The sequence below is a fragment of the Flavobacterium sp. LAR06 genome, from assembly GCF_041946075.1.
In the GTDB taxonomy this organism is placed as follows: Bacteria; Bacteroidota; Bacteroidia; order Flavobacteriales; family Flavobacteriaceae; genus Flavobacterium.
In genome coordinates, this window is record NZ_JAUTYT010000021.1 from 1 (window position 1) to 57,671 (window position 57,671).

Below are 57,671 nucleotides of genomic sequence, written 5' to 3' on the forward strand. Positions count from 1 at the left end.
GATGTGAACGCGGGCGGGGTGCAAAACCAGGCTACGGCCACCGGTACGCCTCCAACAGGCCCTGCGGTGAGCGACCTCTCGGACAGCAGCGACCCTCTTGCCACGGGATCCGATGATCCTACCGTTACCCCTCTTAATGTTTTGTCAGAGATGAAGTTGTTGAAAGATGGAGTTTATCAGGATGATAACCACGATGGAGTAATGAATTTGGGAGATACTATCCTGTTTACCTTTACGGTTCAAAATACCGGCACAGTTACCATAACCGATATTACAGTTTTTGATCCAATAGTTACTGTAACCGGAGGACCTTTGGCAAGTTTGGCACCAGGAGCAAGCGATAGTACTACATTTAAGGCAAGATACAGCCTGACACAACGGGATCTGAACCTTAGGGTTGTGCATAACATAGCAATTGCAGCCGGGGCAGGATTTGGTGGTAATTCCGTTATTGCGGATTCAAGGGATCCTTCACCACTAAATACCAGTGATCCTGATTATGATCCGGCTTGCCCTGACTGCACGGTTGTTCCTCTGAAACAGAAATCTGGAATAGCTATTGTAAAACACGCCTTATTTAATGATATCAATGGGGATGCTATTGCCCAGGCAGGCGAGACCATTACATATTCATTTATTGTGTCCAATACAGGAGATACGCCTCTTCACAATGTTAGCATTAAAGATCCTCTTCCCGGGATAATAATGGATGGCGGACCCATAACCCTTTTGGCAGGAGAAACAGATGAATTGTCATTTACAGGAGTCTATACCCTTAAGCAATCAGATATTAATGCAGGAGCTGTTATAAACCAGGCGACAGTTTCCGGAACAGATCCTTCAAATATGGTAGTTTCAGATATATCAGATAATACTGATAAAAACGGTAATAATCCAACAGCCACATTGCTCGATGGATGCACCATAAAAGTTTTTAATGCGCTTTCGGTTAATGATGATGGAGAAAATGATATTTTCTATATAGCCGGAATTGAATGTTATCCTGACAATACAGTAACAATCTATAACCGATGGGGAATAGAGGTCTACCGTTCTGAAGGCTATAATAATAAGGATAGATCATTTAAGGGGTATTCGGCAGGAAGGGTTACAATAGCACCCAACAACAGACTTCCTTCGGGCACTTATTACTATATACTTCAATACAGGAAGGATGATGGCTCAGTTTATGAGAAAGCCGGTTATATGAATTTAAACTGATGATTTTAAAAATTCAGGAATCAATTTTACTGATATAAAACGTAAAAAAAATGAAAAAAAAGATATTAGTTATTCTACTATTGATAATGTCATCAGCCAATGCACAGCAGGACCCTCAATACACCCAGTATATGTATAATACAATTAATGTTAATCCTGCATATGCCGGCTCAAGAGGGGTTGCAAGTATATTCGGAATGCATCGTACACAGTGGGTCGGACTTGACGGGGCTCCTGTTACCAATACATTATCGGTAAATTCACCAGTGGGCAAAAACGTCGGTCTGGGAGTTTCATTTGTAAATGACCGCATAGGGGTTATGGATGAAAATACACTTTCTGTAGATTTCTCTTATACAATAAAAGGTGCCGGTGTCCATAAATTTGCTTTTGGACTTAAGGGATCGGCCGATGTTTTAAATGTCGATTATACAAAACTGGACATATACAACCCTGCGGATCCCAGCTATCAGGCTAATATAGAAAATCATTTTATGCCTAATTTCGGCGTAGGGGTCTACTGGTATTCCGATACATCCTATATAGGTTTGTCTGTACCGAATCTTCTGGAATCTGATCATTACGATGACAATACAGTGGCTGTGGCAAAAGAAAAAAGGCATTATTATTTAATTGGCGGATATGTTTTTGATTTAAGCTATAATTTAAAGTTTAAGCCTGCCGTGATGATCAAGGCAGCTTTTGGAGCCCCTTTGCAGGTTGACATATCGGGTAATTTTCTTTTTGCTGAAAAATTCACTGTCGGTCTGGCCTATAGGTGGGATGCATCGGTAAGTGGCATGGCAGGCTTCCAAATTACAAAAGGGATTTTTGCAGGATATGCCTATGATATGGAGACAACCAAACTGGCCAATTATAATTCAGGTTCACATGAGATCTTCCTGCGTTTTGAACTTTTTGGCAGACAGAAAAACGTAATGGATCCCAGATTCTTTTAAAAACAAAAACTATGCGTAAACTATATTTTATAAACTTAACAATTGCCCTTTTGTCAATAGCGGTAAGTGCCCAGCAAAGCGGAATTGCATCAGGGAAAAAACTATTCAGCCAATACGCTTACATAAATGCCATAAAGACTTATGAAAGAGTGGCTGAAAAGGGCTTCAAATCAGCTGATCTATTCCAGAAACTTGGTGATTCTTATTATTTCAATGCTGACTACCCGAATGCCGTTAAATGGTATGGGGAATTATTTTTACTTAATGAGACGGTGCCTGCCGAATATTATTATCGTTATGCCCAGGCATTAAAGTCCGGAGGCGATTATACTGGTGCTGATTTAATGATGAAAAAATTTACAGAGAGTAGCAGCCAGGAAATAAGATCAAAATTGTACGCGGAGAATAAGGATTATTTGGCAGAAATCAAGAAAAATTCAGGAAGGCATACCATTAGGTTCCTTGACATAAATTCAGGTTATTTGGATTATGGTGCAGCTTTTTATGGGGACAAGATTGTATTTGCCTCTTCAAGGGATACCTCCGGTATCCTTGTGAAAAGAATCAATCCCTGGACCAATCAGTCCTTTACAGCCCTGTATGTCAGCAGTAAAAAAGTGGATTCATTATCCCGGCCGGTAAAATTTTCAAAGAATATCAATACAATTTACCATGAAGCCACACCTGCCTTTACAAAGGATGGTAAAACTATGTATTTTACAGGCAGTAATATCGTCAAGGGAAAGATCAAAAAGGATAAACTTGGAAGAGTTTTGTTTAAAATTTATCGTGCAGAACTGGACGGTGACCAATGGGTAAATATAAAGGAACTACCATTTGACAGTGATAATTATTCCACGGCGCATCCAGCCTTGAGCCCTGATGGCAATACATTGTATTTTGCATCCAATATGCCCGGTACTATAGGGGAGTCCGATATTTACAGGGTTGTGGTTAATGGAGATGGAGGTTTTGGCAAACCGGAGAATTTAGGGGGCCAAATCAATACCGAAGGCCGGGAAACCTTTCCTTTCATATCAGAGAACAATGACCTGTATTTTGCCTCTGACGGACATCCAGGTTTAGGCGGGCTTGATATTTTTATTTCAGTTGCTGAGGAGACCAAAAGTTTTAAAAAAGCAGTTAATGTGGGAGAACCTGTAAACAGTCCATTTGATGATTTTGCCTATATAATTGACCAGACGAATACACAAGGTTACTTCACATCCAACAGGCCGGGGGGCCGGGGATATGATGATATTTACAGCTTTACCGAACTTAAGAAACTTGAAACGGACTGCATCCAGTTAATTACAGGAGTAATTACTGATATTGATGATCATTCAATTATAGCCGGGGCTCTAGTTTCTTTGTCTGATTCTAAATTCAATACCATCAGGCAGGTCACCACGGGAGCTGACGGAAGTTATTCCTTTAAGGCTGACTGCGGAACACTGTATTATATTAAAGCGGCGAAAGAGGGGTACCTGACAGTAGAGAACAGTATTAACACAGCAGCTGAAACGGGAGAAACAAAAGCGCCCATAAGTCTTGGAAAAGCAATTAAAAAAGTTGAAATAGGAACAGATTTGGCCAAAATATTTAAAATTGAGATGATTCATTTTGATTTGGATAAGCACAATATTAGACCAGATGCGGCCATAGATCTGCAGAAAATAATAGAAGTTATGAAAGAGTACCCGACCATGAAAATTGATATCCGCTCCCATACAGACAGTCGCGCATCGCATCAATACAATAAAAAACTCTCTGGTTTAAGAGCCCAATCCACAATGAATTATATGATCAAAAATGGTATTTCGCAGAACAGGCTTACGGCAAAAGGTTACGGTGAAACGCAACTCGTAAATAAATGCAGTGACGGGGTAAAATGCGCAGAGGATGAGCATCAGCTAAACCGCAGGAGTGAATTCATAATTATCCAGATGTAGGCCATATGCAGTAATATTTAAGTGCCCCTCAGTAACCTTAACTAAATGTCCAGCATGCAATAGCAAACTGGACTCTAGACTTTACAATTAAACATAAAGGAAGATTATGTTTAAGTGGACGCCGTCAAATACATTTTTTTGTATTTGGCGGTTTTTTTCATTCTTAATTTTAACTATTTATTATTGGGTAAAGATAGATTTTAAAGCAGCGCACAGTAATGGTAATTTGGTAATAGTTTTGAACCTAAACTTTTTAGACCTTAGTTTTGTTTGATTACTAAAAAAAATCAGTTTACAACACCAGAATCAGATTCATTTTTCTAGTCTCTATTCTGAATACTGAAACTAACTCACTAAATATTCTGAATAAAAAACTATTAGAAGTGATGCCTTAACAAAAGACTAATCGATATATAAATATAAATTCCACAACAAATTAAACTTTGCTTACGAGATTTGTTTACAGGCGAAATTTGATTAAAGAGATAGACTGATATTGGTTCGGGAGAGCAAAAAAGCTTTTTTATTGCATTTATATGTCTTTTTGTGGTTGTTTAGAGTTTGATCCTGTAACTATATTTGCCTTGGATTTGTCGATCGATAGATCTCGAGAAAAAGTGAAATCCTAAACTCAAAAAAATAAGCACATAAGGACGAGACTATGCCGAAATAAAAAGAAAAGTGTATTGTTTAATAATAAAAGAAAAATAAGAGATGAATTTAGAAAATCAATTATTGGAAAAATTTCAAGTAGAAGAACTTGAAAAAAGATTTGAAACGGGTCGCTGGGTAAAGAATGTTTATAACAAGACCTGTAATTATGACAGTACCGGTTTCCTGGGAAAAGGATATCCTACTCTAGAGGCGTGTAAAGCGGATGGGGGTAAGTAATTTAAGTTTTTTTTAGAATTTCAGTGTAGATATCGTATAGAATTTATGATGTATGGTCTGAAAAAAAGGGATTTGTTTTTTTAATTAAAAACAAGTCCCTTTTAAAGCTATAGCCGCTAATTATTTGGTGCAAAATCTATATTTGCTTTTTGTTAAATAATTGATTAGACATAAATGTAACTAAATAACTATCGGAGTTTAAGTTTGTTTTTGTGTAAAAACTGTGTAAACGTATTCTAACATTTTATGTTTTTAATTTTTCATATAAATATTTCTACTTGTTTTTTTACCAGAACCTGTTTGGATTTTTCAAAATTATAGTTTACAGAATTTAAATCGTAATTAAAGTGCTGTTTTTTTGGATAAACTGATACTATTTTCAATCAAGATCAATTATATTTTTATCTAAAAAGGCTAAAAAAAACAACCTAAAGATCAATTCAAACAACAGCTGTCTCTGATTTTATTATGAAAAAAAGAAAAATAATATTATTAATACTGGCTTTCTGCTTTTTTACTGTAATTAGCATAACAAGTTATGAAACTATAATAGAAGCAAGGCGTAAGAAAGAGTTTGCTGAAAATAGGAGAAAAATACCTGTATTCCTGTATGAAAATATAAATGGGGAGTCTTTTTCTAATCAAAACTTAAAAAAAGATACGCCAACGGTCTTTGTTTATTTTCATAGCGAATGCGAATATTGTAATGAGGAGGCTCACAATATAAAGGAAAATATAAAAAAATTTTCTAATGTCCAATTAGTTTTTATATCATTTGAAAATGTTGAAAAAATAAAAATATTCGCGGTAAGATACCAATTGGACACTTATAATAATGTTCATTTCATATCGGATCCGAGCACTAATTTTGCTTCTATTTTTGATGTTCAGGGATTACCCTGCCTAGTGTTGTATGATAAAGATCAAAATCTAATTGAAAAAATAGAAGAAGAAGTTGAAGTTAAAATTTTACTTAAAAAATTAGAATAAGTCTTAGGTTGTATTTATATAAAACGTCTGGGATTGATTTTGCTGCTGATTATAATCGAAGAAAATTAAGAAAAGAAAATATCGTTCGTCACTTAAATCATTTGAATTTGCCGACTGGGAAAGAATTGTACTGCGTAAAATTAAAAACTACGTTTATTAAATTTAAATTATGAAAAAAAATAAAAACTCAAACAATATGCAAATTCAAGCATATATTAAAAGATCATCTCTAGCGGAAAATTTAAAAAAAGAAATATTAGATCCTGATTTTATGGATATGAATCCTTTATTTTTTCAAAATTTCGCTTCTCTTTTTAAAGGTGCTTTTTCAGTTACAAAAGAACAGGTAGAATTGTTAAATATTGGTGGCTTTTTGTATTTTCAATCGATTATGTATTTGGATGATGTTATAGATGAAGGAGACTTATCTAGACTTAATTTAATTCTAGTCTGCCAGCAAGAGGGGGTTAAAATATTGAGTAGTATATTTGGTTTGGAAAATAAATTTTGGGCATTCTGGAACAAGAGAAAAGAGGAATATTTTCAGGCTGTTGTTCTAGAAAAAAAGCTATTTAGAAAACAACTTATAGCTATTGAAGAATATGAAAATTTAGCCTGTGACAAGCATTCTTTTCTAAAATCATGTATTGATTCTTTGCATTGTATTGATAATGTAGATAAAGATAAGTATCAAAAATTATTGCTTTCACAAAAATATTTTTCAGTTGCTTGTCAACTTCGGGACGATATTAAAGATTTTAAAGAAGACCTCAGAAAAGGACAATTTAATTGGGCTATTTACCTTTTGCAGCAAGAGAAGATTTCAACTCAGGATCCTGAAGTTTTAGAAAAATATTTTTATATACGAGGAATAGCAGATAGAGTGTGTCAATTGGGAATGAAATATTGTGATAAGGCTTTAGATCTTGTCAAGAATATAAATGTTAGTGAATGGGAAATGGTTTTGGCTGAGATGAAATTGAATTTCATGCAGATTATTGAAGAGAAGAAAGATTATTTAGAGCTTTTAAAAGCACAAATTATCCTATCTAATGAATTTGTTTCAAAAAATAATTCTTAAAAATAGTTTGTCAATTGTGTAGAATATATTCAATGAAAACAGAAATTAAAAATTGATATTTTCAAGAACGTGCTGCTATAAAAGAATCCATTGATATTTTTGGCTCTTTTTTCTTATGGACTAAAATTTTCGATGTTTCGAAATTGAAATAAGATCTCTTTATGGGATATAGTAATAATTGGGTTGGATGTGCTGACACAACTAATTTTGTATTTCTCTCTTTCCTCTTCAATAATGATGAAATTGATCCTTCTGCTTTAAAATTAAATGAGTTTGTAACATCCAACGGCAGTTTTTCTACTTATTTCAGATAAGAATGAATTGTCGAAGGCTTTTAGGTTATATAAAGATAAATGTATGTGATTGACTGGCGTTCATAATTGCGTTAGTGCATCAAGCTTTTATTTTTTAGCAAATAATAATCGAAAGTGACCACATCTGTAAGTATTGAAAAAATATTTTAACATTTTTTTTGCTAAAAAGGAAATGTTGCAGAAATAAAGTCATACTGGAGTAGAAATGATATTTATATCTATTATTACTTAACTTAAACTTATCGTTTTTTGAAGGATACGGAAAAAGTAAATTCAATTGTGACTAAAGTGAAGGGAAAATAAAATAGCAATGGAAGTTTTTCTGATGTCTTTGGAGAAAATATGTTTTTGTGGGGGTATGGATGGTATTAGGAATTATGATCTTAGAACAAAGAGATGAAACAGTTTAGGGAATAAAGAATACAATCAGTTATTTAGTTGAAATGCAATATATTGATGGTAACAGGAAAGGTTTATATGCATTACTTATTTCAGATCCGCAAGATCCAAATCAAAATATTTTACAATATCCTATTTCAGCCACAGGATTAAATGTTAGGGCTAAGGAATTTGACAGGCTTTTTACAACTACAACTATTTTAGAATCTCTGGCAGATTACGAACAAAAATATGGTACCAATACTTTCTAAAGAAATTACTTTTCATCCAATAAATAAAATTGCTTATTTTATTTATCAACCAACACATGATCATAGAGTCAAAATTTCTTCGGAATTATACGATTTTATACAAATAATAGACAATAAAACGGAATTAAAAGATCTTGTTCTATTATATAATTTAAAGTATGATGATATCTTAACCGATGAGTTTGCATATGATTTTTTATATAACAAGTTAGCAAAATATGGTATCATTGAGAGTAAAGATGTTTCAATATTACCAAGCAAAAAACCAAATTATTTGAAGTTAAGTTTTATAATTATTAATGAAAAAAAAGTTTCGAAACTGACTAAATATCTGAGTTTTCTGTTTAGTCCAATGGTCTTTAGTATTGTTTTGATAGTATCAATGTTGGTTTTGTCTACCTGCTTTTATTTTTATAGAGATCAGATTTTTAGTTACGAAATAAAAAAAGGGGGTTGGTTCTTACTTTTTATTTTAGGATTTATCGGAATTATTTTTCATGAATTAGGGCATGCTTCTGCAACCCATTACTATGGGGCTAAACATGGGGGGATTGGAGCAGGTTTTTATTTATTTATACCTGTCTTTTATGCGGATGTTACCGACATCTGGAAGTTGCCAAAGCGACAAAGAATAATGGTAAATCTTGCGGGCGTTTATTTTGAATTATTATATGGGATTTTTTTAATTTTGACAGGATTTATTTTTAGAAACCAAGTGCTTATTTTTTTGGTCATTTTTAGTTTAATCTGGACATTTTTAGATAATCTTTCTCCTTTTGGGAGAGCTGATGGTTATTGGATATTGTCAGATATTATTGAAAGGCCAAATTTAATGATTCATAGTGAGCAAAAAGTAAAAGAAATTTTTAAATCTAAAAAGTTATGGAACTGGCAAGATTATCTATTGTTGTTTTATGGTTTGACAAATTATTGTTTCATCCTATTACTTTTTTATTTTGTCGTTGTCTTAAATCCGCATTCAATACTATACTTTCCACAAAACCTAATTCATTTTATTGTGGATTTATTTACTGATGGTAAAACATTTTCAATTGAGAGTCTGTTTGAACTAATGACCCCGATAGTATTTATTTATTTGGTTGGGAGTTTTCTAATTAAATACATTAGAAAAGGAAGACTTTTGCATACGAGGGTAGGGATTAAAAAGACACTTCTAACCCTTACAAACAGATTGCTAATTTTTATTTATCCTTAAAATTATCCAAAGTGAATTGTAGTTTGGGTTGTGATCTAATTTTTTGCTCCATTCCGATATGATTACACACCTGATGTAAGCTCAAATGATACGCTAAACATTGTAAATCGTGAGCAAAAGTGGACTGATTTAGTCAAAAAGTTAAGAGGGTGTTTTCAAAATATTATAAATCTTCGGAAACTAAAATCAAAGTACAGCAGGTAATTGAAAATTTGATTAGATTAACTATGGAGAAATGTGAAGAGATAAATTCATACTATATATAATACCTTTAAGGTGAGAAAATAAAATTTTATTATTTATTATTATGCACACTATAACTCAATACGAGCTTTTCTTTTTAAGTTATTTAAAAAAAAGAAACATTAAGAAAGAACCTAAAAATCTGTATGAACCAATTGAATATGTTTTAGAACTTGGTGGAAAACGTATTCGCCCAATACTGACATTAATGGTTTCGGAAGTTTTTGGTATTAATTATGAAATGGCGCTTCCGGCTGCGATGGCAGTTGAAGTTTTTCATAATTTTTCTCTTGTCCATGATGATATTATGGATAATGCGCCTTTGAGGAGGGGTGAAAAAACGGTACATACAAAATGGAATATCAATACTGGAATTATTTCAGGAGATGCAATGCTGATTATGGCTTATCAATATTTTGAAGAATATGAGCCGGAAGTTTTCAGAGATTTAGCAATACTTTTTAGTAAAACAGCCCTTAAAGTTTGCGAAGGTCAGCAATGGGATATTGATTTTGAAGTAAGGAATAATGTTGCTATTCCGGAATATCTAAAAATGATAGAATACAAAACAGCAGTTTTAATTGCTTTTGCAATGAAAGTTGGGGCTATTGTTGCGAAGGCCTCTGAGAAAGATATTGATTTAATTTATGATTTTGGATTAAATTTAGGGTTGGCTTTTCAGCTTTTGGATGACTATTTGGATGCTTTTGGGAATCCTGAAACTTTTGGAAAACAAGTTGGAGGCGACATTATTGAAAACAAGAAAACCTATTTATATCTAAAAGCATTAGAGTTTTTGACTGTTGAAAAAAACATAGAACTGCAAAATTTATTTAACGCGCGATTAGAAGATAATTTAGAAAAAATAGAAAAAGTTAAGACTTTTTTCAACGAATCTGGTGCTTCAAAAGCGACGCAAGAAGCCATTGAAATGTATACCTCTAAAGCTTTTGAAATCTTGGAAAAAATGGATATAAATAAAGAAAAGAAAAATTCTCTAAAAATATTTGGCGAAAATCTAATGGGACGTAAGGTTTAATACATAGTATTCGTTTTTATGAAATTTAAAGTTTTATGTGTCTGGTTAACCAATAAAATAATCCTTACTTTATTTACGTTCTCTTTTATTCCTAAATTATAAGACCTGTTTATTGATAAGGGTTTTACTGGGGTTACTAGATTTCTACTAGGATATAAAATTTAAGACTGTTTAGGTAAAAATAGATGTCTTAGAGTTATGGAAAAACCAGTTAGAGTACTGAATTTAAATAAGCAGCAGTACGATTAAGTTACGAGCGAGAAAAGAAAGATCAAAGAATTAGCAGATAAACTTGGTATTCAGGTAGAGTATATTTATACACGGAGATCATCTCAAAAAAAACATTTACTAATTCAATCTCAAATGTTTCTCTAAAATCAGAAACTTATTTCATGGAATTAAAACATCTGCGAAAAGAGCTTAATGAAGAAGATTAGAGCTTGAGTTATAAAAAAAGGCTGTTCCCATCTTTTTTAAGAGCGATGGAAATCTATCAATTTATAGTGAGCTATAAATATTTATATTCTAATGTAGCTTATTTTGATCAAAAATTTCCAGTTTTTTCAGTAAAAGTTTTCAAATCGAATGCTTGGAAATCATCATCGGGGCTGTATCTTGTGATAAAGAAGCCTCATAGTCATTGTCCCACTTATAAATGTTCAGGTTTTAAAAATAATATTCCGGGCTGTTTAGAGCCGTTTGCGAGTGTATCGGAATTCTGTAGCTTTCGTTTCCTTTGGAATCAATATATTGCTTTATGTGTCTGAGGTCTAACTTAAACTCTGGATTTTGTTTGTGTTTTTAATTGGATTCCAACTCCTTTTTTAAAGAAGGCAACTCATCACTGGTTACAGTGTTTAATTTTCCGTTTAACCCGCTTTTCGCAGCGGATGTTTCTTCTGCTTCTTTTTCTTCGCACCTGATAGTAGAATAAAAAAAACTGATAGGATTAATTTTGCGAACTTGCTGATTTTTTGTTTTATAAATAATTTGATGTTATTTTGCATTTATAGTACATGGTCTTGTTTCTTTATTGGAGTGTCTCTGTTATTTCACCATAATTAACAAAGTAAGAACATCAATTGTCCACCAACTTTGTATATAGGATATATAATTATAATATTAAGGCAAATATTTTAGTAGCTCATTGGGATTTGTAACAGTAATAAAATATCAGATTAACTATTAAGAAAATCAATATTATCATTAGTAGCAAATCCCTAATTTGTAATTGTAAATGTAATCATCAACTTCTCACCATTGCTAAAGAAAGTATCCAAACCTAATAAAGTTTTGTCAACTTACACACGGGAACAGCTCTATATAAAGAGATAGATAGCCTTAAAAAAGGGATAGGGAAGAATATTTCTTCTTTGTCCCATCTAGTACCCTAACGGGACAATGCTCGAACCTTTTTATAGATGATTTGAAAAAAATAAATATTATTCAATGGTTTACTTCCTTAATGATTTTCTTGAACTCAGTCGTTTCTGAATTAAGATCATTCTCATTGTCTAAGCTTTGGGCATAATTCCATAACTCTTAAGGCTGGGTGAGCATTTTTGCTTTGTTGATTTTTTTGATGCTCTTGCCTCATACAAAAGTATATCTGCACGTCTAAGCTCCTATTGGTGCCATCGGCATGGATTTGTTTTAGATTGAAAAGGCCTTATGATGCCGGCATTAGGACCACCTGTTTGAAGATTTCTTTAAAGCTGCCTTTTAATTTGGACCTGGTTAAAAATGGACCGGAAAATATAAAGGGGTAGCATTGTCTTTCGGGAGATTTGGGTAGGGATTAAAGCTAAATAAGAGTACTAATGACAGTGAATTTGTCGGTCATTTTATTTACGGATAATTAAACTGCAGTTTAGTAGTATTTTATCTTGACAAAGCATTAACTGAAAAGCCAAAGCTTAAATTAAAACTTTGATTGTTATTACCATAACTATAGGATAGGGATGAATTCATAAACTTCAGGTAGCTAAATTGAACTCCTATAGTTGTATAAAACTCTTTTGCTTTAGTTTTGATTTGAACCGGATCTATTAATACATAAGAATTTGCAAGAATGGTGCTTTTGTAATTACTCTCAATTTCTTTTGTATTGTAGTCCGAAATTGGCATTCCCGTTAAAGTATAATTGCCTAATAATTCAATTTTTGAACTTGTAAAAGCTACCCCTGCAGCGATGAAAAAATCTGCAAAGCTAACTTTTTTTGATAGCAATATTTCAGTATTTAATGCATCTAGTTTCGTATTTCCTCTATTTTTTGAAAAAGGGGTATCGGATTTTAAATTAATTTTACTGTTTAAATTTAAAGTATTATATCCAAATAAGACAGAACAATTTACGACTTTAGCATCATCGTCATCGTATTTATAATTATAATAATCTTCAGGAAATAGAAGAATATTGATATTTTGTTTAATGGCTAATCCAAAAGCATTAATCTTGACATAATCTTTATGGAATCCTCCATATCGAAATAATATTTCAGTTCCCCTTGCAATGCTCATGTCTAATTGAAAAAGGGGTATACTACTGCCGACATCATTAACAATAGCTTTTACGGGAGTAAGATTAAAATATGTTCCATTGATTGGAAGCGAAGGTCTTTGTTGTGTAATTGTATCTCCATTTGCGATTACAAATTTTATTTCTGAGGGTTCAGTAAAAACAGCAAAAACAGATTTGTTATTTTTTTCTCCGCCAATTATTGTGGGCATAGTGAAATTTGTTGGATGAATCTGTTTCAAATGAGATAGTTCTAATTTCGTAATGTCAAATGATTTATATGATTGAGGAATTGGAATGAATGTCATTTGAATTTTAAAATCGAATTCAAAAATTTCTTTAGGTCTTGCAGTTGTTTGCCAATTACGATATAATCCGGATGAAATTGTCTTAAATAAAGGAGTTGTGTAAGCAAGTAATAGTTTTTCTGAATCTGATTTTATTGCAGAGCCATAATTTTGTCCATTGCTTTTCAATACAAAAAAAATAATTATAAATAATGTTTTTGCATATTTCGTAAACATAGAATTTATTATGAAGTTTGTTTTTAAAATAGATTAAATGTATCTGATTTGGTTTCAGATTTAAATCAACTGATGTGGAGTGGTCTGATTTAAAAAAAAACAGTTGTTTTGTATTTAAACAACTGTTTTTAAAAAGTATATATTATAAAAGTATACTGCCACGTTTTTAGATATAAAAAATCAGTAGGATTAGGTTTTTTCTAAAAAGGAATGTGGCATTATTTTAAGTGAATAGCTATTTTATAGCCGCATTAAGTTCTTTTAGAATTGTTGTTCCTTTTGCGCCAAGCGCATCCCAAACAATTACTCCCGCTAAATTATTTGATTTAACATAATTAGCCTTTTCCAAAATATTATCTTTACTGTCGTAGGTTACAAAAATACCTTCAGATCTGTTTACAGCAAAATCAGCTTTAGCAATAGGATCATGGAAAATTTCCCACTTAGTAGGATTATTATTTAATTTTTCCATTAGCGTATTATATCGGATAATGCCTGGTGTTTCTGCAGGGAAGCCAGAGGGTACGGTTTGATTTCCTGTAGGGAAATAAGGCCTGGAGGGGTCTATTGTACCTGGAATGGTTACATTTGTCCAATATCTGGCATACAAAGCAACTCCAATTTTAATCTTGGTAGAAGGTATTCCTTGTGAAAGAAGGTAGTTAACCTCAGTATCGGCGTTAAAATTTGTCGACAAAGAAGGATTTGCCGGCATGTTTGCTCCTCCGGAATATAATGCTGTATGATGTCCGGTTATATTAGACCAAGAACCCATGTAATCGTATGACATAATTTCAAAATGATCAACATATTTGTTAAGTTCTGTAAAGTCTAAAATTGCAAGATGGTTGATATTTGGGGATAATGCAATATCAATTTTATAAGTGTTTCCTACTTTTAGGTAGAGTTCTCTGCAAATATTAACCAAAGCATCTGCTTGGTAGGGTGTTTCTGGAAACTCATAATCAACGTGTATAGCATTTGGGAATCGAGTAAATCTTCTGATTTCTGCTGCATTGGACACGCTCTGGACAAAAGCAGCTAAATCGTCTGGATTAGTTCCAATCCTGTCAAAAGCCCCTGTTCTTAGGGGATCGTTTGGATTGTCATCTTTTGGCCAGCCACCAATAGCAATTCCATACGGAATAGTTGGATAATCATTCAAAGCTTTAAATATAGATCCTTCTCCTAAAGATGTACCATTGGCAAAAACAATATTTGCATTTTGTCCATCCGGGCTACCTGCCCAAACAAATCCGCCCCATGCCCAAAGGTCGTCAAGAGCCAACTCATTTTTTTTCCATGCAAAGGCCTCGCTGCCAATAGCGGTTTTTCCATCACCAATAACACAGAAAGAGGGGATCATTTCATCCATCTGATAATCACCACCAGGACCTGCTTTTTGTAACATTTCAGAAGCAGTAAAAGCTGCCTCATATCTACCATAACTAGGATAGTATACAGAGACAATTTTCCCGGTTGGGTAACTTGGACGAATAGGGATTTCTGGGGTGTCAGTGCCTCCGGGTAAGGTACCCTTTTCTGTTTCTGGTATAGGTTCACAAGAAGCCTGGATTAAAGTAAGTCCAAGAATAGCGGACAGAAATTGAATTCTTTTTGTCATAAAATTTGTTATTTACGCGATTAATAATCGTGCAAAGAACAAATTAATTCCTCAGTAAGTCGCCTTGAATAAGACATTAAAATGGCATAATAAAATTTTCTCCGAACAAAATTGATTAAATTCCAAAAAGCTTCTTTAGCCAACTTTGCTTTATATTTATAAATTTAATATTTTGCTTCTGAGTCTTCTATTTCTTCAGTTCAACATTATATTTCTTAGCAAATCTTCGATATTATCGATGTAATGTTGGTTAATAGATGTCTCGGATTTAACTTGCTGTCGTCCATCAGGAAAATTAACTATGTAAGTAGATTTTTTGAAGATTTAATACTTTTATAATGCTCTTTAATAATTTGACCTGTGGTCATTTAAAATGCAATAAGATAATAAGGTGAACTGTATACTTTATATCCTTATCTAAAAAAGTTGTAATTTTTCAAGGGAATCATGGTTCTTAAATATTGGTTTTAAGTATTTTTCAAGATCAGTTTTTAATTTGAGCCGCTGTTCTTGAAGTATCAATATTTTTTGATAATGTGTACCGATGATCCCTTTTATGGGATAATATTCCAATACGATTGTTTATAAAGCATTGATATGTTTTTGGAAATTCTAACTGTGTTGCCTTATCATCAACAATTAGGATTCTACAATTAATTCAATCGTAATGATTTGTTTTCTAAAGTAATAAATGCGATTTTAAAAATGTATTGATAATTAATTTCTATTTGTTTTAATTAAAACTGGAAAAAGGTGTTTATTTGACCGGTTTTTCTACCAAGAAGGAGCAGGCTGTACTATCTTCGCAGCGAGACACTTCGCGCCTTCGACTCTTTCTCTCCATCCCGCCGGTCATGCCCAGGATTGGGACTCTCCGAGCGGGATCTTTGAGTTTTATCTAAATTCAGTGGGGTTGTGAAACGAGCTAGACGCCTTTTAGAATCATTTTTTTGATTCTTTTCTTCCATAAAATTTTTAATGGCTGCTGTTTTTCCTTCCAAAAATTTGGTATACTCTTCCTTTACTACAATCCCTTCCTTTCCAAGAGCACTCTTTAGTTCTTTTTTATGTGCATTGGTATCCAGAAGTCCTTCAGCTTCTTTAAGATGAGTAATGTATATATCATCGATCTCATTTTTTTTGATAAAATCTTTCAGATCCTCTTTATACTGATTCATATATTTCTCCCGGTCTAGATGTTCTTTTGTGCCATAACCAAGTTCAGCCATATATTCTTCCCTTATCTTCTTTATCTTGCCCCTGTCCAATTGATACTTCCCTTGGGCGGTCTTTAACGGTTCATTATTATCATCTGTCTGACAAACCAAACGTACATGTTCTCTGAGTAATTCAGATTTCCCTTCAAGCAATTGAAACCCTAGCCCTATATACGCCGTTTTAGATGGCAATCGTGTCCTGTCTCCAACAATTTTCATATCTTTATTCCTGTCATTAGTTTCTGCACAGTTCCAATAAATAGTATTGCTAAGACCCTGAACCGATTCTGTTTTCTCCCCGTCACTATGACCTTTTAAGCGACCTAGTTTCTCTTCAACAGCTTCCCTTTCTATAAGAGCCTGTTCAAATTCCGATAATTCTTCATAGTTAGACTTCGAAAGCAGGCGTCTTGCCGCCTCATTGGTTAAATACTTAGTTACCGGGGTATTGCAGTCTCCCATCGAAGCTGTCATTGCTCCCAAAATAAGAAGCCTGTCTTCCTGTGGAATAGATTGGTTTGTGATATCTGATATCAGATCTTTAATAGGGCCTTTATACATCTGCCTGTTAGCCTCGCTATTCATTCGAGGTGTCTTACACAGGAAATCTACTATAGCTTCCTTAGCTGGTTTGTTCACACTACGAGATCCTCCATAAATAATAGTTACCTCTTGATCAATATCATTGTTTTCTAAACTTTCTTTTACCATACTTCGTTCCTGCTCATCAGGATAAAGATCCTTCAATACATCTTTAATACTTCGGACGCTTTCATGGGCAATCATATTGAGATTAAATTCTATGTTTGGAAAAGTACGCATTAGCCAAATTACCCCCGTTTCTGAAATGGGGCAATTATCTAAGTACAACCTTTGAAGATTTTGCAAATTCCCTAATGTTTCAGGAACTTCAATAAGCAAGGTTCCCGATGCGTTCAGTTCTCTAAGATTCAATAGTTCTCCTATGGAGTCAGGAAAACGTGGTATCCTATTCGAACTTAGGTCTAGATGTGTAAGATTTTGTAACTGGCCTAAGGATTCAGGTAAATCCCTAATCTGGGTTCCGGATAAGTTCAATCTTTCAAGTCCCGTTAGCTGTATTATTGAATCGGGGAATTCCTGTAACAGGTTAAAGCTTAGATCCAGAACGGTAAGATTAGGTATTGTCCTCGCTATATCATGTATCAATTCATCTAAACTCTCATTATTCAGAAGTAAATTGGACAGATCTATGCTCGTTGCCACCGATCCCTGAGCAGTAGCGATTCTTGTTCTGGCCGTTATCATGTACTCTTGCCTCCTATAATCTGGAGTATTTAACAATACATCTTGAGGATATACATCTATATCTCCTATTGTTACATTGTTAGAAGCGGAGGTGTTTTCAATAACTATTTCGCCCTGGCTTGGTACTATATCGCAATTAACTACACAGTCTGGAAGATTTTCGTGCAACCAGAACATTGTTCTGGCTGTAATGTGAGTATTGGCTACATCCAACCTTTGAAGTCTTTGTAAATTTCTAAATGTTACAGGTAAAACAGCTACATCAGTATCACTTACATTCAGCCTAGTAAGACTTGACAATTGGTTTAGGGAGCCAGGCAATTGCTGAAAAGGATTGTTGGATAGATTAAGTTCGGTAAGGTTAGGTATTATCCTTACTGTATCATGTATCAATTCATCTAAACTCTCATTATTCAGAAGTAAATTGGACAGATCTAAGCTCGTTGCCCCTGATCTCTGGGTCATGGCTATTCTTGCTCTAGCATCTTCAATATTATTCATATATTTTAACCATTGGTGTAATTAAATTATTTGATTTTTAACATTGTTTATTGGTCTATCAAAAAATAAATTTATTGATCTATTGAGCCAATGGCAATGCTGTTATTTTTTGCTAAAACCCTTGTTTTAAAACCTTCAAAAGTTTTAGCATAATTGTTTCTAATTCTGAACTAGTCGCATAATTGTGAAAATAATGTTTCAGTTCTTTTTCTTGATTTCCTAAACATTATAAAGTTGTGGCTTATAATCTTTTGATTCACTCTTTTAGGCGCTTCTAATTTTATACTAACTGTTTCAAGTAAATCAATTGAATGCTTTGAGATAACTAACCTTTATTTCCAAGCAATATGCAATCAGACATGCGTTGTTTTATATTTTTCAAAAAATGAACAAGATGAACTTCTGCTTTTGTACTATCTAAAATTCCATTTATGGAAGATACTCCATGAAGTTTATATTCGTAAAATCAGCTGTTTTGAGAAGAAAAAAAACTTTTGAAGGTGCTGTTTCAAATTCATCTTTGCGGATTTTAATTCTTTGACGTGTATATTTGCAAGTCTCCAAAGGCACACAATCCACGATGAATAGTATTCAAATTCGAAAAACCGAGAGGCTACTTTATTAAACTGACTTCGCTCAATTAAATTTGGTATTTGTTGCTTGTTAATCTCTGTAAATAAAGAATTTTTACTGCTCATAGACATAAATTCAGTGATTAAACTTAATGTAACTTTTAAATCAGACATTTTTTTGTTTTCTTCCAACATTCGATTTATGCTCTAATTTACCATTCAAAGAGCTTATAACATTTAAAACGCTAGATTTTTTTACTTTATTTGGCATAGATATTGGTTTGTTTTTTGATTTTAAGATGCTGAAGTTTAGTATCTTGAGTAATATCTAAACCATTTGTTTTACTGCAAATATTTACACCCAATGGATTATTTTATATTTTACATGTTTGTAAATCAAAACTATTCATATTATACTTTGCCTATTCTTTGGTAAAATCTTCCGATTGTTGAATAGTTAACTATCTTTTTGGAGTGAATTTTCTTTCAGTTGACTTTGTCTGCCCTTCTGTATGATTTCGGACACGATCAGGGCTCTGAGACGAAGATCTTTGATTGATAGGTGTTGTGAATCGTGCCAGAGGGTTTTTTTGATCGCGAAATTTTGTAAATTTCGACTGCTGTTCAGACAAAAAATTTTTGTACTCGTGCCTTATATCTGCCCCATCTTTTTTTTCAAGTATTGCCTTAAGTTCGTTTTGTTGTGAAGTCATATCCAACAGGTCTTTAGCTTCAATAAAGTAGTCAATGTATAAGAGATTTTTCATCCCTTCCTTATCAATAAACTCCTCCATATCTTGTGTATATTTGACTATGTATTTCTTCCGTTCAAGCTGATCTCCTGTGGCTAATCCCAGATCAGCTATATAATTATTTTTTATCTTCTCTATCTTTGGTTCGCTCAACTTATAATGACCGTCGGATGTCTGTATCGGTTTATTGTCCTTAGTTTCACAAATTAAACAAGCAAATTGCTGAATTAATTCAGGATTATTTTTTATTAGATCAAAAGCAATAGTTGGATAAGTCGATGTAAGAGGTAAGTTTCTCTCTATCTCTCCAACAAACACTACATTGGGAGGAGGTCTATTCATATCGATATGTCTTTGATCAACTTTTTCTTTGGAATAAACTAAATTAATAAGTCCGTACATCTGTTCTATTTCTTCATTGGGTTTATAACCTGGCAAATTCCTTACTTTCTCTATAACAGCTAGTCTTTCTATAATGAACTTATCGAGATCCGATACTTGAGTCTCCTTTCCAAGTTGTCCAATTCTTTTTTGTTCCAAATAATGTCTAACTGGAGAGGTGCAATCTCCCAGGAAAATAGACATTTCTTCCATGATGGTATTTCTTTTTTCTCTGGAGGTATTTTCGTCAAATAATTCCTTTAACAGACCTAAAGTCGGAGGGCCATACAACTGTCGTTCATACTCGCTATTAATCGGTACTTTAACCAAAAACTCTTTTATTGCCTCTTTTGCGGTTTGCTGTACTGGATTATCTCCTCCATAGGCAATGGTTACCATATCCAGATCACAGCTTCCCAATCTCTTCATAACGGAAGCTAGTTCCTGATCACTTGGATAAAGCGTTTTCAATACCCCCTCAGCAGATTGAACTTGATCATGGGCTGCCATATTGTATCGAATATTTACACCCTCTCGTTCTTCGGAAATACGATTCAACAAACTCATTGATTCCAGTGAAAGTGGATTATTAAGGAAGTTCAGCAATTTAATATTCTGAAAATTTCGTAATGTTTCAGGTAAATCAACAATCTGACAGCTGACGGCCGATAGCTTCTTAAGACTAGATAGTCGACCTATGTTGGTTGGCAAACTCACCACTCCACAATTCGATATGTTCAGATCTTCAAGATTCGACTGATAGGGTATAGATTGAGGCAAGCTCGTCAGCATTGGATTCTCTGATGCATTCAAGAGGACTAAATTCTGGTGCTGCCATATTGAGGCTGGTAAACTCGTTAGTATTTTATTTTGGGATACATCCAGATTAATAAGACTTTCTAGGTAGGATAGATCGTCAGCTATATATCTAAGCTTGTCATTCTGGGCTAAATAAAGGTGAGTAAGATTTGGCAGGTAGAATATCGGTTCAGGCACTATCTCAAGCTGGGTGTCCGCCATATACAGTTTAGTAAGGTTCGATAACTTGGAAAAGGATGTTGGTAAATCACTAATTTTACTTCCTGATAGATTCAGCTCTTTAAGATTCGATAGGTCACCTGTCGATATTGGCAAAAAAAGAAGTCTGCGGTTTTGAGATACATCCAGAGACTCAAGATTAGAAAGTTTACCTAAATCATAAGGTAATTCCTTAATCTTGGTTTCTCTTACTATCAACTCTCTAAGATTCAGGCATTCGCATATAGAGTCAGGTAAATATCTAAGCTTCTTATTACTAAACAGATTCAGTTTAGTAAGAGTTGACAGCTCGTTTAGGTCGGATGGTAAATCCGTTAGGTCGTTGTGAGATAGATCCAGCACAGTAAGGCCTGATATTTTCTTTATGCTGGGCATCAATTCTTTTAACTGCTCTGTGGTCAGACCAAAGTCGTACAGATCTAAGCTTGTTGCACCAGATAGCTGTGCATTAGCTATTTTTTCTCTAGCTTTTGAAATGTTACTCATAATATTTTTTATTTACATTGTTCGTTTTTATATCTATTGCTTACCTGAGCTCTACTATTAAAATATTGGTAAAAAATATTCAAATGTGTGTTTCGTCCCCTTTAGTCAATCGCCTTTATCATGAATATTATTCCATCTGTTGTTTGCATATGCTAAAGATTCTTTCCTTGTTAATTTCTTATAATTAACCATTGTAGTAGCAATCTCATCTGATAAGTAATTCCGACAAATTTTATAAAATTCTCATGTGTTATGTTTACATCATTCTCTTTTAATAATTTAGGGTTATTATAAACAAAATCTCATTATCACTTTTTCTGGTTGAGTAGATTTTCCATCATAGACATACACGTCATCTGTCCTCTTCACTATTGAGTCCATTTATCGTCCTCTCAAAAGTTCCATTGTAGAACTGACCGTTTACATATAATAAGTTCTGGTATATCGTCGTAAATCCTTAAAGTAACATTTTGAAACATGGTATCTCCGTCATGCTTTCTGTTATTAAAACTCTTACTCTCTAAATTCTTATTATCTTTATGTTTCTTTTAATACTTTTTCAAAAACCAGTAGTCTTGATATATTCTTAACGAAATTAAGAACTATTATATAGCATTCGATTCAAATAAGACATAAAATTGTCTTGATAAGGCATGTTTGCCGACGGTCAACTAGTCTTTCAGGTCTTACTCACTGCTCGTTACTTAAAAACATACGAACAAAGTAGATTACAACCTTCTTACCCTTCGCTAGTATATAGCATCTGAAGAAAAAATAGTGCCTGAGGCGCACTTCGGAATGCCTGATGTTATTCAAATTTATAGTTGTTCTATTTGAAAACCAGCCACAATAAGATATAGAAAACTACTATAATAAGACATATTGTAAAATGGCAATTTATTCTTAAGGGGGCATGTAAATGTATGCGCATAAACCCGAAGCGACTATCTTTATATAATTCTCCTCTCAAAAAATGTAGAACATATATTTTTGAGTCCTTGATCTGAAATTTGGGTTGTCAACGCAAAAAGGGGTGTTCTTAAGGTGAATTGCTATGTCTTTATTGAAAAAAAAGACGTTTCTGACGCAAAAATATACGTCAATGGCTCAAAAAAACATACGTTCGGCTTACTAAAGCGAAAAAGTTATATTTCTTACAGTTTTGACTATTCTTAGCGATTTTTAGCTTCACTATGGGTAGAAATTGTTTTTATATTGGATTATTTTATCTTTTGTGATAGTGCAATGTTTTTTTATGTAAATATTTTGATGTGATATTTTTATGTCTTCTTGTGATTGAAAAAAGATTTAAAAAAAGTTAAAATTGTCTCTGTAAAACAGCAATGGAGTAGCGTTACATTTGAAGACGCTTGGAAAGCGAGAGGATTAATTTAGAATGAATATTTAAAGAACTAACAATAGACTAAATTAGAGTTTCAGGAATTTAGTATATCAAAAAGGATTATCTAACTAAAGCTGCATAATATTATTGTGAAAGGAGTAGTCATAGGTATTGAACTTGATGTAGTATTAGTGCCGGGTGTAAGAGAATTCGCTGATGAAGCTTTTGACGACTGCTAGGTCCCGAAGAATACCCCGGAGCGCCTTCACTATCCAACACATTTTGAAGTGTTTTTTCAATTTGCTTCTTTTTACTACTTGTCCATATCCGGGAATACCTCAGTATTTGTTGAAGAGAGCAGATTCATTTAAGTATTGTAACAAAAATGTACTTGTTGTGAGTAACAAAGAGCCAGAAGTTGCTCTTGACTTAAAAGTGCTAAAGATTGCAGAAAGGACTGAAGGTCGAGGATGCGGATATGTCATATGTTTAAGTGATGATTCTGATTTATAAGACCTATTAAAAAAAGTTATGGAAAATGGGGAGTTATGTACTGCATGTGAGGTAGTTGATTCTCAATATGGTATAAGAAATGGAATTATGTTTAGGGAAGTTATGGAGATAGCAAAAGTATATGGAGAAGTATATTCTAACGGTATATTTGAATAACAAGATGAAAAAATAGAGGATATTCTTTTAGGAGCGAGAATATTTTCTAAAAGTATGTCCTTAGAAGTAGACGAGGATATGGAGCCTATTCTTGAAACAGACAGAGTGGGGCTCAATAAAGATTTATCTTCTTAGAACAAATAGGTCGTAAACTTGGACCAACAATATTGATGGGGACCACCAGGAGGTCGTAAACTCTATTCAGGTCGAATCAGTTGCAGTATCTGGTGGTTTAAAACTGAGAATCAGTTATCCCGCTTAGAAAAATGAAAAGCCATAAAATTCAATTGAAAACAGCACCAGCTACTACATCACAAAAGGAAACAGCTACTCCAAAATTGAAATTAGCACCGGCTTTCCGAAGATATTAAAATAATCAAGATTTAAAAAAGGTTTAATAGTCAAAAAACGGTTGGTGAAAATTGCGAAGCATTATAAAATATAGTAAATACGAAAGATGATTTTTTAACTATTGGAATGTGTGTGAAGAGTTAATAGAATTTAAAGCAAGGTCTGTGAATTATAAAACCGATTATACAAAAAATAAATTATATGAATGTTTTTGAAAAATTTAGAAAAGCTAGTGAAAGAGTATTAAGGGCGCAACGATCGTCATCGGGTGAAACAAATTTGGATTTGTCTTCTTTAGATTTGGATTCGAAGGATTTAGAAGTATTGATGCCAGATATATTAAGGATACCTAATCTAGCCGAATTGAATCTGTATATGAATTATGATATTAAGAAATTGCCAGACTCCATATGTAGACTATCGAATCTTACTAAGCTGATTTTAGAAGAAACTGACATTACTGATTTACCTGAAGACATAGATCAGATATCACAGCTTACTTATCTATATGCAGCTGGAACTAAGATTCGGGTGCTACCAGATCGTATAGGTAGGCTGGCTAATCTTGAGGTTCTTGATTTAACAGGAAGTAGGCTTGAGCGTTTGCCTAACTCCTTAAGTGGGCTATCGAGTCTTATCAGGTTGGCAGTAGCAGACAATAGTATTACAGATGTGCCTGAAACATTACTTAATTTGGCACATATTCAACAATTGGAATTTCAAGGCAATCCTCTTTCAATAGATGCAATTAGCCTTTTAAACCGTATTGGACAGAGACCAGGTGTAACTGTCCAAACTAATTTGGCAGCCCATGATAGAATTCAATCCTATGAAGATATACTGGAAATTTTTTATCCAGATGACCAGGAGCGAGTACTGATGATAGGTAAGCTGGAAGCTTGTGACCTTGACCCTGTAACCATTACTTATGGAGGAGATGATCAGGAGGTAACATCTGCCAAAGATGTGCTGAAAAAATTTTGGGGTAAAGTCCCTGTTGATAGCGAATCTGAGCGGAATTTTTATGGCACTACGGCTAAAATGTTGTTTGAGAAAATACTAGACCCAAATACTTCCAGGGAGGAAGCAAATACTATCGTGGTAGAAATGGGTATTGCGCAGGGAGACTGTACTACTCCGGTTAAATCTTATCTGGAACAAAAGTATGTAGAAGAGCTCAGGAAGGAAGGTAGCAGGTTATCGGGTTATGATGAATTTATTATTGAAAGACTAGCCCTTGTAGAGGAAACAGGTGCTTTATCTGGTTTAAAATCGAGTGATAGAATAGAAGAGGTGAATGGACTTGTTAATTTAGTTTTTTCCAAAGAAAAAGTAGATCAGGCGCATATAACAATGAACAGGGTTCCTCCCAATGTAGTGTTTGTTGGAGGGGTAGAGAGAGAGCTGCCTCCTGTATCGAGTTATCCGGTGATTTGTTTTAGTTTGATAAAAGATAATCCTGAATTAATGGAGCAATTTGCTACTTTGATTTGTGAAACTAAGGACAATAAGCTGGTACAGACAATTGCTGGTGAGTATAAGGTGGATGAGGAAAAAATGAAGATGCTGAAAGAGAATTATTTAGGTACAGGAGATGAGCTGGAAAGGAAGAAATGTCTTAGCATGTATTTGCAAGATATGAACATATTTATCGAGAAAGAAGAAATGAAGGAATTCTTATACATTGAGCACTTTAAAGAAGCCAACGAACGTGATCTGGCGAATCTCCCTAAGCAGGAAAAAGAACTTAAGAGGCTGCTTGGCGAAAAAACCGGAAAAGAAAACATAGAACAGGAATACAAAAGATATGTGTCTGAAATGAAAATGTCCCTTATAGATTTTAGAAAAGACATGGCTAAAAAAGAGCGTATGAGTCAGTTTACAATTCCAACAATTAGTAGGAAAAGGTCTCGATCTGAGAGTCCTGATCAAGATCGTACAGAAGGACAGGGAGAGTTAAAAGTGCAACGTGTTTCTCAGCGAAGATTCTGAGCTACTACAGCCGAAAGAACTTCTGTTTTAAGAGATTGTCTTGATTTTTTTAGAATGAAGAGGACTGGAGAAGTGACAAGTTCGAAATAAGAGATGATAAATTAAATATGATTGTTAAGTCCGGAATCCGCATTAGAAACCTACTGCATCTGAGTTCATTTGTTTTTGTTATTTTTTTTAATTGGTCAAGATGTAATCTTCGATCCCTTCTTCAAAACTAACAATTACTCCCATTTTCAAAATCAAAATACACAAGTACTTCTCATTTAAAAATAGTTCGTGAGTACTTGTTTTTATTGAATAATCCAGCTTCGTTACGAAGTCTGATGCGGATTCTGGGTTAAAAATAGGATATGTACATTATAAAAACAAAATAGTGCAAAAATTAAATTAAAATATATGATTAATTATGTAGAATTTAGAGCAAGGACAGGAAAGGATGAGTCATCAGGTGGAGCAAGTTTGGATTTGTCAGCGGCAGACCTGTCTTCTGACGATTTAAAAGTATTGATGCCTGATATATTGGCGATAGCTAATCTTACCGAATTGATTCTGTTTGCGAATCCTGGTATTGAGGAATTTCCAGACTTTATATGTCAACTCCGGGATCTTAGGAAACTAGATATAGGAGGTACCAATATTACTGGTTTACCTGAATCCATAGATCAGTTATCAAATCTTACTCATCTAGCTGCATATGAATCTAAGATTAGGGAGCTGCCTGGTTCGATAGGTAGGCTGTCTAAGCTTAAGGTTCTTGCTTTAGAGGGAAATATGCTTACGCATTTACCTAACACTTTAAGCGGGCTATCGAGTCTTATAACTTTGGACATACCATACAATAGAATTACAGAGTTACCTGAAACATTAGAGAACTTGCCACGTATTCAAAAGTTATTTTTTCAACATAATCCTCTTTCAACCGATGCAATTAGCCTTTTGAGCCGTATTGGACAGAGACCAGGTGTAATTGTTCAAACTAATTTGGCGGCCCATGATAGAATTCAATCCTATGAAGATGTATTGAAAATATTTTATCCAGATGACCAGGAGCGAGTACTGATGATAGGTAAGCTGGAAGCTTGTGACCTTGACCCTGTAACCATTACTTATGGAGGAGATGATCAGGAGGTAACATCTGCCAAAGATGTGCTGAAAAAATTTTGGGGTAAAGTCCCTGTTGATAGCGAATCTGAGCGGAATTTTTATGGCACTACGACTAAAATGTTGTTTGAGAAAATACTAGACCCAAATACTTCCAGGGAGGAAGCAAATACTATCGTGGTAGAAATGGGTATTTCCCTGGGAGACTGTAGTACTCCATTGAAAACTTATTTGGAACAAAAGATGATAGGAGAGTTAATAAAGGGAGGTAACAAGTTATCGCATCAGAATGAGTTGATGATAGAAAGACTAGCCCTTGTAGAGAAAACAGGTGCTTTATCTGGCTTAAAATCGAGTGATAGAATAGAAGAGGTGAATGGGCTTGTTAATTTAGTTTTTTCCCGGAATTGGGTGGATCAGGCGCATATAGCTATGGATAGGGTTGCTCCAAATGTGGTGTTTGTTGGAGGGATAGGGAGAGATCTGCCTCCTGTATCGAGTTATCCGGTGATTTGTTTTAGTTTGATAAAAGATAATCCTGAATTAATGGAGCAATTTGCTACTTTGATTTGTGAAACTAAGGACAATAAGCTGGTACAGACAATTGCTGGTGAGTATAAGGTGGATGAGGAAAAAATGAAGAAACTGAAAGAGAATTACTTAGGTACAGGAGATGAGCTGGTAAGGATGAAATGTCTTAGCATGTATTTGCAAGATATGAACACATTTATCGAGAAAGAAGGGATGAAGGAATTCTTATACATTGAGCACTTTAAAGAAGCCAACGAACGTGATCTGGCGAATCTCCCTAAGCAGGAAAAAGAACTTAAGAGGCTGCTTGGCGAAAAAACCGGGAAAGAAAACATAGAACAGGAATACAAAAGATATATGTCTGAAATGAAAATGTCCCTTATAGATTTTAGAAAAGACATGGCTCAAAAAAAACCTATGAGTCAGTTTACAACCCCAATAATTAGTAGAAGGTCCCGGCCGGATAGTCCTGACCGAGATCAAAATCACACAGAAGGACAGGGAGAGTTAAAAGTACAACATGTTTCTCAGCGTAGATTATAAGCCAATACAGCCGAAAGAACTCTCTATTTTTAATAGATTGTCTTAATTTTTTTAGTATGAAGAGGATTGGAGAAGTAATAAGTTTGAAATAAGAGATGATAAATTAAAAATGATTGTTAAGTCCGGAATCCGCATTAGAAACCTACTGCATCTGAATTCATTTGTTTTTGTTATTTTTTTAATTGGTCAAGATGTAATCTTCGATGCTTTCTTCAAAACTAAGCACTTACTCCCATTTTCAAAATCAAAATACACAAGTACTTCTCATTTAAAAATAGTTTGTGAGTACTTGTTTTTATTGAATAATCCAACTTCGTTACGAAGTCTGATGCGGATTCTGGGTTAAAAATAGGATATGTAGATTATAAAAACAAATAGTGGAAAAATTAAATAAAAATATATGATTAATTATGTAGAATTTAGAGCAAGGACAGGAAAGGATGAGTCATCAGGGGGAGCAAGTTTGGATTTGTCTGACGCAGACCTGTCTTCGGACGATTTAAAAGTATTGATGCCTGATATATTGGCGATAGCTAATCTTACCGAATTGATTCTGTTCGGGAATCCTGGTATTGAGGAATTTCCAGACTTTATATGTCAACTCCGGAATCTTAGGACACTGGATTTAGGAAGTACCAATATTACTGGTTTACCTGAATCTATAGACCAGTTACCAAATCTTACTCATCTAGCTGCATATGAAACTAAGGTTCGGGAGCTGCCTGGTTCGATAGGTATGCTGTCTAAGCTTAAGGTTCTTGATATATCGAGAAGCAGGCTTGAGCGTTTACCTGGCTCCGTAAGCGGGCTATTGAGTCTTACCCGTTTGGATGTAGCAGACAATAGAATTACAGAGTTACCTGAAACATTAGAAAATTTGCCACGTATTCAAAAGTTATTTTTTAAAAACAATCCGCTTTCAACAGATGCAATTAGCCTTTTGAACCGTATGGGACAGCAAGAAGGTGTAACTGTTCAAACTAATATGGCTGCCCATGATAGCATTCAATTTTATGAAGATGTATTGAAAATTTATTATCCAGATGACCATGAGCTAGCGCTGATGGAAGGTAGGTTGGATGCTTGTAACCTTGATACTGTAATCATTACCGATGAGTGGGGGGATGAAGAGGAGGTATCTGGCAAAGATGTGATAAAAAGGTTTTTGAGTAAAGTCCCTATTGATAGCGAGTCTGATCGGAATTTGTATGGTGTTACGGCTAAAAGACTGTTTGAGAAAGTTTTGTATCCAAATACTTCGAGGCAGGAAGGAAATACTATCGTGCTAGAAATGGCTATTTCTATGGGAGACTGTGGTACTCCGGTTAAAACTTATCTGGAACAAAAGTATGTAGGAGAGATAAGAAAGGAAGGTAACGGGTTGTCGGATCATGATGAGTTCACGATAGAAAGACTTGCCCTTCTGGAGAAAGCAGGTAGTTTACCCGGTCTGAAATCGAGTGATAGAATTGAAGAGGTGAATGCGCTTGTTAATTTAGTTTTTTCCAAAGAAAAAGTAGATCAGGCGCATATAGCAATGAACAGGGTTCCTCCCAATGTAGTGTTTGTTGGAGGGATAGAGAGAGATCTGTTTCCTATTTCGAGTTATCCGGTAATTTGTTTTAGTTTGATAAAAGATAAGCCTGAATTAATGGAGCAATTTGCTACTTTGATTTGTGAAACGAAGGACAATAAGCTGGTACAGACAGCTGATGGTGAGTATATAGTGGATGAGGAAAAGATAAAAAAGCTTAAAGAGAATTACTTAGGTACAGGCGATGAGTTAGTGCGGAATCAACATGCCTCCAAATATGAGGAAGAGATGAAAGAGTTTATTAAAACAGAAAACATGAATGATTTAGTATACTCTGAGCATTTAACCGAAGCCAACGAACGCGATCTGGGGAATCTCCCTAAGCAGCAAAAAGAACTTAAGAGGCTGCTCGGCGAAAAAACCGGGAAAGAAAACATAGAACAGGAATACAAAAGATATGTGTCTGAAATGAAAATGTCCCTTATAGATTTTAGAAAAGACATGGCTCAAAAAAAAACTATGAGTCAGTTTACAACCCCAATAATTAGTAGAAGGTCCCGGTCTGAGAGTTCTGACCGAGATCGAAATCATACAGAAGGCCAGGGAGAGTCAAAAGTGAGGCATGTTTCACAGCGAAGGCTTTAAGTCATTATGGCCGAATGGCTCCTTAACGGATTAAAACAGAACAGCAAATTTTAAATTATTTTTTAACTAATAATAAATCATGTCTGCAAAAGAAGAAATAACATGAATGTCCCAGGGGGAATTGCAGCTGCAGTGAAATCCTATTGATGAGCAGGAAGCTTTGTAGGTTGAGGTTACATGAGGCGACACTTCTTAATCTGAAAGAGCGTTGCTACTTGTAAGAAAAGCTTATCTGGAGCTAAGGAGAATCAGGAATTTCAGGGGGCAGGAATTTAACAAGGCTAAGAACGTTGTAGGTGATGAAACGAAGAAAGTGGATAAGGGAAATACTTTTTGTTAATAAGGGAGAATAAAGAATGCGAAGAAGGTTTTTAACGATGGGCAGAAAGTTCTTAAAGATGTGTGTAATGCTCTCTCTAAAGTTGAATATCTCTTAAAACAGCTGAGGACAACACGGTAGAAGCATCTGTTGGATCAACAGGAAGTGTTACCGTATTAGGAGCGAAGTCTAAAATATTCTCTCAAAGGGAAAGTGTAGCTACTAAAAGTGATTAGTGATGTAGAGTTTATGGCAATGCTAGGAAGGGATGAGTTATCAGGTTTCTTTTATGTAGAAATGAAAATCTAATATAAAAACTTATTATGATATTTAAATGGCTTATTGAAGGGGATGGATAACAAGTAGGTTTTTACCTTTGGACCATTAATAATTCAAAAAAAAAAAATTATATGTTACATTTTTTTTTATCTCAATCAATTGACGGGCAGTTAATTGCCTGGGGTGGGTCGATCAGAAGAATTCTAAATATCGTTACGGCAATTTTTGCGATAGTTGGTGGTTTTTTAGTGTTTTTTCAATACATGCAAGGAAATGATCAGGCACAAAAGAATTTTGTAAAATTTATAATAGGTTTAGCTATTGTAGGTTTAGTGAATGTTATTGTTACATTTTTTCTTCCAGATGCGGATGTTTTTTAGAAACTAAGCACATTGGTCCAGGGTTGTCTAAAATGGCTCCTAAGCCAGGATTAAAAGGAATAAATCACATTTTATTAGATGATTATTTGTTACCAATACCAATTAATAAAAAAGCCAATAGGTTTGTTGTTTTTGCTTACAGATAACATGTAATAGTAATGGAAGTCTTAATTATTTAAAAAAAAATTATGCCGGGAACAAAGTCAGGAACGCTTAGGGCTTATGATTTCGATGGAGTACTAGCTAGTAAACATCACCACAATGCAGTTACTTCAGCACTAAACAGAGCAATAAAGGGAAGTGGGAATTTTCCAAATGGGACTCGTAATATAGATGAGGCACTTGATTTGCTTAGAGCGAATCCTATTGGAGCAGCAGCAAGAGAGTGGGTAGATCCTATCTTGTTAAGAGCGGGGGTTGGCCTTTTTAAATCACAAGGATTTATAGATACACTTGTTAATACACATAATGCTGGAGGAGACTCTATTATTGTTTCTGCTTCTGGATTTCCAGGATTAATCAATTATCTGGTGGACAAAGAGGGTTTGGCTCATTTGCTTCCGCCGGATAATGTATTTACTGTGGATTACAGAGATACGTCTCTTATTCCCGGATTAAAGAGAGATATGATTAAAATGGTGGCTGAACAATTAGAATACACAAATGTTGTGTTTTTAGATGATAATATAAATAATGTTAATGAGGTTGCATTATTAGATGGGGTTGAGACGATAGATGGGGCGTTCTCTGTCGCAGCTATACAGGTCGATGCAAGGCAAGGTATAGAAGATGTCAATATGCTTGAAAGGGCTAACAGGACAGAGCTGGAATATAATAGAAAAGCACAGTCTGTAACTGATGAGCCAATTTATTCGAATAACGCTGAGGCTGTAGCTGAGGCTATGGCTGAGATAGCTGAGGTTGAGGCTGAAGTTGATCTGATTTATTCGAATAGATTTGAGGCTGTAACAGAAGAACCAATTTATTCGAATAACCCAGAGGCTGTAGCTGCGGCTGCGCTAGAATCAACAATTTCTTCTCCAGTGCAAAAGTTTGATAAGCAGACTTCTCGCTCGCTAACTGAGCAGTTTGAGTTGTTTGTGCAAGTTGCAAAGAAGGATAAGAAAAATCCTCTTTATAAGGAAAATCTGAGCGCGGCGAAAGATGCTCTTTCTAAACATATGAATAGCTTGGGGCAGGCCGATAGTGTGCGGCCTGCACAGGCTCCGGATAAGTCAAATCCTATTATAAAATTTGCAAGGGGTATTTTTAAAACTACAAACACATCGAAAGGGGTCCCGAAACAAAACGAGGCTGTGCAACAAAAATCAGATGTATTACGAGCGAAAAGAATAGCTGCATTACAAAGGATAAAAAGTCAGGAAATACCAGTACGAATGACTGTTCAAGATCTTTTCATCCAAGTAGAGCCAGATTCTCCTACTATGGAGCCGGGTTCGATTATTCTCCCAAATAATGAAGGTGCCGCTGCTGCTCAATCAGATCATAGAGAGCATAATTTTCTTGCAGAATTGAATACAGTTTTGTCCAGTCGTCAAAAGAATGAACATGCATCTGCTTTGCCAGATCTTAGTGCGTTCAAAGAACCTTCTGTTGCATTAAGAAGAAAGTCTCCTCCTTTACACAGGGATGCGCAGAATCCTAATGGTAAAGGGCACGAAATTCCTAAAAAAACTGAAATTAAACCTAACCCATATGGCCGAAAAATGTAAATATTTAATAAAATTTACAACGTTAGTGATATTATCTGATGAATATACCTATAAATTTCGAGGTGTTAATGGTATTAAGTTTTGGATTGGATAGATTTATTTGGATAGAAAGATAAAATTAGGTTTTACACGAATGTTTACTGGCGGTTTTTACTGATTGTTTTGCAACAGGAAAAAATAAGGGAATAGCAAGTTATAAAGAATAAAAAATAGAGGATTATATAGCGTACAGGGGGAATTATTTTAAGTTTTTTTAAATTTTAAAGGATATTGATATTGATAAGACAAAAAAACAGGAAAATTAAAATGATTAAATTTTTAAAAAATAATATTTGGATACTAATACTACTTTTTTGTTTTAATGCAATGGGACAAAACAATAATGAATATTATAAAAAAGCAATTGATTATGCCTCAAATGAAAACATAGAAGAAGCTTTGAGGAGTATTAACAAGGCTATCAATTTTGAAGGAACTAAGGCTTCTCCATTGTTTTATTTTCATAAATACGAATACCTTATAAAACTTAAAAAATTTGAATTGGCAATTCAAACATTAAATGATGCCCTTTATATTTTACCAAATTCTGTATTATTGCTTAATGCTAGAGCCGAATTTTTTTTTGCGCTTAAAATGTATAAAAAAGCAGTTTTAGATTATCAAAAAATTATTGCACTGGTAAAAGATAAAGAATTAATAATCTATAATGTAAAATTGGCAAGCACTAAATTTTTAATTAGAGATTTTGAAGGTGTTGCTGTTATTTTACAATTAATTTTTAAAGAAGACCCATCAAATATTGATGCTTTAAATTTATTAGCCTCTTTGTATATAGAGCATTCAGAGTATGCAAAAGCTGAACAGCTTTTAAATAAAGTTTTCAACGAACATCCCTCCCAGGCTTTTATAATAGTAAATCTCGGATTTGTATATCAAAAAAAAGAACAACACAAGGAAGCTATTTCTTGTTTTAATAGAGCTTTGATATTAAATCCTGACAATCCGATTGCTCTTTCTAACAGAGCTTATAGTAAATTGAGAATGTCAAATATTGATGGGGCTATTTCAGATGTTAACAAGTCAATAGATTTGTTACAGTCCAACTCTTATGCTTATATGATTAGGGGAAAAATTTATTTAAGTGTAAATAAAAGCAAAGAAGCATGTGTTAATTTTGCAATAGCTAAAAAACTGAATTTTTCGGAACAATATGGATCAGAAGTGAATGAATTGATAAAAAATAATTGCCAATAAATGCTCTAGCTAAGCCACTCTGCACTGAAAGTGAAGAGGTTTGTTTTACGAGGGAATGAAAGGTCTTTGCTTTTTTTCATTAGAGAATGAAATTTGAATTTTTATCTGCATTTTTTTTTGTGATGGTTCCAGATATTCATTAACCCTCATATTTGTAATGTTTCCAGTACTCCAGGCTTCATAACTGCTTGCCTAAAAATGCTGTTCTAAATAACGTCGTGAACTTTACAATTTTACAAAAAAGTTACTGTCCTGTCTGCACTTAGAATCGGACTGTCCTTTTATTGGTAGAAGTGAAAATCTAATCAAAAAAACTTATTTTAATGTTTTTATGTCCTATTAACGTAGATGAACGGCCAGTGGTTTTGTATTTTGGAGCTTGTTGTATTTAAGCTTTATAATTGTTATCCTGATGCATTTTTAAGAATAAAAAAGAAATAGTCTAGCTATCAAATAAATGCTAATTTAAAATAAATACTAACGACTCAATTTATATAAAAAACAACATGAAAAACCTATTAAAAATAGATAGTTTATTAAAATTTTCAAAAACAATAACAATTATTTCATTAATTATCACATTTTTATCTGTTTTTGTTAGCCTGGCTTATTCATTTTATTTAAATAAGACCTTAATAAAAGAAAAAGTTTATTTATTAGATGGTGCAAATGGAGAAGTATATACAGCTAAGATAATTAAAGATGAATTAACATATCGCGAGCCTGAAATTTATAATCATTTAATGACTTTTCATAAATACTTTTTTGATCTTGATCAGTATAACTATCAAAAAAATATAGAAAAAGCATTAGATCTTATAGATAATAGTGGTAAAAATTATTATCTAACTTTAGTAAATGAAGGATGGTACAACTCACTAAAACTTAATAATCTGGTTCAAAAAATAGAACTAGACTCTATTAATACAAACGCAATGGTATATCCTTATGCAGCTACAGTTTATGGGAAGACAGTAGTATATAGGTATGGTGAAGAAAACAACGAAAAGGATAAACAAGAAAAAAAGATACAGATTCGTTGTAATCTTTTCGATGTTGCTAGGACCAGGGAGAACCCACATGGATTGCTAATCTCTAATTACAATATTGTATATCATGGAAAAGAATAAGAAAATAATAGTAATTGCTGCATTTATGATTTGCCTTTCTATTTTGGTAGGGTTTATTTATATGACTTTTTTTAAAGAAACAAAAGAAGATCAAAAATCGAAGTTTGAATTTGAAGTTCCTAAATTTTCAAGAAAAAAAGCAGAACCTACTTCAAAATTTGATTATTACAACAATCAGATCGATCAAGAAAATATTAAAAAAGCATTTTTATTAGCAAAAGAAGATTCTATTAGGGAGGCTTTGCAAGTTCCTGAACAAGAAAGTTTTTATAGTAAAGAAGACTTTCAGGAAGATCTGCGAGATTCTCATAAAAAAGATTATGAAAATCATTTTTCAGATAATAATAAAGTGCAGAACCAGGAAAATTTAAGTAGATTATTAAATGTTATGGAAACAAATTCTAAATATTTGAACAATATAGGAAAGGAGTCATTTGCTTTAAATAATTCCCAATCTGTAGAAGACTCTAAAAAAGAAGTGTTTCTTAAAAATTTTGAAGATATACCTCAGAAAACAGATAAGGTTATGGAAGATGTCCTGGAAAAATATATTCCTGAGAAAAGTGAAAGTACTGAGAAAAGTGAAAGTACTTCGGGCAGAGTGATATACAAAGAGGTTCCTAAAGAAGAAGATTTTACCAAAAACGTTTTTTTTGGAGTTACAAAAAATAAAAATGTTTTTAATGGTGTATTTTCAGATACCAAATCATTTAAAAGAAAATTAGTTAAAGCTGAAATTTATACCACACAAGTAATAGGAAATGGGGGGCTAGTAATGATTAATTTATTAGAAGATTTAGTTTTTGAAGAAGATTTTTTTATCCCTAAAAGTACCGTGTTATATGGAACTGCAAAATTTTCACCAGGAAGAATGTTTATAAGTATAAGCCCGAATGTTTTTAAAAATGATAAGAGATTATTACGTCCAGTAATTGTTTTTGATTTTGATGGTTTGGAAGGTGTTTTTATTGAAACTAATTTATTAGGATCCATCCCTGTCGAAACTGCCCAAGAACTTACAGAATTAGTAAAAGATAGTTATAAAAACTCAAATTCCCTTACAGGAAATTCAGGAGCAGTTCCTTTGAAAGAGGCATCGATAATAATCGGTTCTGAAAAAACGCTACAATATTTAAATCGATTAAAAATAAAAATAGCTGGCGGCTATAAAATATGGATGTCAGTAGAAAAAAGCAAATAGATTATGGATTATATTAAATTTTTATATACGGTTATTTTTTTTGGTAGCTTTTCTGTTATAAACGGTTCTTATTCCCAAAGTAAAAAAACAGTAGATAGTATCTCTTATGGTAATTCATCCATAGATGTATCTGATAGGTTAACCACTCATTTAATTTTTAAAAGTGATATTAATTATATAGATATAGGATCTGCTGCATTTTCTGTTGATAAAATTAAAAATATTGTTAAAATAAAATGTACTGATTTAGCTAAATGGAATGTGACTGACAGAACAAATTTAACAGTGGTAACTAAAGATGGATTTTATTACTCATTATGGGTTGATTATAGTGAAAATCCTATTGTTAAAACCTATATATACAAACCTGAAGACTCTTTTAAACTGAACTCTTTTGATGTTTTAAATAAAGAAAATTGTAATTCTTTATTATCTAGAACTTCTAATTTTTTTAGAGAATATTCTAATCATAAAATGAAGTATCAAGTCAATGGAATATTTTATGATGAGGATAAGATTATTGTAAGATTAAAAGTTGAAAATGAATCTAACATACATTTTACTACAGATTCTATAAGGTTTGTACTGACAACAAAGAAAAAATTCAATCTTTTTAAATCTCTTAAAAAACAAACTGCTATTCAATACAATGAAAAAAGAGCTGCTTTTGTTTGTAATAATACAAAAGATATAAATGCAAAATCTGATAACACATTTTTATTTGAATTTAACAGGTTTGTTCCTACAGATAGTGAGGTGCTAGAAATAAATATTGCAGAGAATAATTCTGGAGGAAGAAGAGGGAAAATTGTGCTAAAAATAAAAGATTTTCTATTAAAATATTAATAAAGTTTTACAAGTTGTGGATATTATACTCAAGATCATTTACTCTAAATGATATTTTGATATAGTTTAATTTTAATATAGTATAATGAAGAATAGTTTTTGTGTGCTTTTATTTTTTATTACAGGAGTTTCTAAAGTAATGTCTCAAACAGCGGATATAACTTATAGTTATATTTTAAGGGAAATACAAATTGTGTTGGCGGAAGAATATAATAAAGAACTTTCTCGGAGCCTACCCAAATTTACTGAATATGTTTTAGAAAATACATTTTTTTATCAAGCAACAAAAATAGGAGAAACTAGAAGGAGTTCTTTCTCGTTCACTTTCCCTATAGACCCATGTGGTAACACTATATATTTGAATCCTCTTAAAAAGACTCGATGTGAAAAAAAAATTGCCTTTTTGAGATTAACGGATGAACTAGTTAAGAGTATTCCATTAACAAATACTAACTATAATCCCGAAACTGCTGTAAAAAACAGAATAACAGTAAAAGTAAGTTCAATATTAAGAGATATAAATAAAGAATTACTAAATAACTAGACAATATGATTGATTTTGCTTCTTTTTTTCCTATTTTAACCATTGATAATGACATAATCGTCTCAAAAGATGGGAATATTAGTCTTGCTTTTGAAGTGACTCTATCGGAAGTATTTTCATTAGATAAAGCAAGTTTAGATTCTATTTCTGACATTATAAGCCATAGTCTTGAAAATTTGCTGCCAGGAACTGTTTTTCAAAAACAAGATTATTTTTTTAAAGATGATAATAGAATCCCGGTAACAACTTCAACGGAATATCTTCCGAGATCTGATAATAAATTTTTCTATGAAAGCTCTATTTTAAAACATGAATGCTACCTCATCTTAACTTATAGTAAACTAAATGTGACGAATACTAAAAAGGAGCAATCTTCAAAAGAAATAGAGATAATAAACTTTATTAAAAATTGTGAATCATTTGTAAATAAATTAAACCTTTCTAGTTTTTTTGAGATTAAAGAATTAAAGGAAAATGAAATTATAGAGCTTTTAAACACCTATTTTTCTTTGTCTAATTCAGAGTCATTTCTAGAAGATGAAAATTATGAAATATCTTTTGACAAAGAATTTCGTGTAAAGGATAATTTTGTGAAAATATTTTCAATGGAAAATTGTACAGATTTACCTCTGTCTTTTTCCAGATATGAAAAAGAAAAAGCCTATTCTACAGATAGAACTGATTTCTTTATCCCATTTACACATAATTATATTTTTGGTCTTTCGTGTAACCATCTTTATAATCAGGTTGTATATATTGATGATTTTGGTGATATAAAAAAAGAGATTGAAAATAAATCCAGTAAATTTAAAAGTTTAAGAAGTCTTTCCAGATTTAACAAGATAGCGAACGAAACTTTAGATGAGTATTTAGATGAGGGAGAAAAAAATAAAATAACATATACAAAAGTTAATTTTAGTCTGTTTTTGTGGGATTCTCAATATAAAAATTTAGACAATAATGTTGATCTGGCGCGAAAAGAATTTCAAAAAGCAAATATACAGCTAAATTATTTAACAGCTTCCTCTAAAGATTTTTTCCAAGCAAATTGTCCTGGAAATGCTGCGAATATTAATAAGATCCATCGCTTTATACTTCCAACAGATGTCATTAGTACATTTTTAAATTTAGAAACAACAATAACAAAATCTACTAATGGTATATTATTTTGCGATACTGTACATGACGAACCGGTAAGGGTAGATTTGTGGGACAGCCCTTTAAAAAAAGGACTAATTGTAAATAGAAATAGGCTAATATTTGGGCCTTCAGGAACAGGGAAATCTTTTTTAGTAAATCACATTGTAAGTCAATATTATGAACAGGGACATCATGTCATTATTATGGATATAGGAAATTCATATAAAAAGTTGTGTTATCTTGTTGGAGGCGAATATCTAGAATATGAAATAGAAAATCCTTTAAAATTTAACCCTTTTGATTTTGAAGAATACAGCATAGACAAAAAAGAATTTTTAATCTCTTTACTTCTGTTTTTATGGAAAGGTTCAGATAATAAACCTAGTAGAGAAGAAAAAAATGTTTTATCAAAATACTTAGATGATTTTTTTGAGAAATTACAAGATGACGAAACCATTAGACCCTGTTTTAATACTTTTTATGAATATATTGAAAAAAATGATATTGTAGGAGGGAATTTATTTTTCAATAAGAAGAGTTTTCTATTTTCTACAGCCGATTTTTATAAAGGAGGGGATTATGGTTTTATTTTAAATGCTGAAGAGAGAATGGATTTCTTACACAAAAGATTTATTGTTTTTGAGTTAGATAATATAAAAGATCATCCAATATTATTTCCTGTAGTAATTATGTTGTTAATAGAAACAACAATGGATAAAATAAGGAATCTTCCTGGTATTAAAAAATCAATATTTATTGATGAGTGCTGGAAACCTCTCTCACAAGGAGAAATGGTCAGTTTTATTAAATATCTATATAAAACTATTCGTAAATTTTATGGTGAAATAGCAATTGCTACGCAAGATATTGATGATATTATAAGTACAGATGCTGGTCCAGCAATGATTAATAATACAGATACTTTTCTACTGCTTTCTCATAAAAAGAAGCTATCTCTTAAAGATAAATTTTACCAACATTTGTCTTTTACAGAATCTGATGTTTCAAAATTATACGCTGTAGACAAAGGAGAGGTTTTTATTAAAATGGGCAGTCTCTCTAATGTATATAAAGTGAGAGTTTCTCCCCAAAGATATGCTTGTTATTCTTCTAACGGGGATGAGAATGAAGCAATTTACAAAGCATATAAAAAAACTGGAAATATTAAAATGGCATTTGAAAATTTTATTGATAAAAAGAGTCAGCAATGAATAAAAGATTAGATGCAAAAGAAAGAAAAGAGATTTTATTGATATTAACAAGATTTAAAGTTTGTCCGACTCCGGGAGGCTTTATACTAATTTTGTCAATCTTTTTTATTTTAGAAGATTTTGAAAAAAAAGAAGTTATAGAGTTGATAGGTGTAATTCTCTTTGAGGAGAATATTGATTCTTTAGAAGAATGTGACTTTTATATAGCGGCACTTTGTTTTTTGTTGAGCAAAATAAATCAGAAGGAATTAAAAAGTACAGATTTATTAATCAATAATTTTAAAACGATACCTGTATTTTTAGGAGAGAAAAGAAGCAAGCGGCTTTCTTTAGAGGATTTGCAGGATTTTATTAATAAACACGGTTTAATAGTTCCTGAAGTTGAAAAAGAAAAAAAGTTAAAAAAAATGCTCGGAGCTAATTTAGAAATTGAAAAAGAAAAAACGCAAAAAAAAATGCTCGGAACTAATTTAAATGATATTCTAAATTTAACTGGTGAAAAACAAAATCTAAGTAAAAGAAAGTAGAAAATGGAGCCATTGAAAGAGGGGGAGCAAAAGAATTCAAAGGATCAGGAGAATTCAAAAGATGAAAATTTAGGAAAAAACCAAAAAGATCCAAAAAGAGATAAATCTGTTGGTGAAAAATTAAAAAATGCAGCAGTAACAGTAGTTCTTGTTATGGCAGCAGTCCTGTTATTCTCTTTAGGGCCTATAGGCATTCTATTAGGAATTTTAACATTACTATTTGCAGCTAAAAAACCAATAGCAAAGTTGGCTAAAAAAGCCTATATAAGTGTAAAAAAAAAGATAACAGCTGATAAGAATACAAAAAAAGTCAAATCAAAGAAAGTTAAAAAAGATAAATCAAAAAACAAAAAAAAAGAAAAAACTAGCTCTTTAGAAATGAATGTAGCTAGTTTGAAAAAAATGAAAACCAGACCAAATTCTGTTTCAAAAATTGATGTCATTCCTGCAGAAAGAGCTAAATCAACTTCGAATGGACTTCAACCTAATTTCTCGAAATTTCAAAGTCTTATAGTACCAAGTGTAAAAATAAGTGATGTCGCAATGAAGAGAAGAAATAAGCCTATTCATGATAATAAAAGAACTCCTTTACCAAATATGAAAAATGTTAAACCTACTTTGTAAAAGAACCATGAAATTAAATAAAAAAGTATTTTTTTGTCTTGCTTTTATGCTTACGTCGCTTCATGCATTTCCACAGTTTATTGTAATTAACATCACAGTGATAAATACTGATAAAGGTTTATTAAGGATACTAACTGAAAAGTCAGCTGTTAATTCTGCTATTTTAGCTAATCAAACACTTATATATACAGGATTAAAAGACATAAAGGACAGCAAAATAGAAACTAGAATTAGGGAATATGAGAGAAATAAACATGACAGAAGTTTGCAAGTCCCAATAGCTTCGAATTTACTACTCAACAACCTTTTAATGGGAGCTGCAATAACAACACGTCCTTTATTACCATTTTACAATACTGCAGCAAAAAATGAATATTTTATTAGAGAGCTCGCTATAAATGATGCGATTGCTTTTCAAATTGCTTTAACAAGGAATGGTAATATTAGAAATGCAAATACGCAGGAATTGTATTCTCTTGATCAAAAAATGTTGTCTAAACTAAAAAAAACAAATGAAAATGGTCAAAGAAACGCAGTATTTATTATTCTAACATCTTTACTAGCAAAAACAGCAACCTTGTCCGAAAGCGATTTGAATAAAATATTAAGTTTAGGTTTATGAAACTATATTTAAAGTATATACTATTTGTCTACTTATTTTTACAAAGCACAGCAAATCATGCTCAAATTATTGTTCGTTTATGGGAGGCTGAAGCTTCTGCTACTGCAAATGTTATAGCCTTACTGCTTATTAGACCTGCCGAGACAAGAGTAAAAGAGGAAATGACAAAATTAAACAGAGAATTAAAAAAACAGATTCCTTATTATGGTTTCAGAAGCATGTTTGATCTTGTTTTCGCAAAAGAGAGTACAATTATAAATATTCGATCTAAATTATCGAGACTTAACAGCATTAACAATAAAGTTCCTCTACTATTTAATAGAAAAAAAGAACAAAAAAGACTTAAATGGATCATGTATACCGATTATTTAAATAGTCTGAATACTGATATTGGTTATGGTACGAATTTGTCTAACAATGGAAATTTGCTAAAAACATCTTTAGAAATTGTTTCAGAATTAGAAAAAATAGAAAAAGATTTAGATGATACCTTAGAGGATTTGATAATTTCAGAACGTGTTTTTAACTTATTTAGATTATGAAATTCACTGTATTTATATGTTTAATTTTTACATTAAATGTCCATTCACAAATTCAAATATGGATTGGACCTATTTATACTAATTTCCCTGATCCCGTGGCACAGGCACAAGAAAAAAGAGCCACTTCTGCAGATAAGAAGATGCTTCCCAAAGTGTTTAAAATGGCTACTGAGGTCCAGGTAGTTAGAAAGTTTGTTGTTGATTATGAAAGTAGTTTAGGAACAATAAGTCCAGCATTGAAATCAAAGCAAAGAGAAGTAGATGATTTTTTGGATGAATGTATAAATTATATTGTAGCAAAGAGCTCCATTTCCGGAAATATACCAGGGTTGTCAAAATTAGCAACTAAGAGTCGGTTAATAGAAATTTTTCAAACAAATAAAATTAGAACCTTAAAAGACGAATTAAAAACTTTGTTTAAGACAGATAATTATATGACGGAAGGTGAGAGAAAAGTCCTTCTTTTAGATATTATTGATAGAGCATTACAACTCACAGTATAAATAGTTATTGTGAGGATTATCGGGTAGGTTTATATGTAATAATGAAAAACATAAAGAAATGAGAAAAAGCGTACTTATAGTTTTATTTCTAACAATTTGGCATCAATCTGTGGGGCAACAAATAATAAATCATGTATATGATCCTAGTGCAGGGGCAATTCGTGGAGTGGCTATACCAGGAATGCTGACTACAGCTTTTTTTTTTAAAAATGAAGAGGCAAATAACATAATTCCAGAGATTATAAAAGAAGAAAAGGAACGTATTGGTAAATGGAGAAAATCTATATTAGGGAATGCCAATAGCCTAAATGCATTAGCAGTAGCCTCGAGAGTTCTTATAAATCAAATTGATTCAAAAAGAGTTTTAATACTACCGGCTCATTATGCTCCAGGATTTCGTCATGATTTAAGAGAATTTTTGGTCTTAAAAGAGCGTACAGAAAGATTAGAAAGAAGAGTAATTGCTTTGGTAAGTATTGGAACTATGTTTATTGATGGTGAAGGATACTACAGAGTGGCTTCGCAAAGATTAGCGCTTGAATATCTAGAAGTTTATGCAGAACTAAGCGAGATAGAGTTTAACATTACAAAACTATTGGCTTTTATAGCATTATTTTCTCAATTAAATTCACATTAAATATATGATTTTCTTACAAGCGTCTACCAACGATTTTATCCTTCAAATGAGAGTTGATTTTATTAACCAGTTTCAATTGCTAATTGATAGATTGCATATGTACTTATCTACATTTGCAGGTATTTTAGTGTTAATTTTTGTTGTTTATAAAGTTGTGTTGAATATGATCAACCCTGAAAAGGGACTTGATCCCTACATAATTGTTCGGCCTTGCTTAATTTTAGTAGGACTTATTTTATATAACCCTCTTGTTGAATTTTTTATGTTAACACCTATGAAGATTATATCGGATGTAATTCAACAATCTATACTTAATTTGTCTGGTATTGATATTAATGGTTTTGACGGTAGATTTAATTCTTCTATGACGCGAACAGATGACCGATTGTATGACGTTCTTCAAGTTAACCCAATTTTGGAATTATTGCATTTGCTTATTTATTTTATAGGGAGTTTTGTAGCAACATATATGTTAATTAAACAATCGTTAACAATCGCTATATATTATATTATGGGGTATTTCTCTGTGATGTTTTCTCTTATTCCCGGAAATGAAAAGTCTTTTATGAATTGGTCATTATCTTTTTTAGCCATTCTTTTATGGGAGCCTTTTATTTTTATTTTAAAGTATTTAATAATTCTAACAAGAATAGATACGCAAGGTTTCGTTTCATTTTTTGTTATAGTGGCTGTTCAAGTATCATCGATCTTTTTATTTTTTAAAATCCCTAGGTTTTGTGAATTTTTAATCAATGGAGGAAGCCCATTAGGAGCCTCTCATTCTGGAGGAGCTGGCTCAGCAATTTCGAAAATTTCATCAAAAGTGTCTTCTATAAGTTCGATGCTTTCATCTAAAAAATAAGTCTTATGAATAATAACAATAATGATACTACTACAAAAAAGTTCGTCATTCCCAGATGTTTAGAAGCTAGCCCTGTAGTTTTTGGACTGAGTGTAAAGACAGCAGTTATAACTTTGAGTTTTGCATTAATGGCATTAATAATGATTGCCAAATCACTTTGGATAGCGTTAGCAATAATGGGTCTTGCAATAGGAAATCTAAAATTAGAAAAACAATTTAAAAAAGAAGGTGGAGCAATGGCTTATTTATTACTTCTTATTACTAAGCAAAAAAGTGTTAGGGTAAATTGTACTATAAAGTCGTTAATTCAAATAAATAAAAAATAAATAAAAATGGGAAATAATGCAGATAAATATTCAATGGATTCTTTAATTCTTTTTGGCTTCTTATTTGGTTTTTTATTAGTTGCTTTTGATGTTACATTATATATAGATATCCCCCAATTAAAATCAGCTCAAGAATTTATTTGTCAAAAATTTGATGTTTTATGTAGAAATAAAATTAATATTAAAATACTATATCTTACTATTTTTTTTCTCTGTTCTATTGGAGTTCACGTAAAGAAGATTCCCAAAGTATCGAAATATAAGCATTATAGTCTATTGCTAGTATTCATGCTCTTATCTCTAAATCTTATATGCTCTTATTTTACAATGTTTCCTTTTTTTTACTTATTTACAACTATTTTTTGTTCTTTATTTTTTATTATTTCTATAATAATGTTTAGACGCTATTTTTCATACTTTGATAATAGTGATCAGTTTAATGAAAGTAATGAATCTTTTAGCCAAGAAAAAAAGAAAATGGTAAATGAATATTCAGTTAATCTAAAAATGAAAGAAGGTTGGATTAATATCATTAATCCTTTTCGAGGCTCTATTGTCATGGGAAACCCGGGTTCAGGGAAAACTTACTCAATTATAGAAGAATTTATAAGGCAGCAAATGATAAAAAAATTTTCATTTATGATTTATGATTTTAAATTTCCTTCCTTGACGCAAGTTTCTTACGATTTTTATATAGATTCTAAAAGTGAGTACGATTTTAAAATTATCAATTTTGACGAGATTGAATATTCGCAATTCATAAATCCCATAGCACCAGATTTAATTAGACGAACGAGTGATGCTATTGAAGCTTCTCAAACTGTTCTTTTTAACTTAAATAAGGAGTGGATTGAAAAAAAAGATTTCTTTGCACAATCTGCTATTTCTTACTTTGCAGCATGTATCTATTTTTTAAAATTGTACCAAGGGGGTAAATTTTGCACGCTTCCTCATGCAATAGCATTAGCTTCTCAAAGCGATGAAAAAGTTTTTAAATTATTAGAAACAGAACCGGAATTAGCTTTTTTTTTAACCCCATTTAAAGATGCACTTGAAAAGAAAGCTTATGAGCAATTGTCTGGGCAAACGGCCTCTGCTCGTATTCCATTATCACAAATTGCCACCAAAGAACTTTTTTGGGTTATGGGTAACAATGTTTATCCAGAGATGAACATTGATATAAATATTAATCTTTTAAACGAAGAATCTATACTAGTTCTTGCAAATAATCCAAAAACACAGAAAACAAATGCACCAGCTTTAGGACTTATAGTTACACAATTAATGAAATTAATAAATGTACAGAATAGAGCTCCTTCTTCACTCATATTAGATGAATTACCTACCTTGTACTTTATGGGTCTGGATAATTTAATGGCAACGGCAAGGTCTAATAAAGTGTGTACAGTTCTTGGTTTTCAAGACCTGGAGCAATTAAAAAGAGATTATGGAGATAAAGCTGCTCAAACCATTTTTAATATTGCTGGAAATGTTTTTAGTGGATCAGTAAAAAGTAATACAGCTAAAGAATTGCAAGAAATTTTTGGTAAGTCTAAACAAAAAATAAAAAATGTCTCTATGGAGACCTCTGTAACTTCGATATCTATAAACGAGCAGTTTGAATATATCTTGCCCCAGTCTAGAATTTCGCAGTTATCACAAGGTGAATTTGTAGGTTTACTGGCAGATAATTTTGGACAGGAATTAGATAGAAAAATATTTAGAGGAACTATTGTTCCTGATAAAGGAAGACAAAATATTCAGAAGAAAAAATTACCGAAAAATAAAGATCTACCAGAAGATTTAGATTCTTATATTGGTTTAAATTTTAAAAGAATTACTGATGAAATAAGTATTATTATTGAAAATGAATTAGCTGAAATTGAGGAAAGGCAAGAGAAAGAAAGCCAGGAGAAAGAAAGCCAGGAGAAAGAAAAGCAGGAGAAAGAAAAGCAGGAGAAAGAAAGCCAGGAGAAAGAAAGCCAGGAGAAAGAAAGCCAGGAGAAAGAAAGCCAGGAGAAAGAAGACCAGGAGAAAGAAAAGCAGGAGAAGAAAAGTCAGGAGAAAGAAAGCCAGGAGAAAGAAGGCCAGGAGAACTGTTAATGATATGGATGAAATTATAATTTTTACAGGAGGACCGATTATTTAATAAGAGTGCAGAAAAATCATAGCAAGATTATAAGTTCATTTTTATCGAGTACAAAAAGAACTCTGATTGTTGATATTTTTCCACAGAAAAAAGCACCTGTTTACAGGAAAAGATTATGATAAATCTACCAGTATACAAGTTCGTCTGGTGCGGGCTGATTTACTAGGCGGAGAAATTGAAGTTTTGATGACATCTTTATTGGACAGTCAAATTTACCTATCATGTATATCTAAAGAACTATACTTTTTAAGATGGGGAGTTGAGACTTTTTACGACAAATTAAAAAACAAATTAAAGGTAGAATATTTCACGGGCTATCCTAAAGGGAGTATTGAGTAGGATTTTTTCTGTGCTTTATTTATCAGCAATCTGCAGTCAATTATTGAAAAAAAAACGATTTAGAGAAAAATTAAAAATCAAAATACAAAACTGGATTACAAAGTAAACACAAATTTGACATACAGATTTAAAAAAAAGAGATTTTTAGAAGTGCTTTTTAAAGAAGCTCCTTTAGAAGAAGTATTCAAAGAATTAGAATATTTTTTTATTAAAAATACAGTTCCTATTCGATCGAACCGTAATAATAAACCTGAATCAGGTAAATATAGAACCTGAGTAAGGTCCTTGGAAATCAGAAAGATACAATATGAAGATCCTTAACTTAATGACATTGCCCGAGCACCAGCGATCTGGCGAAGCAATCTTTGTGCTCAGACCCGGTACAAAAGGATTTTACTGCTATCGCGGCTATGGCAGCTGCTACTTGCTCAAGAGTTACATTCATTCCTTATTCATAGCATTTTTTGTACTTTTTTGATAAAAACTTCCATTTATAATCTTCGTACTCATATTTCATAATTTACTTTTTATTGTTAAAATCAATTATTTGTAGATAGTTTGAATCCTGTGTAGTCATCTTAACGAAACAAATAAACCGATTAAATATACGTATTTAGGTATAAAAAACGCTAAATCGAAAGCCTTTCAGGTGATTTTTAACTTGTTAGTTGGTTAGACAGCCAAATAAGTCTTAGGATGTTGTTTTAATGCCTTTTTATGTATGTTGAAGTCAAAATGCTTCATGATATTTGTCTATAATTGTCAGATTGTAATTAAGTGAGATTTGGAGAATTTTTAAATCTAAGTTAACTGATCAGTTTTTTATATAATTATTTTACTAACTAGCAATTATTGCGTAAAATAAGTATATTGATAAAACCTATTACTTTTATGAAGTAAATTTTAATAAATTAACAAATTTAAATGCAAAAAAAATCTTCAGTAATGAAAAATAAATACTTAATTTTCCTGTTTTTAATAGTATCGTTTAAAAGTTTTGCGCAAATGGCTTCCAAAATGGCATATCAAAAAAATAGGTATGAGCTGGCTATTTCCTACTATAATAAGGGTGATCATAAAAATGCATTAACTTTATTTTCTTTCAGTTCTAAACTTAAGCCTGATAATGTAATAGGAATAGAGTCAATCAAAAAAATAGATACTTTGAGAAAGATATTACGAAAAAAAATCATGGATAAAGTTGTCGGAACTTGGGAATTGTGTGGGGATAAACCGTTATGGTCTGTCGACAGTAGTGATAATAGTCTTCTAACTAAATTGGTTGAAATTAATCAGGAGCAAATTTTGTTTTATGAATTAGATCCTCAAACAAAAGTAAAGAAGCTTTTCAAGACTGAAAAATTAGTATATTATAATGAAGATCAATCTGATAATTTTTTTTCTGCTATTATTTTATCTGATGGTACGATTTGGGAATGTTTGTTGAATGAGGATCAAAGTATTTTACAGGTAATTAATATCGCAAAAAAAAACAGAAAAGGGAGTTGAGAAAATAGCAAACAACAATTTGGAAAGATTTTTAAGAAAAGTAAATTAATTATGACTTATATTTTGAATTGGTTTAATGTTTTTAATATATAAATTTGAGAATTTATAATTGTGCGAAAATAATGTCTTTATGGTCGTATACCTTTCTTTTTTTTGCCGGATCAATTATTACATCAGTATCAATATTACTGATCTCAGTTTTAAAAAAGTTACAATCCTCCAAACTTTCTAATGACAGGTTTAAATAAAATTGATTCCAAACAAATGGGATTCCTTGAGAATTATTATCGATACGTATGCTTAATTCTTTCATCTCCATATTGTTAGCTGCTGAAATCAGCAAATCTTTCAATTCTGTAAAATCGGCTGTATTATAGAAGGTATATTGTGTGGTTAATAAAATAATATCGGTTTTGCCCTGAAGTAAAACCGGTAGTACCACTACTTTTATCCCTCTCCCGAAATTAGAGCCCCACCCCTTTACGCCAACTTCTTTTAACCTGATTTTTCCCCAACGGAAATCCTTTTTGTCGATATGATAGACTTTCCTGTCTTCGGGAAGTTCTGTCGCTTCCCCTAGTCTCGTGCGATTTAAATAATCAGTTATAATCAAATCTTTGTTCTTTTTTAGAAATGACTTTTTTTCTATTCTTACTTCGGAGCCAAAACTAGGACGATGTTCGAAAGTCATGGTGCCACTACACTGTACTTTAATTACTTTTCTTATTTTATTCATGTCTATTGTATTATTTGCCATAGTCTGTAATTTTATACAAATCCATGGTTAAACAACATGAAAAAGAAGTAGTTTTTTGATGGTTACTTTGCACCGAAATTAGGTGGTCAGTTTGAATTGGAATTAGGTGAGCAGTTGCTCCGAATCGAGTGGTCATTTTATACTGAAAATGTATGGTCAATTTGACCGTTTTTTTCATTTATAATACGGGTGCTTTTCGTAAAAGAAGATTACGATCTTCTCTTAATGGCCTAAGTTTTTCACCTAAAGTTTCTGTTGACATAAGTTCAATTGACAGTAAGTGTCAAAATTGTGAAATGTATATGCTCATTAGAAGATTGCTTTTAAAGTGTATCAACATCATTAATTATTAGTATTATATGCTATAACAGAGGGTTGAAGTAGTCTTGGGGCATATGGGAGTCTGGTATGACAGAAAAACGTCTACATTCTTCGTTGGGATGTAAAACAGCTAACGAAATGAAACTGGAATTTTATAAAATCAAAAGTGTAGCATAGGTCTTAGAAAATTTGTCTGCCTTTTTGTTGCAAGTCCAATGGAAGGACCGAAAAAAGGAATATAAAAAATTATCGTAATGTTTTTTTAAATGCCTTAATGTGTTTTTTTTATGTCTTATTGTGATTGAAAAATAATCTAAAAAAAGTTATACTTGTAAACAAAATGGCAATGAAAAAGCGTTGCGTTAAAGATACTTGGAAGGCAGGGGATTATTTTAGGATAGAATATTTAAAGAACTAACAATAAACTAAAGTTAGAGTTTCATGAAATGAGTATGTAAAAAAGATTAACATGTAGCTGTCAATCAAACAGTTCTGGACTTAAAGAAATGGCTGGAAACATGCAACTGTGTGTCACAAAGTATCTGTAAAATTATATAAACAGGTGTGTTTTAAAAAACCATTATAAACACAAACTAAAGGCCAAGAAAGAAAATTGTTGTATGGTGTACTTCTTTTATAGCCTGATATGAATATAATGAGATAATTAATTTAACATACATAAACTAGCTAAAAGACAATCATTTAATTAATAAAAATAGCATTATGAAAGGAGTAGCCATAGCCATAGAGCTTGACGGAGTGTTAGTACCAGGTATCAGAGAATTCGCTGACGAAGCTTTTGACGGACTACTAGATCCGAAAGAATATCCCGGAGGGGTTGCCGATGTGAGTAAGATTCGTAAGCTGCTTGATCAGATCCCTCTTGGTAAAGAAGGAGAAGAGTTGATAGATGATTACATGAAAAGGAAAGGTCTTGACCTTCCAAAAACAGTAGTAATCGAAAAAACACTTCGGAAAGTGCTGGATGATGAAGGGACTTTATTCCTTTTTGCTGCCTGTCCCCATCCAGCAATACCTCAGTATCTGTTGACGAGAGCCGGTTTATCTGAATATTTTAAGAAAGAAAATGTACTTGTTGTGAGTAACGAAGAGCCAGGGCTTACTCTTGACTTAAAAGTAGCTAAGCTTGCAGATAGGGCTGAAAATAGCGGATGCGAATATGTGGTATGTTTAACTGATGATTCTGATTTATTAGACCCATTAAAGAATGTTATGAAAAACAGAGGATTAAATGCCACAGGCTTGGTAGTTGACTCTAAATATGGTATAAGAAATGGAATTGTGTTTAGAGCAGTTATGGAGATAGCAAAAGTATATGGAGAAGCATTTTCTAACGGTCTATCTGAACAACAACAAGAGGAGAAAATAGAAGACATTCTTGCAATGGCAAGAATATTTTCTAAAATTATGTCTGTAGAAGAGGATGAGGATATGGAGCTTATTCTTGAAACACACAGAGTGGGTTCTAATAAAGATTTAATAGATGTCATAGAACAAATAGAAAGTCGTAAACACGAAGCAGAAATAATAAAAAGCCGTAAACTCGGACCAACTGTATTTATAGAGACTCCAGAAGGTCGTAAACTTGTACACTATGATGAATCAGTCGCAGCATCCGGTGGCATAAAAACTAGGGCTAAACAATCTCTAACGGAACAAATGACAGATTTTCAAATCGCACATGATCCTACGCAAGTTGCAGCATCCGGTGGCTTAAAAACTGAGGCTCCATCACACCCCCTGGAAAAGATGATAAGTCCTCAAATTGAATTGAAAATTACAGCGGCTACTACAGCACAAAAGAAAACAGCTGTTCCAAAAGAGAAACTAGCTCCGACTTTCAGAAGACTATTGAGGTAATTAAGATTGGAAAAGGGTTAATAGTTAGAAATGGTGGGTAAAAATGCTGTGAAGCATTATGTAATATAGTAAATACAAAAGATGTATTTTTTGCTATTCGAATGTGTATTAAACTGTAAAACCATGGAATCACATTATAACATTTAAGAAAGAACATACGGTAGGTATACAGATTATAAAACCAATAATGAAAAAATTAAATAAAAATATATGAATTTTGAAGAATTAGAAAAAGTTAGCGCAAAAATAGTAAGGGCCTGGTCGTCGGGTGAAACAAGTTTGGATTTGTCTTTCTTAGAAATGACTTCGGAGGACTTAGAAGTATTGATGCCTGAAATATTGATGATACCTAATCTTGCTGAATTGAATATGTTTATGAATTATGGTATTAAGAAATTGCCAGACTCCTTATGTGAACTCTCGAGTCTTACCAAACTGATTATAGGAAATACCGACATTACTGATTTACCTGAGGACCTGTACATGTTGTCAAATCTTACTGAATTACGTGCATTTGGAACTAAGATTCGGGAGCTGCCTGGTTGTATAGATAGGCTGGCTAATCTTGAGATTCTTGATTTAACGGGAAGCAGGCTTGAGCGTTTGCCTAACTCCTTAAGCGGGTTATTGAATCTTACCAGGTTGGAAGTGGCAAATAATAGAATTACAGAGGTGCCTGAAACATTACTTAATTTGCCACGCATTCAAAACTTGGAATTTCAGAGTAATCCTCTTTCAATGGAAGCAATTAGCCTTTTGAACCATATTGGACAGCGAGAAGGTGTAACTGTTCGAACTAATTTGGCAGCCCTTGATAGGATTCAATCTTATGAAGATGTATTGACGGTATTTTATCCAGATTACCAGGAACGAACGCTGATGATGGGTAGGTTGGAAGCTTGTTATCTTGACCCTGCAACCATTATTTATGGCGGAGATCATCAGGAAGTGACCTCTGCCCAAGATGTGATGAAAAAGTTTTTGGGTAAAGTTCTTGTTGATAGTGAATTTGAGCGAAATTCGTATGGAGCTACGGCTAAAATGCTGTTTGAGAAAATACTAGACCTATATGCTTCCGGGGAAAAAGCAAAGATTGAGGAAGGAAATACTATCGTGCTAGAAATGGCTATTTCTATGGGAGACTGTGGTACTCCGGTTAAAGCTTATCTGGAACAAAAGTATGTAGGAGAGATAAGAAAGGAAGGTAACAAGTTGTCGGATCATGATGAGTTCACGATAGAAAGACTTGCCCTTATGGAGAAAGCAGGTACTTTACCCGGTCTGAAATCGAGTGATAGAAATGAAGAGGTGAATGCACTTGTTAATTTAGTTTTTTCCAAAGAAAAAGTAGATCAGGCGCATATGGCAATGAACAGGGTTCCTCCCAATGTAGTGTTTGTTGGAGGGGTAGAGAGAGATCTGCTTCCTATATCGAGTTATCCGGTAATTTGTTTTAGTTTGATAAAAGATAATCATGAATTAATGGAGCAATTTGCTACTTTGATTTGTGAAACGAAGGACAATAAGCTGGTACAGACAGCTGATGGTGAGTATATAGTGGATGAGGAAAAGATAAAAAAGCTTAAAGAGAATTACTTAGGTACAGGCGATGAGTTAGTGCGGAATCAACATGCCTCCAAATATGAGGAAGAGATGAAAGAGTTTATTAAAACAGAAAACATGAATGATTTAGTATACTCTGAGCATTTAACCGAAGCCAACGAACGCGATCTGGGGAATCTCCCTAAGCAGCAAAAAGAACTTAAGAGGCTGCTTGGTGAAAAAACCGGGAAAGAAAACATAGAACAGGAATACAAAAGATATGTGTCTGAAATGAAAATGTCCCTTATAGATTTTAGAAAAGAGATGGCTCAAAAAAAAACTATGAGTAAGTTTGCAACTCCGACAATTACTAGAAAAAGGCCTCGGTCTGAGAGTCCTGACCGAGATCGAAATCATACAGAAGGCCAGGGAGAGTCAAAAGTGAGGCATGTTTCACAGCGAAGGCTTTAAGTCATTATGGCCGAATGGCTCCTTAACGGATTAAAACAGAACAGCAAAATTTTAAATTATTTTTAACTAATAATAAATCATGCCTGCAAAAGAAGAAATAGCATGAATATCCCGGGGAGAATTGCAGCTGCAGTGGAAATCCTATTGATGAGCTGAAAGCTTTGAGGAGGGTTGAAGTTGTTGGGTGATGAGGCTGGACTTCTTAATCTGAAGAGCGGTGCTACTTGTGTATTTACAGCAAGATGGGGCATATGTAGCAAGTAAAAGAAAAACCAGGGCTCAAGGTCACAGCGCAGGAACCACTAAGGAATTACAGATCGAACAGGTTAAAAATGCCAAAATTGAATAGCATGAAGATAAGCATATTCATCTAAGCTGTAAAGCAAAAGCAGTTACGCTTTATTGTGTTTTTTTTACGTCTTGCAGGATTTGGTTTTAAGATATAGTGAATTTATATTTGGTAGTAACTTATTTTTCTTACGATAGACTAGATTGCTTTTATTTGGATGAAGTATACTATCGAGAATTATAATGTTAATTCACGTGAGTAATTATATCGTCAATCACAACACGCTTTTCAATATTAATTAAAGTTTTTAAGTAAGAACTATTTGTAATCATTAAATTTTATTGTGAAAATCAAATTAAACAATCTGTTTTTTATCTTTATACCTCACAATTACATGTACAAAGCGTAAACTCAGATAGCACCCGCTGAGGTAATTACTATGGTTGAAATTTTAGAAGTTACCCCAATTATGTAATGATAGCTGCACATAGGGGTTATAGGAAAGACTCACCTGAATAAACTAAACTGCTTATGATGCAGCAATAGCCATAGGAACTTAGATGGTAGAATTTGATATAAGAATGATTTTGGATGATTACAGCCAGGGGATCAGAACTGAAACGCCGCATGCATCGTTATGATTTAAGGGATTATATCATGATTATGAAAAAAAAATGGAGAATTAAAACCCATTTGGGCAGAGTGGCAGGTGACCAATATAAAGATCCGATAGTTCGGGGTTTTTCTTTTATCCAGGTCATAATAATTTAAATCAAACAAATGAAAAAAAATATATTAATAGGATTAATAATTTTGAGCTTATCTGCCTGTAAAAAAACTACAGAAGAGAAAATGAAAGAAAGCATTGAAGGATTTATAATGGAAAAAGCAGATGATCCTAAAAGCTATGAATCTGTTTCTTTTAAGATGGTAGTTGATAAAAGCTCTATGTATAATGAAGATGGATACCTATATTTACTGAAGGAATATATACAGGCCATGGAAATAGAAGACAGGGCGGTTGCCTTAGAAAAGCAAAAAAATATTTTAAAAAAAACATTAGAATATGAAAAAAAATATAAGCCGAAAGTAGATGCTTTTACAATGAATCACGTTTTTAGATTAAACAATAAGGCCGGTGCTCTTGTTTTAGATAGTGCTAATTTTGTTTTTGATGAGAATTTAGAAGTTATCGATAGTAAAAAAATAGAATATGAGATGTAGGATAGTAGGGCGGCAGATTTCTTTATGATAATTCCATGAACTCCGCACCCACGGTTCTGTTCGTTTTTTTTCAAATAATTGCCCTGTTATGTTTTTACTTTTTTATTCTTTCTTCAGTTTGGGTCGCTCTGTTGGGGAGTGAAATAAAAGTGTATTTAGTTTATATATGATTTGCACTGAAATATCACTTAATAATTTTTTAATTTATTCAGTTAAATTAAAAAGAGACCTTAGTTTTTATGGGAAGATAGCTATCATCCCCATTCTAAAGCAGGAAAATAATGAGGAAATATTTTTAGATTGTATTTGTGCAATTGATTGATGAACATTTTAAGTATGTTTTGGTTGCAAATTATAAAATGAAACAAACTTGTTTTTTTTAAATTGGAGTCACAGCTAAATATTGGCTAATTTAGAATTATAATCAAAAGTCAAAAGTTTAAGCACATTTTATATCAATTAAATAATAAAAACAACATAATCATGAAAAAGGGTATAATATTGACTCTTGCATGTTTGATATGTAATAATCTTAGAGCACAACAAAATTATTTTAACCCAACTCAAAAAGTTAAAGATTATCTAGAGCCTGCAATTCCACATCCAGACTAAGATAAGGAAGCAATAAAGAAATTTGCAAAACTTTCTAAAAAAAAACAAATATCCTCATCATATTTGTGATGATTGTGTTATGGGGACATTGGCGTTTATGAAGGAGGTTATGGACATGAGAGTTCTGGCACCTTATGTGGATCAGTGGCATACAAGGGCCTCCGGCTTACTTCGATATACGCACATCCAACTTGGATATCAACGTATACTGCATTGATTACTGGGCGAATTCCTGCACGCTTTAGGCTTATCAGAATGACACGTACTGGGATAAAACCTCCAAATCATTGGATATACAAACCCGCTTTTGATCAAAAAAAATAGAAAAGGATTAATTTCTTTCCAATTGCAATGTATTTATTGTGTTATTACTAATTATAAAGTATATAAATATGAAATATGAAAAGTTAACATCAAATGAAAAGCAATTTTATATAGCTAAAATAGAAAGTATTGTCCATTCTAAAAAGCTCTTTCTACAAAGAGATTTTTCCCTCCCTAAACTTGCTGAAGAGATAAGCATTCCGCTCCATACGATTTCATACATAGTTAATTCGGAGCTTAATCTTCATTTTTCTGATTATATAAACTTGAAGCGAATTGAATATTTTTTAGAAATAATTTCAGATCCGCTATGGCATGATTCGACAATCCAAGAAATTGCAGAGGCTTCTGGCTTTAGAAGCAGGACAACTTTCTACAGGTCGTTCGTTAGACACATCGGAGTATCTCCGTCAGAATATTTGAAAAACCATGCAGCCAGGTAGTTAGGTAAGTATTCGAAAAGCAAAAAAAGGAATTTATAATTTTTCAGAGTTACCAATGTCACCTAAACCTTTGTTTTGAACTTACTCGGTTGATCCTGCCGGGAAACAGAAGAAGCAAGAGGTTTGTAGTAGGTGTGCTCAGGAAGTCGATATGTAATTTTTATGAGAAATGCTGTCTTCAAATTTTAAGTTTTTTTTAGCCATGTTATTTTCTATCAATCCCTGAATTAACGCCCTAGGATTACTTTTGAATTATTTAAATTCTGCTCGCTCCAATCTGGGTTTGATCTACTTTTCCACTACAAGTTTTAAATGTGCTCGCTTCGTGTTTTTAATTTGTATGTAATTTAATTTGGTGAACTTTATTTCTTGTTCAATAGTTCAATTGTATTGAAAATTCTTAGTGCTCTGATTTTTTTTGCTTTGATAAATTATGTTTGATCTTCATTTTTTTATCAGTGATAGTTGCAGAGGGTTCATGGTGTGTTTTATTTAATCCATAAATTAACACCTGCCTTGTTTTCGACTAAAATTTTTGATAAGTTTTTTTTATTCTCAAAACCTAATTTTTATGAGATATTTATTGTGCGATCTACGTTCTTCGCTTCTACAATGCAAATTTGCTTTTTTGTTATTATTTTTTATTCTTGGAACGTGTTAACTTATTGCATTCCACTCTTTCAACAGGAAAATTATCGCTCTTTTCCGTTTGGTTCTAAATCATATGATGATGAATAAGCTTATTGCTGTAATAATATAAAGAAACAAATAGTTATTCCATAATATGTTAATTAAGGACTATAATTGTTTATACCTGGGAAAGTATTTGTAAACTATTAATTGTACAACGCCTTCTGTATTTGCTTCTGTTCTGAACTTTTTAATGTTACATTACGAAAAATTTATTAATCTAGAAAAGTTGTTTGCACCCAGCAAATCATTCTTCTTGGGAACTTTAAAGAA

Annotated in this window: 40 protein-coding genes and 1 pseudogene; 35 read left to right on the forward strand and 6 right to left on the reverse strand. The window is 32.7% G+C overall.

Going from position 1 to position 57,671, the window contains the following annotated elements; all coding sequences use genetic code 11:
* Positions 1-66: 66 nt before the first annotated feature.
* The 10 genes from Q7C23_RS21685 to Q7C23_RS21730 all read left to right on the forward strand — a co-directional run bounded on the left by Q7C23_RS21685 (position 67) and on the right by Q7C23_RS21730 (position 10,556).
* Positions 67-1,221, forward strand: a complete 1,155-nt coding sequence (locus Q7C23_RS21685; protein WP_375034467.1) for a gliding motility-associated C-terminal domain-containing protein — start codon at positions 67-69, stop codon at positions 1,219-1,221.
* A gap of 50 nt (positions 1,222-1,271) precedes the next feature.
* Positions 1,272-2,180, forward strand: coding sequence for a type IX secretion system membrane protein PorP/SprF (locus Q7C23_RS21690; RefSeq protein WP_375034468.1), 909 nt, complete (start codon positions 1,272-1,274; stop codon positions 2,178-2,180).
* A gap of 11 nt (positions 2,181-2,191) precedes the next feature.
* The gene (locus tag Q7C23_RS21695) at positions 2,192-4,132 is read left to right on the forward strand and encodes an OmpA family protein (RefSeq protein ID WP_375034469.1); all 1,941 of its coding nucleotides are present in this window, start codon (positions 2,192-2,194) and stop codon (positions 4,130-4,132) included.
* A 714-nt stretch (positions 4,133-4,846) separates the two neighbouring features.
* Complete coding sequence (locus Q7C23_RS21700) at positions 4,847-5,023, forward strand: hypothetical protein (protein ID WP_375034470.1); 177 nt, start codon at positions 4,847-4,849, stop codon at positions 5,021-5,023.
* Between the two features lie 468 nt (positions 5,024-5,491).
* Positions 5,492-6,013, forward strand: a complete 522-nt coding sequence (locus Q7C23_RS21705) for a peroxiredoxin family protein (RefSeq protein ID WP_375034471.1) — start codon at positions 5,492-5,494, stop codon at positions 6,011-6,013.
* A gap of 169 nt (positions 6,014-6,182) precedes the next feature.
* Positions 6,183-7,094 carry a class 1 isoprenoid biosynthesis enzyme gene (locus Q7C23_RS21710; RefSeq protein WP_375034472.1) on the forward strand — a complete coding sequence of 304 codons (912 nt, stop codon included), beginning with the start codon at positions 6,183-6,185 and terminating at the stop codon, positions 7,092-7,094.
* A 161-nt stretch (positions 7,095-7,255) separates the two neighbouring features.
* Positions 7,256-7,408, forward strand: coding sequence for a hypothetical protein (locus Q7C23_RS21715; RefSeq protein WP_375034473.1), 153 nt, complete (start codon positions 7,256-7,258; stop codon positions 7,406-7,408).
* Positions 7,409-7,851: 443 nt separating this feature from the next.
* Entirely contained in the window at positions 7,852-8,058 is a 207-nt protein-coding gene (locus Q7C23_RS21720; protein ID WP_375034474.1) for a hypothetical protein, read from the forward strand.
* Entirely contained in the window at positions 8,039-9,274 is a 1,236-nt protein-coding gene (locus Q7C23_RS21725; RefSeq protein ID WP_375034475.1) for a peptidase, M50 family protein, read from the forward strand. Before Q7C23_RS21720 ends, Q7C23_RS21725 begins: the two co-directional genes overlap by 20 nt.
* A 307-nt stretch (positions 9,275-9,581) precedes the next feature.
* Positions 9,582-10,556, forward strand: a complete 975-nt coding sequence (locus Q7C23_RS21730; protein WP_375034476.1) for a polyprenyl synthetase family protein — start codon at positions 9,582-9,584, stop codon at positions 10,554-10,556.
* Positions 10,557-12,437: 1,881 nt separating this feature from the next.
* Here the strand turns inward: Q7C23_RS21730 and Q7C23_RS21735 are convergent.
* The 5 genes and pseudogenes from Q7C23_RS21735 to Q7C23_RS21755 all read right to left on the reverse strand — a co-directional run bounded on the left by Q7C23_RS21735 (position 12,438) and on the right by Q7C23_RS21755 (position 21,456).
* Positions 12,438-13,598, reverse strand: coding sequence for a DUF6588 family protein (locus Q7C23_RS21735; RefSeq protein ID WP_375034477.1), 1,161 nt, complete (start codon positions 13,596-13,598; stop codon positions 12,438-12,440).
* A gap of 235 nt (positions 13,599-13,833) precedes the next feature.
* Positions 13,834-15,222, reverse strand: coding sequence for a glycoside hydrolase family 18 protein (locus tag Q7C23_RS21740; RefSeq protein WP_375034478.1), 1,389 nt, complete (start codon positions 15,220-15,222; stop codon positions 13,834-13,836).
* A gap of 797 nt (positions 15,223-16,019) precedes the next feature.
* Positions 16,020-18,227, reverse strand: coding sequence for a leucine-rich repeat domain-containing protein (locus tag Q7C23_RS21745; RefSeq protein ID WP_375034479.1), 2,208 nt, complete (start codon positions 18,225-18,227; stop codon positions 16,020-16,022).
* Positions 18,228-18,306: 79 nt separating this feature from the next.
* Positions 18,307-19,022 (reverse strand): annotated as a pseudogene (locus Q7C23_RS21750) (IS982 family transposase).
* Between the two features lie 238 nt (positions 19,023-19,260).
* The gene (locus Q7C23_RS21755; RefSeq protein ID WP_375034480.1) at positions 19,261-21,456 is read right to left on the reverse strand and encodes a leucine-rich repeat domain-containing protein; all 2,196 of its coding nucleotides are present in this window, start codon (positions 21,454-21,456) and stop codon (positions 19,261-19,263) included.
* Between the two features lie 2,563 nt (positions 21,457-24,019).
* On the opposite strand from Q7C23_RS21755, the gene Q7C23_RS21760 reads away from it, so the two are divergent.
* The 21 genes from Q7C23_RS21760 (at position 24,020) to Q7C23_RS21860 (ending at position 48,844) form a co-directional block, all read left to right on the forward strand.
* On the forward strand, positions 24,020-25,810 hold the full coding sequence (locus Q7C23_RS21760; RefSeq protein ID WP_375034481.1) for a leucine-rich repeat domain-containing protein: 1,791 nt from the start codon (positions 24,020-24,022) through the stop codon (positions 25,808-25,810).
* 399 nt (positions 25,811-26,209) lie between these two features.
* Positions 26,210-27,988 (forward strand): leucine-rich repeat domain-containing protein, encoded by a 1,779-nt coding sequence (locus Q7C23_RS21765; protein ID WP_375034482.1) that lies wholly within the window; start codon positions 26,210-26,212, stop codon positions 27,986-27,988.
* Between the two features lie 400 nt (positions 27,989-28,388).
* On the forward strand, positions 28,389-30,167 hold the full coding sequence (locus Q7C23_RS21770; RefSeq protein ID WP_375034483.1) for a leucine-rich repeat domain-containing protein: 1,779 nt from the start codon (positions 28,389-28,391) through the stop codon (positions 30,165-30,167).
* 729 nt (positions 30,168-30,896) lie between these two features.
* Positions 30,897-31,145 (forward strand): hypothetical protein, encoded by a 249-nt coding sequence (locus Q7C23_RS21775; protein WP_375034484.1) that lies wholly within the window; start codon positions 30,897-30,899, stop codon positions 31,143-31,145.
* 188 nt (positions 31,146-31,333) lie between these two features.
* Complete coding sequence (locus Q7C23_RS21780) at positions 31,334-32,878, forward strand: hypothetical protein (protein ID WP_375034485.1); 1,545 nt, start codon at positions 31,334-31,336, stop codon at positions 32,876-32,878.
* 306 nt (positions 32,879-33,184) lie between these two features.
* Positions 33,185-34,132, forward strand: coding sequence for a tetratricopeptide repeat protein (locus Q7C23_RS21785; RefSeq protein WP_375034486.1), 948 nt, complete (start codon positions 33,185-33,187; stop codon positions 34,130-34,132).
* Positions 34,133-34,638: 506 nt separating this feature from the next.
* Positions 34,639-35,262, forward strand: coding sequence for a VirB8/TrbF family protein (locus tag Q7C23_RS21790; RefSeq protein ID WP_375034487.1), 624 nt, complete (start codon positions 34,639-34,641; stop codon positions 35,260-35,262).
* Positions 35,249-36,463 (forward strand): conjugative transposon protein TraM, encoded by a 1,215-nt coding sequence (traM, locus tag Q7C23_RS21795; protein WP_375034488.1) that lies wholly within the window; start codon positions 35,249-35,251, stop codon positions 36,461-36,463. The genes Q7C23_RS21790 and traM overlap by 14 nt, the downstream gene beginning before the upstream one ends.
* Before the next feature lie 3 nt (positions 36,464-36,466).
* Positions 36,467-37,309 (forward strand): DUF4138 domain-containing protein, encoded by an 843-nt coding sequence (locus tag Q7C23_RS21800; protein ID WP_375034489.1) that lies wholly within the window; start codon positions 36,467-36,469, stop codon positions 37,307-37,309.
* A gap of 85 nt (positions 37,310-37,394) precedes the next feature.
* Complete coding sequence (locus Q7C23_RS21805; protein ID WP_375034490.1) at positions 37,395-37,853, forward strand: hypothetical protein; 459 nt, start codon at positions 37,395-37,397, stop codon at positions 37,851-37,853.
* Positions 37,854-37,858: 5 nt separating this feature from the next.
* Positions 37,859-40,204, forward strand: coding sequence for a TraG family conjugative transposon ATPase (locus Q7C23_RS21810; protein WP_375034491.1), 2,346 nt, complete (start codon positions 37,859-37,861; stop codon positions 40,202-40,204).
* Positions 40,201-40,731 (forward strand): hypothetical protein, encoded by a 531-nt coding sequence (locus tag Q7C23_RS21815; protein WP_375034492.1) that lies wholly within the window; start codon positions 40,201-40,203, stop codon positions 40,729-40,731. Before Q7C23_RS21810 ends, Q7C23_RS21815 begins: the two co-directional genes overlap by 4 nt.
* Before the next feature lie 3 nt (positions 40,732-40,734).
* Entirely contained in the window at positions 40,735-41,355 is a 621-nt protein-coding gene (locus Q7C23_RS21820) for a hypothetical protein (protein WP_375034493.1), read from the forward strand.
* 7 nt (positions 41,356-41,362) lie between these two features.
* Positions 41,363-41,977, forward strand: a complete 615-nt coding sequence (locus tag Q7C23_RS21825; protein WP_375034494.1) for a hypothetical protein — start codon at positions 41,363-41,365, stop codon at positions 41,975-41,977.
* A complete protein-coding gene (locus Q7C23_RS21830) occupies positions 41,974-42,519 on the forward strand; it encodes a hypothetical protein (protein WP_375034495.1) in 546 nt (181 codons plus the stop codon). Before Q7C23_RS21825 ends, Q7C23_RS21830 begins: the two co-directional genes overlap by 4 nt.
* The gene (locus Q7C23_RS21835; RefSeq protein WP_375034496.1) at positions 42,516-43,022 is read left to right on the forward strand and encodes a hypothetical protein; all 507 of its coding nucleotides are present in this window, start codon (positions 42,516-42,518) and stop codon (positions 43,020-43,022) included. Before Q7C23_RS21830 ends, Q7C23_RS21835 begins: the two co-directional genes overlap by 4 nt.
* Positions 43,023-43,080: 58 nt before the next feature.
* Complete coding sequence (locus Q7C23_RS21840) at positions 43,081-43,659, forward strand: hypothetical protein (RefSeq protein ID WP_375034497.1); 579 nt, start codon at positions 43,081-43,083, stop codon at positions 43,657-43,659.
* 4 nt (positions 43,660-43,663) lie between these two features.
* Positions 43,664-44,521 carry a hypothetical protein gene (locus tag Q7C23_RS21845; RefSeq protein WP_375034498.1) on the forward strand — a complete coding sequence of 286 codons (858 nt, stop codon included), beginning with the start codon at positions 43,664-43,666 and terminating at the stop codon, positions 44,519-44,521.
* 5 nt (positions 44,522-44,526) lie between these two features.
* Positions 44,527-44,847 carry a hypothetical protein gene (locus tag Q7C23_RS21850; protein ID WP_375034499.1) on the forward strand — a complete coding sequence of 107 codons (321 nt, stop codon included), beginning with the start codon at positions 44,527-44,529 and terminating at the stop codon, positions 44,845-44,847.
* Positions 44,848-44,853: 6 nt separating this feature from the next.
* Positions 44,854-46,950 (forward strand): TraM recognition domain-containing protein, encoded by a 2,097-nt coding sequence (locus Q7C23_RS21855; protein WP_375034500.1) that lies wholly within the window; start codon positions 44,854-44,856, stop codon positions 46,948-46,950.
* Between the two features lie 1,330 nt (positions 46,951-48,280).
* The gene (locus Q7C23_RS21860; RefSeq protein WP_375034501.1) at positions 48,281-48,844 is read left to right on the forward strand and encodes a hypothetical protein; all 564 of its coding nucleotides are present in this window, start codon (positions 48,281-48,283) and stop codon (positions 48,842-48,844) included.
* Between the two features lie 103 nt (positions 48,845-48,947).
* On the opposite strand, the gene Q7C23_RS21865 is transcribed toward Q7C23_RS21860, so the two are convergent.
* Entirely contained in the window at positions 48,948-49,601 is a 654-nt protein-coding gene (locus Q7C23_RS21865) for a hypothetical protein (protein ID WP_375034502.1), read from the reverse strand.
* 1,044 nt (positions 49,602-50,645) lie between these two features.
* Here Q7C23_RS21865 and Q7C23_RS21870 point away from each other — a divergent pair.
* The 4 genes from Q7C23_RS21870 (at position 50,646) to Q7C23_RS21885 (ending at position 56,708) form a co-directional block, all read left to right on the forward strand.
* Positions 50,646-51,803, forward strand: coding sequence for a hypothetical protein (locus Q7C23_RS21870; protein ID WP_375034503.1), 1,158 nt, complete (start codon positions 50,646-50,648; stop codon positions 51,801-51,803).
* 210 nt (positions 51,804-52,013) lie between these two features.
* Entirely contained in the window at positions 52,014-53,816 is a 1,803-nt protein-coding gene (locus Q7C23_RS21875) for a leucine-rich repeat domain-containing protein (protein WP_375034504.1), read from the forward strand.
* A gap of 1,069 nt (positions 53,817-54,885) precedes the next feature.
* Positions 54,886-55,329, forward strand: a complete 444-nt coding sequence (locus tag Q7C23_RS21880) for a hypothetical protein (RefSeq protein ID WP_375034505.1) — start codon at positions 54,886-54,888, stop codon at positions 55,327-55,329.
* 1,004 nt (positions 55,330-56,333) lie between these two features.
* Positions 56,334-56,708 (forward strand): helix-turn-helix domain-containing protein, encoded by a 375-nt coding sequence (locus Q7C23_RS21885; protein WP_375034506.1) that lies wholly within the window; start codon positions 56,334-56,336, stop codon positions 56,706-56,708.
* The last annotated feature ends 963 nt before the right edge of the window (positions 56,709-57,671 follow it).

Coding starts and splice junctions, on each gene's coding strand:
- Q7C23_RS21765 (WP_375034482.1), top strand. CDS start 26,210: ATGATTAATTATGTAGAATTTAGAGCAAGGACAGGAAAGGATGAGTCA.
- Q7C23_RS21710 (WP_375034472.1), top strand. CDS start 6,183: ATGAAAAAAAATAAAAACTCAAACAATATGCAAATTCAAGCATATATT.
- Q7C23_RS21835 (WP_375034496.1), top strand. CDS start 42,516: ATGAAATTCACTGTATTTATATGTTTAATTTTTACATTAAATGTCCAT.
- Q7C23_RS21840 (WP_375034497.1), top strand. CDS start 43,081: ATGAGAAAAAGCGTACTTATAGTTTTATTTCTAACAATTTGGCATCAA.
- Q7C23_RS21800 (WP_375034489.1), top strand. CDS start 36,467: ATGGATTATATTAAATTTTTATATACGGTTATTTTTTTTGGTAGCTTT.
- Q7C23_RS21730 (WP_375034476.1), top strand. CDS start 9,582: ATGCACACTATAACTCAATACGAGCTTTTCTTTTTAAGTTATTTAAAA.
- Q7C23_RS21775 (WP_375034484.1), top strand. CDS start 30,897: ATGTTACATTTTTTTTTATCTCAATCAATTGACGGGCAGTTAATTGCC.
- Q7C23_RS21810 (WP_375034491.1), top strand. CDS start 37,859: ATGATTGATTTTGCTTCTTTTTTTCCTATTTTAACCATTGATAATGAC.
- Q7C23_RS21700 (WP_375034470.1), top strand. CDS start 4,847: ATGAATTTAGAAAATCAATTATTGGAAAAATTTCAAGTAGAAGAACTT.
- Q7C23_RS21880 (WP_375034505.1), top strand. CDS start 54,886: ATGAAAAAAAATATATTAATAGGATTAATAATTTTGAGCTTATCTGCC.
- Q7C23_RS21875 (WP_375034504.1), top strand. CDS start 52,014: ATGAATTTTGAAGAATTAGAAAAAGTTAGCGCAAAAATAGTAAGGGCC.
- Q7C23_RS21720 (WP_375034474.1), top strand. CDS start 7,852: ATGCAATATATTGATGGTAACAGGAAAGGTTTATATGCATTACTTATT.
- Q7C23_RS21715 (WP_375034473.1), top strand. CDS start 7,256: ATGGGATATAGTAATAATTGGGTTGGATGTGCTGACACAACTAATTTT.
- Q7C23_RS21885 (WP_375034506.1), top strand. CDS start 56,334: ATGAAATATGAAAAGTTAACATCAAATGAAAAGCAATTTTATATAGCT.
- Q7C23_RS21825 (WP_375034494.1), top strand. CDS start 41,363: ATGAAATTAAATAAAAAAGTATTTTTTTGTCTTGCTTTTATGCTTACG.
- Q7C23_RS21870 (WP_375034503.1), top strand. CDS start 50,646: ATGAAAGGAGTAGCCATAGCCATAGAGCTTGACGGAGTGTTAGTACCA.
- Q7C23_RS21735 (WP_375034477.1), bottom strand. CDS start 13,598: ATGTTTACGAAATATGCAAAAACATTATTTATAATTATTTTTTTTGTA.
- Q7C23_RS21805 (WP_375034490.1), top strand. CDS start 37,395: ATGAAGAATAGTTTTTGTGTGCTTTTATTTTTTATTACAGGAGTTTCT.
- Q7C23_RS21770 (WP_375034483.1), top strand. CDS start 28,389: ATGATTAATTATGTAGAATTTAGAGCAAGGACAGGAAAGGATGAGTCA.
- Q7C23_RS21830 (WP_375034495.1), top strand. CDS start 41,974: ATGAAACTATATTTAAAGTATATACTATTTGTCTACTTATTTTTACAA.
- Q7C23_RS21705 (WP_375034471.1), top strand. CDS start 5,492: ATGAAAAAAAGAAAAATAATATTATTAATACTGGCTTTCTGCTTTTTT.
- Q7C23_RS21865 (WP_375034502.1), bottom strand. CDS start 49,601: ATGGCAAATAATACAATAGACATGAATAAAATAAGAAAAGTAATTAAA.
- Q7C23_RS21820 (WP_375034493.1), top strand. CDS start 40,735: ATGGAGCCATTGAAAGAGGGGGAGCAAAAGAATTCAAAGGATCAGGAG.
- Q7C23_RS21690 (WP_375034468.1), top strand. CDS start 1,272: ATGAAAAAAAAGATATTAGTTATTCTACTATTGATAATGTCATCAGCC.
- Q7C23_RS21790 (WP_375034487.1), top strand. CDS start 34,639: ATGAAAAACCTATTAAAAATAGATAGTTTATTAAAATTTTCAAAAACA.
- Q7C23_RS21725 (WP_375034475.1), top strand. CDS start 8,039: ATGGTACCAATACTTTCTAAAGAAATTACTTTTCATCCAATAAATAAA.
- Q7C23_RS21785 (WP_375034486.1), top strand. CDS start 33,185: ATGATTAAATTTTTAAAAAATAATATTTGGATACTAATACTACTTTTT.
- Q7C23_RS21755 (WP_375034480.1), bottom strand. CDS start 21,456: ATGAGTAACATTTCAAAAGCTAGAGAAAAAATAGCTAATGCACAGCTA.
- Q7C23_RS21695 (WP_375034469.1), top strand. CDS start 2,192: ATGCGTAAACTATATTTTATAAACTTAACAATTGCCCTTTTGTCAATA.
- Q7C23_RS21760 (WP_375034481.1), top strand. CDS start 24,020: ATGAATGTTTTTGAAAAATTTAGAAAAGCTAGTGAAAGAGTATTAAGG.
- Q7C23_RS21855 (WP_375034500.1), top strand. CDS start 44,854: ATGGGAAATAATGCAGATAAATATTCAATGGATTCTTTAATTCTTTTT.
- Q7C23_RS21740 (WP_375034478.1), bottom strand. CDS start 15,222: ATGACAAAAAGAATTCAATTTCTGTCCGCTATTCTTGGACTTACTTTA.
- Q7C23_RS21815 (WP_375034492.1), top strand. CDS start 40,201: ATGAATAAAAGATTAGATGCAAAAGAAAGAAAAGAGATTTTATTGATA.
- traM (WP_375034488.1), top strand. CDS start 35,249: ATGGAAAAGAATAAGAAAATAATAGTAATTGCTGCATTTATGATTTGC.
- Q7C23_RS21850 (WP_375034499.1), top strand. CDS start 44,527: ATGAATAATAACAATAATGATACTACTACAAAAAAGTTCGTCATTCCC.
- Q7C23_RS21845 (WP_375034498.1), top strand. CDS start 43,664: ATGATTTTCTTACAAGCGTCTACCAACGATTTTATCCTTCAAATGAGA.
- Q7C23_RS21780 (WP_375034485.1), top strand. CDS start 31,334: ATGCCGGGAACAAAGTCAGGAACGCTTAGGGCTTATGATTTCGATGGA.
- Q7C23_RS21860 (WP_375034501.1), top strand. CDS start 48,281: ATGAAAAATAAATACTTAATTTTCCTGTTTTTAATAGTATCGTTTAAA.
- Q7C23_RS21745 (WP_375034479.1), bottom strand. CDS start 18,227: ATGAATAATATTGAAGATGCTAGAGCAAGAATAGCCATGACCCAGAGA.